This window comes from Streptomyces nojiriensis (assembly GCF_017639205.1).
GTDB lineage: Bacteria > Actinomycetota > Actinomycetes > Streptomycetales > Streptomycetaceae > Streptomyces > Streptomyces nojiriensis.
Map to the genome: position 1 here is coordinate 6,168,209 of NZ_CP071139.1, position 57,671 is coordinate 6,225,879.

Sequence of the window (57,671 nt, forward strand, 5' to 3'; positions counted from 1 at the left end):
CACAGGGCGGGCGCCGCCGTGTACGTGCGGTTCAGGTCGCGCACCAGGTTCCGCACGCCCCGGTGGTCGCCGGCCGCCGCGTAGGAGTCGTCCAGCACCCACCAGTCCGGCCCGTACACCTCCGACCACTCCGACCCCTGGGCGAACTCCTGCCCCATGAACAGCAGTTGCTTGCCCGGATGGGCCCACATGAAGCCCAGGTAGGCCCGGTGAGCGGCCCGCTTCTGCCACCAGTCGTCCCCGGGCATCTTGGACACCAGCGAGGCCTTGCCGTGCACCACCTCGTCGTGCGAGATCGGCAGCACGTAGTTCTCGCTGAAGGCGTAGATCATCCCGAAGGTCATGTCGTGGTGGTGGTACTTGCGGTGCACCGGCTCCTTCGACATGTAGCGCAGGGTGTCGTGCATCCAGCCCATGTTCCACTTCAGGCCGAAGCCGAGCCCGCCGGAATCGGTCGGCCGGGTCACGCCCGTCCACGCCGTGGACTCCTCCGCGATCGTCACGACCCCCGGGCAGCGCCGGTACACCGTCGCGTTCATCTCCTGGAGGAAGCCGACCGCGTCCAGGTTCTCCCGCCCGCCGTGCTCGTTGGGCGCCCACTCGCCCTCGGCGCGCGAGTAGTCGAGGTAGAGCATCGAGGCCACCGCGTCCACGCGCAGGCCGTCCACGTGGAACTCCTCGCACCAGTACACGGCGTTGGCGACGAGGAAGTTGCGGACCTCCTTGCGGCCGTAGTCGAACTCCAGCGTCCCCCAGTCCGGGTGCGCGGCCCGCCGCGGGTCCTGGTGCTCGTACAGCGGCCGCCCGTCGAACTCCGCGAGGGCCCAGTCGTCGCGCGGGAAGTGCGCCGGCACCCAGTCGACGATCACCCCGATCCCGGCCCGGTGCAGCGCGTCCACGAGGAAGCGGAAGTCGTCCGGGGTGCCCATCCGCGAGGTCGGCGCGTAGAAACCGGTGACCTGGTAGCCCCACGAGCCGCCGAAGGGGTGCTCGGCGACCGGCATCAGCTCCACGTGCGTGAAGCCCAGCTCCTTGACGTACGCCGGGAGCTGCTCGGCGAGCTGCCGGTAGGACAGCCCGGGCCGCCAGGACGCCAGGTGCAGCTCGTACACCGAGAAGGGGGCCTGGTGCGGGGGCCGGGCGCCGCGCTCGGCCATCCACGCCGCGTCCTGCCACTCGTACCGGGACGAGGTCACCACCGAGGCGTTCGCCGGGGGGACCTCCGCCGAGCGGGCCATCGGGTCGGCGCGCAGGGTGTGGCTGCCGTCCGGGCGGGTGATGTCGTACTTGTAGAGCGTCCCGGCGCCCACCCCGGGCAGGAACAGCTCCCACACCCCGGTCGAGCCCAGCGAGCGCATCGGGTAGGCGACGGAGTCCCAGTAGGAGAAGTCCCCGCTGACCCGGACCCCCTGGGCGTTCGGCGCCCACACCGTGAAGCGGGTCCCGGCCACCCCCTGGTGCTCCATCGGCTCGGAGCCGAGCGCCTTCCACAGCTGCTCGTGGCGGCCCTCGCCGATCAGGTGCAGGTCCAGCTCGCCGAGGGCGGGCAGGAACCGGTAGGGGTCGTGGACCTCGATCTCGTCGCTGTCGTACGTGACCAGGAGCCGGTACTCCGGTACGCCGGTCAGCGGCAGCAGCCCCGAGAACAGTCCGTCGCCGTCGTCGAAGAGCTCGGCACGCAGCCCCTTGGCGACGATGGTGACCGCCTTGGCGTGGGGGCGCAGCACCCGGAAGGCCACCCCGCCCCGCTGGGTGCGGGCCCCCAGCACCGCGTGCGGATCGTGGTGGCGGCCCTCCAGCAGCCGGGCCCGTTCGTCGGCGCCGAGTGCGGGCGCCGGCCGGACGCCGTGCGGAGGGGCGGCGCGGCGGGCCCGGGGCGTCCGGGCCTTCTTCGCCGCCGCCGGGACGGGTACGGCTTCCTCGCGGACGGTCGGTGACGGCTGTCGTGCGGCGCTCACGCGAGCGGCCTCCTCGGGGGCTTCGGGTGGGGGTGGGGGTGGGGGGAGATGGAGCCGGGGGCGGACGGGGTCGGCGGCACGCGGTGGGCGGGCCGCACGGGCTCCGAGAGCCGCCGGATCGCGGCCATCGGGACGTGCAGCCAGTCGGGGCGGTGCCGGGACTCGTAACGGGCCTCGTACACCGCCTTGTCGGTCTCGTACGCGCGCAGCAGCACGGGGTCCTCGCGGGGGTCCCGGCCGGTGGTGCGGGCGTAGCCCTCGCAGAAGGCGGCCCGGCAGTCGTCCGCCCAGGCGGGGGCGAACGGCCGGTGCGAGCGGGCGGCGTAGTCGAAGGAGCGCAGTATCCCGGCGATGTCGCGCACCGCCGGTTCGGGGCGGCGCCGGTCGGCCAGCGGCCGGGCCGGCTCGCCCTCGAAGTCGATCAACGACCAGCCGCCGTCGAGGGTGCGCAGGGTCTGACCCAGATGGAGGTCCCCGTGGATCCGCTGGGCGGGCACCCCCGCCCCCCGGGAGGCCGCCAGCGCGTCGAAGGCGCCCCGCAGCCCGGCCTCGTAGGGCCGCAGCGCGGGTACCTCCCGGGCGGTGGCGGCCAGCCGGGCCGTCATCCCCGCCGCGAGCCGGGCGGTCTGCTCCGGGCCGAGCGCGACCGTGGGCAGCGCCGCGGCCAGCGCGCTGTGCACCTCGGCCGTGGCCCGGCCGAGCGCGTGCGCCTCGGCGGTGAAGTCGGCCCCCGCGCCGAGCCGGCGCAGCGCGAGCTGCCAGCCGTCGTCGGAGCCGCGCAGGTACGGCTGGAGCACGCCCAGGGTCAGCGCTTCGCTGCCGGGCGGCTCGGCCTCGTACCAGGCGACGGGGGCCGGGACCCGGGTGCAGCCGGCGGCGGCCAGCGCCCTGGGCAGTTCCAGGTCCGGGTTGACCCCGGGGCCGACCCGGCGGAACACCTTCAGGATGAACGAATCTCCGTAGATCAGCGAGGAGTTGGTCTGTTCCCCGGACAGCGGCCGGGGGGTGAGCCCCGCAGGGATCGGCGTGGCCGGGTCCCGGTCGAAGCGCAGCGGCCCGAGGGTCCCGGGGGAGCGCAGCCGTTCCAGCAGCATGGCCGCGAGCCGGGGATCGCCCAGCGCCTCGTAGACCGCCCGGCCCGCGTACGGACCGTCCTCGGCATGCCCGATCAGGGTGGGCGCGAGGGCGGGCGGCAGGGACGGGCGGATGCCCAGCAGCAGTTGGTAGCAGTCCCCGTCGACGTCGAGGAGCAGGTGCAGCAGTCCGGGGGTGGATCCCGGCGGCAGCAGTTCGGCCGCCGAGACGGTCCTGAGCCTGCTGATGGTGCGGCCCTTGCCCGCGAACCAGCGCTGTGCGGGCAGCCAGGCTTTCAGCATCGGCTCCAGTGGAGCGATCCCGGCGGCCCGGTCGGCCGTCAGCCGGCTCCGGGCGGATGCAGCCTCCGACATGGCGTCGCGTCCTTTCCCCGGGCCGTCACAGAATGCGCAGAGTGTCCCGGATGCGCGGCAGTTGCTTCTCCGGCATGTGCGAGTGTCGGGTCAGGATGGTCCGTACAGGGGCGGGCGATTGACCCATTCGAGCTGCCCGCCCCCTGGTGTGAAGGCCCGGTTCGCCTCCGGAGCGCCTCGGGCCCGACATGCGGGCCGCGCTCCTTCGGCTCACCCGGCCCTGGACCGGCTCCCGGCTAATTGGCGCGTCGCTCGCCGCGCTGTTCCTTCCGCAGCCGGAACCAGTAGAAGCCGTGGCCCGCCAGGGTCAGCAGGTACGGCCACTCGCCGATCGGCGGGAAGCGCACATCACCCGTGAGCTCCACCGGGACCCGTCCGTTGAACGACCGCAGATCGAGCTCGGTGGGCTGCGCGAAGCGCGAGAAGTTGTGCACGCACAGCACCAGGTCGTCCCCGTGCTCACGGAGGAACGCGAGCACCGCCGGGTTCGACGACGGCAGTTCGGTGTACGAGCCGAGTCCGAAGGCCGGGTTCGCCTTGCGGACCTCGATCAGCCGACGGGTCCAGTGCAGCAGCGAGGAGGGCGAGGACATCGCGGCCTCGACGTTGGTGACCCGGTACCCGTAGACGGGATCCATGATGACCGGCAGGTTCAGCCTGCCCGGATCGCACGAGGAGAAACCGGCGTTGCGGTCCGGGGTCCACTGCATCGGCGTGCGGACGCCGTCGCGGTCGCCCAGCCAGATGTTGTCGCCCATGCCGATCTCGTCGCCGTAGTAGAGCACCGGCGAACCGGGCAGCGACAGCAGCAGGGCCGTGAACAGCTCCATCTGCTTGCGGTCGTTGTCCAGGAGCGGCGCGAGCCGGCGCCGGATGCCGATGTTGGCCCGCATCCGCGGGTCCTTGGCGTACTCGGCGTACATGTAGTCGCGCTCTTCGTCCGTGACCATCTCGAGGGTGAGCTCGTCGTGGTTGCGCAGGAAGATGCCCCACTGGCAGCGGTCCGGGATCGCCGGGGTCTTGGCCAGGATTTCGGAGACGGGGTAGCGGGACTCTCGCCGCACCGCCATGAAGATGCGCGGCATCACGGGGAAGTGGAACGCCATGTGGCACTCGTCCCCGCCCTTCTGGTAGTCGCCGAAGTAGTCGACGACGTCCTCGGGCCACTGGTTGGCCTCGGCGAGCAGCACGGTGTCCGGGTAGTGCGCGTCGATCTCGGCGCGGACCCGCTTGAGGAGCTGGTGGGTGCGCGGGAGGTTCTCGCAGTTGGTGCCCTCCTCGGCGTACAGGTAGGGCACGGCGTCGAGGCGGAAGCCGTCGATGCCGAGATCGAGCCAGAAGCGCAGGGCGGAGACGATCTCCTCCACCACGGCCGGGTTCTCGTAGTTGAGGTCCGGCTGGTGGGAGAAGAATCTGTGCCAGTAGTACTGCTTGCGTACGGGGTCGTACGTCCAGTTGGAGGTCTCGGTGTCGACGAAGATGATGCGGGCGTCCTGGTACTGCTTGTCGTTGTCGGCCCACATGTAGTAGTCGCCGTACGGGCCGTCCGGGTCCTTGCGCGACTGCTGGAACCACTCGTGCTGATCGCTGGTGTGGTTCATGACGAAGTCGATGATCACCCGCATGCCGCGGGTGTGCGCGGCGTCCACGAACTCCACGAAGTCGGCGAGGTCGCCGAATTCGGGCAGCACGGAGGTGTAGTCGGCGACGTCGTAACCCCCGTCGCGCAGGGGTGAGGCGAAGAACGGCGGCAGCCAGAGGCAGTCGACACCGAGCCACTGGAGGTAGTCCAGTTTGCCGGTGAGCCCCTTGAGGTCCCCGACGCCGTCGCCGTTGCTGTCGTGGAAGGAGCGGACGAGGACCTCGTAGAACACCGCCCGCTTGAACCAGTCGGGATCGCGGTCCTTGGCGGGGGTGTCCTCGAAGGTGTCGTGGACGGGATCGTTGATCATCATGTGGTGGGTGACCCTCCGGTGGGCGGGGACGGTCGCAGAGCGGCCAGTACGTGCGCGGGCGTTCGGCCCGGCTCTAGGCGCACGTAGTTCGCCCTGCCCCAGTGATAGGTCTCGCCGGTGAGCTCGTCGCGCACCGCGAGGGACCCGTGCCAGTCGAGGCCGAGTACCGGCATGTCCAACGACACGGTCGCCTCCTGGGTGTGGTGCGGATCGAGGTTGACGACCACCAGTACGGAATTGGCTCCGGCGTGCTTCGAATAGGCGATCACCTGTTCGTTGTCGGTCGAGTGGAAGTGGATGTCGCGCAGCTGCTGGAGCGCGGGGTTGCGGCGGCGCAGCCGGTTCAGGGCGGTGATCAGCGGGGCGATGGTGGCGCCGGTGCGGTCGGCGGCCGCCCAGTCGCGCGGCCGGAACTCGTACTTCTCGGAGTTCAGGTACTCCTCGCTGCCCTCGCGCACCGGGGTGTTCTCGCAGAGCTCGTAGCCGGCGTAGACCCCCCAGGCGGGCGAGAGGGTGGCGGCCAGGACGGCCCGGACCTCGAAGGCGGGACGGCCGCCGTGCTGCAGGTACTCGTGCAGGATGTCCGGCGTGTTGACGAAGAAGTTCGGCCGCATGACCGAGGCGGAGGGGGTGTCCGCCAGCTCGGTCAGGTACTCGGTCAGCTCGGCCTTGGTGTTGCGCCAGGTGAAGTACGTGTACGACTGCTGGAAGCCGACGGCGGCCAGCGCCCGCATCATCGCGGGCCGGGTGAAGGCCTCGGCCAGGAAGATGACGTCCGGGTCGGACTTGTTGATGTCCGCGATCACCTTCTGCCAGAAGACCACCGGCTTGGTGTGCGGATTGTCGACCCGGAAGATGCGGACGCCGTGGTCCATCCAGTGCCGCAGGATCCGGCAGGTCTCCTCGACGATGCCGGCCATGTCGGTGTCGAAGTGGATCGGATAGATGTCCTGGTACTTCTTCGGCGGGTTCTCGGCGTACGCGATCGTCCCGTCGGCCCGGTGGCGGAACCACTGCGGGTTCTTCTCCACCCACGGGTGGTCGGGGGAGCACTGCAGCGCGAAGTCCAGCGCGATCTCCATGCCCAGTTCGCGGGCGCGCCCGACGAAGGCGTCGAAGTCCTCGATGGTGCCGAGCTCCGGGTGGACCGCGTCGTGCCCGCCCTCGGTGGAGCCGATGGCCCACGGCACACCCGGGTCCCAACTTCCAGCGGAAAGAGTGTTGTTCGGACCCTTGCGGTAAGTGGACCCGATCGGGTGGATGGGCGGCAGGTAGACCACGTCGAAGCCCATCGCCGCGATGGCCGGCAGCCGCTCGGCGGCGGTCCGGAAGGTCCCGCTGACCGGGGCCTCGCCGGGCTCCAGCACCGCTCCCTCGGAGCGCGGGAACATCTCGTACCAGGAGCCGAAGAGGGCCCGCTTGCGCTCCACCAGGAGCGGCAGGGGCTTGGAGGCGGTGACCAGCTCCCGGTACGGGCGCCTGGCGAACGCGGCGTCCACGGCCGGGTCGAGGGCGGCCTCGTAGCGTTCGGCGACGGGCAGGTCCTCGTCGCGCATGGTCGCGGCGGCGGCCAGGACGGCTTCGCGCCCGTCGCGCTTGGGGATCCGGGCCCCGGCCCGCTCGTAGAGCTCCGCGCCCTCGAGCAGCATCAGCCCGGTGTCGATCCCCGCGGGAATCTTGATCGCGGCATGGGCCCGCCAGGTGGCCACCGGATCGCTCCACGCCTCGACCGTGTACGTCCACCTCCCCTCGACCTCGACGGAGACCTTGGCCCCCCACCGGTCGGTGCCGGGGGCGAGTTCGCTCAGCGGCACGGGGACCCGCAGCCGCCCGCCCGGATCACGCAGGACGAGGTGGGCGGCGACGGAGTCGTGTCCTTCGCGGAACACGGTGGCGGAGATCTCGAAGACCTCGTCCACGACCGCCTTTGCGGGTCTGGCGCCGCAGTCGACGGCGGGGCGGACGTCCAGCACGGGAATGCGACCGATCATGATGGGATCACCTGGGGGCAGTTCGCAGGGCTCGGTGACAACAGGCCAGCCGTGAGCACGACTGGTAGTGCACGCTCTGTTCGCTCTGTTTCTAGCCGCTCAGTGGACGGCTGGGCTGCGGGCATGGCCGCTCCTGTCCGCGTTCACTCGGGTGGCGGGGAGAGGGTTTGTGGGCGGGTGCGCCGTGCGTGTACGACGTGTACCCGGGGAGCCCTTCCCACTCTCATCCCGCCCAATCCGCGCGCTCGGTTAACTACTCGTACGTAGTGGCACGGCAGATACCAAGCCCCGGGTCGACATCCGCCGGGTCTCCGTCAAGTCGGCCGGAACTAGGTGACGTAGGGGCGGCCGCGGCGCGCTGCCCGGGCGCGGACGGGGCGGGAACCACCTGCCCCACGGGCCCCGCGCACTCCGCCCGGAAGCCCGGCGAGGGCCGCACCGGGAGACAATGGCCCGTCATGCCGAAAGGGACGAGTGACCGGTGAATCGGGGGTCTTGAACGATGCGGTCGAGGACGACGGTCGAGGTCCGGCTGCCCGGGAGCGCGTCGCCCGTGCCGATCGACGAGGCGCAGCGGCTGCTCGCCCGCCGCATCTCCGGCGAGACGGGCATGGGGGCGATCGCCGGCCGGTTCCTGGAGACCCTGGAATCGCACGGAGCCGAATGCGCGCCCAGGGACCTGGACCGGCTGGGACGGGTCGCGGCCGACCTGCTCACCGCCTGCCTGGCCGGGCAGCACTCGGGCGCGGGCGAGCGCACCGGCAGCGAACCCCCGGCGGATCCGGGCCCCCGCGCGCTGCTGGAACGGATCGACACCTTCATCGGCCACAACCTCGGCGACCCGGGCCTGACCCCGCGGTCCGTCGCCGACCGCCACCACATCTCGGTGCGCCGACTGCACCTGATGTTCCAGGACCGGGGCGAGGGCGTCGCGGCCGCCATCCGCCGGCTCCGGCTGGAACACTGCCACGCCGACCTCGCCCGGCCCGAACTGCTCGACCGGCCCATCCGCACCATCGCCGCCCGCTGGGGCTTCGGCAGCGCCGCCGTCTTCAGCCGCGCCTTCCGCGAGGCGTACGGCATCAGCCCCACCGAACGGCGCGCGCAGGCCCCGGCGGCCGTCCCGTGCCGCGCCCGACCTGTCATCCGGACGGGGGACAATGCCCCATGGACTCGGAGGCACTGCACGAACTGATCGGCGCACAGCTGCGTGCGGCCGACCCCCGGCGGCGGGAGGCCGCCGCACGCCGGGCGCTGGACGTCGCCTGGGGCCCGGACCAGGAGCGGTACCTGGCCGAGGCCCTCGCCGACGCCGTCGGCCGCGAGGACGACCCGGCCGCCCTGGCGGCGCAGATCGACGCGCTGCCCGCCGTCGAACCGGCCCTCGGCGACGCCGCGCTGGTCCGCCTCGCAGGCCGCTGCGCCGACTCCCCGGTCCTGGCCGCGCTGCTCGTCCGCGCCGCCCGGCTGCAGGTCTCCGGGCCCGCCGAACCCGTCGGCGACGCGACCCGGGTCGCCGTACGCTGCCTGCGCGGAGCCCCGCACTCCGGGCTCGGGCTGCGCACCCCGGGCGGGGCGTGGGTGGTCCTGGAGCGGATCGAGGTCTACGGCAGGGCCGTGGACCGGCTGGACCCCGGCTGCACGGCCCGGGTGCTGCTGTCCGGACCCGGCGCGCGGGGGCTGGCCGAGTGGGACCGCCTGGAGGCCGAACCCCGGGCCCGGGAGTGCGCACCGAGGCTGCGCTCACCCGACCCCCGGACCCGGTGCTCCGCCGCCGAGGCCATCGCCGACTGGCCGAACTCCTGGGCGCCCGAGGTGGGCCGCTACCTGTGCGGCGCGCTGGCCCGGGCCGCGGTGCGGGAGCAGGACCACGACGCGCTGGAGTCCCACCTGCACGCACTGCTCGCATTGGGCCACTTCCTGGCGGAACCGGCGTTCGCCCTGCTGCGCACGATGGACCGCGCAGCCCTGCCGGAGGTGCTGCGGCCCTATCTGGACGACCTGTTGGAGGAGGACCGGGCCCGCAGCGGCCGGTGAGCCCCGCCGAGGGCCCATGGCCGGAAGGCGCGGGCGCCGCTAGCCTTCCCGGGGTGATGCGCGGGTGCACAGCGTGGTGCGGCCGCTCCGATCCGTAATCCCCTGCGAAGGTGGAACACGTGAAGGCTATCCGTCGATTCACCGTGCGCCCCGTCCTCCCGGAACCCCTGCTGCAGCTGACCGAGCTCGCGCGCAACCTGCGCTGGTCGTGGCATTCCGAGACCCGTGAACTCTTCCAATCCGTCGACCCCGAGGGCTGGCAGGCCGCCGGCGGCGATCCCGTCCGGCTGCTCGGCGCGGTCTCCGCGACCCGGCTCGCCGAACTGGCCGCGGACCGCCGCTTCCTGCGCCGGCTCGCCGTCGCCGCGGCCGACCTCGATGACTACGTGAACGGCGGGAGGTGGTACCAGAGCCAGGAGAACGGCGTGGAACTGCCCGCCGCCATCGCCTATTTCTCCCCCGAATTCGGCATCACCGCCGCCCTGCCCCAATACTCCGGCGGCCTCGGCATCCTCGCCGGGGACCACCTGAAGGCCGCCAGCGACCTCGGCGTCCCGCTCATCGGGGTGGGCCTGCTCTACCGCCACGGCTACTTCCGCCAGTCGCTCTCCCGCGACGGCTGGCAGCAGGAGCACTATCCCGTCCTCGACCCCAACGAACTCCCGCTCGGCCTGCTCCGCCAGGACGACGGCACCCCCGCCCGCGTCTCGCTGACCCTGCCCGGCGGACGCACCCTGCAGGCCCACATCTGGCAGGCCCGCGTCGGCCGCGTACCGCTGCTGCTCCTGGACTCCGACGTCGAGGACAACGACGCCGCGGCCCGCGAGGTGACCGACCGGCTCTACGGCGGCGGCAGCGACCACCGGCTGCTCCAGGAGATGCTGCTCGGCATCGGCGGCGTGCGCGCGGTGCGCGCGTACTGCCGGATCACCGGCCATCCCGATCCCGAGGTCTTCCACACCAACGAGGGGCACGCCGGCTTCCTCGGGCTCGAACGCATAAGGGAACTGGAGCGGGAGCAGGGCCTCGGCTTCGACGCCGCCGTCGAGGCGGTGCGCGCCGGGACCGTGTTCACCACGCACACCCCCGTCCCGGCCGGGATCGACCGCTTCGAGCGGGCCCTGGTCGCCCGGCACTTCGGGGACGGCGGGGAACTGTCCGGCGTACCCGTCGAGCGGATCCTGGAACTGGGCGCCGAGACCTATCCCGGCGGCGACCCCGGCGTGTTCAACATGGCCGTCATGGGCCTGCGCCTGGCCCAGCGGGCCAACGGGGTGTCCACCCTGCACGGCGCGGTCAGCCGGGAGATGTTCGCCGGTCTGTGGCCCGGCTTCGATCCGGCCGACGTGCCCATCACCTCCGTGACCAACGGGGTGCACGCCCCCACCTGGGTGGCCCCCGAGGTGGTCCGGCTCGGCGCCCGCCAGATCGGTGTGGGCCGAACCGAGGACGCCCTGTCGGTCGGCGGCTCCCCGCGCTGGGACGCGGTCGCCGAGATCCCGGACCAGGACGTGTGGGACCTGCGGCGGGTGCTGCGCGAGCAACTGGTGCAGGAGGTACGGGACCGGCTGCGCGCCTCGTGGCGCCAGCGCGGGGCCGCCGCGGCCGAACTGGGCTGGGTGGACTCCGTACTCGACCCCGACGTGCTGACCATCGGCTTCGCCCGGCGCGTGCCCTCGTACAAGCGGCTGACGCTGATGCTGCGCGACCCGGACCGGCTGCGCAGGCTGCTGCTGGACCCGGAGCGGCCGGTGCAGATCGTGGTGGCGGGCAAGGCGCACCCGGCCGACGACGGCGGGAAGCGGCTCGTACAGGAACTGGTCCGCTTCGCGGACGACCCGCGGGTGCGGCACCGGATCGTCTTCCTGCCCGACTACGGCATGGCCATGGCGCAGAAGCTCTACCCGGGCTGCGACGTCTGGCTGAACAATCCGCTGCGGCCGCTGGAGGCGTGCGGCACGAGCGGGATGAAGGCCGCTCTGAACGGCTGCCTCAACCTGTCCGTGCTGGACGGCTGGTGGGACGAGTGGTTCGAGCCGGACTTCGGCTGGGCCATCCCGACCGCCGACGGGCTCGGCGCGGACGAGGACCGGCGCGACCACCTGGAGGCGAGTGCCCTCTACGAGCTGATCGAGAACCGGGTCGCGCCCCGGTTCTACGACCGGGCCGGGCACAGCGGGCTCCCGGTGCGCTGGATCGAGATGGTCCGGCGCACGCTCGTCTCGCTGGGACCGAAGGTGCTCGCCGGGCGGATGGTCCGGGAGTACGTGGAGCGGCTGTACGCGCCGGCCGCGCTCGCCCACCGGGCCCTGGACGCCGAGGCGGCCCGTGACCTCGCCTGGTGGAAGGGGCGGGCCCGGGCGGCCTGGCCGCGGGTCTCCGTCGAGCACGTGGAGACGCTGGCCGCGGCTCCGGTGGGCGGCACCGCCGAACTCGGTGCCACCCTCACCCTGCGCGTGCAGGTGGCCCTGGACACGCTCACCCCCGAGGACGTGGAGGTCCAGGCCTTCGCCGGCCGGGTGGACCCGCAGGACGTGATCCGGGACGGGCGGAGCTTCCCGCTCAAGCCGGCCGCGGGGCCCGACATGGAGGGCCGCTGGGTGTACGAGGGCCCGCTCGCCCTCGACCGTACGGGTCCCTTCGGCTACACGGTGCGCATCCTGCCCGCGCACCCGCTGCTGGCGACCCCGGCGGAACTGGGGCTGGTCGCGGCCCCGGTGGAGACGGACGCGGGCGGCGGGGTGCTGCTGCGGTAGGCACCGTGGCGGTACCGGTTCAGGGGGCGGGCGGCGGATCCACCAGCCGCTCGCCCTCCACGAGCATCCCGGCCCGCTTGACGCTGCGCAGGGCCGGGATCACCTCCACCTGCCCCACGCCGTCCACCGCGCCGATCCGCTCGGTCAGGTACGTGTAGAGCGCGTCGGTGTCCCGGCACACGACCACCGCCATCAGGGAGGCCGCCCCGGTCACGGCCGCCGCGAACGGCACCTCGCGGTGGCTCGCCAGCGCGGCCCCCACCTCCGCCAGCCGGGCCGGCGGGACGGTCAGCACCATCGTCGCCTCGGCCTCGTAGCCGAAGAGCGAGGGGACGAACTCCACGTCGAAGAAGAGCGCCCCGAGATCGCGCAGCCGTTCCACCTTCCGGCGGGCGGTCGACTCCGACAGCCCGGTGGCGCGGGCCAGTTCCGGATACCCGGCGCGCCCGTCCCGGCCCAGCACCGCGAGCAGCGCGAACTCCGTCTCGTCCAGGGCGTACCGGTCCGGCCCGGGCGGGGCCGCGGGCCGCTCCAGGGCCGCGATCTGATCCGGGCGCAGCACGTCCACGCCCGCCCACGAGTCGGGCCCGCCGAAGAACTTCCGCAGGATGGTGTGGGCGCTGATGCCGGTCACCCGGCGGGTGCGCGGCAGCTTCTCCAGCAGCAGGGTGTCCCGGTCCCTGCGGGTACGGGCCCGGGTCATGCAGTGGACCTCCGTGCCGCCCGAGTTCAGGGTCACCCACGCGATGTCCGGGCGGCGGGCGAGCGCCTCGGCCACCGGGAGCGCCGCGTCGGGGGCGCACTGCACCCGCAGCCAGGACTCGAACAGGCCGACGCGGCTGCCCTGCGGCAGCCCGACCACCCGGACCAGACCGGCGGTCCGCAGCCGCCGGTAGCGGCGTACGACGGTCTGGTCGGAGACCTCCAGCACCTCGGCGAGCCGGCTGAAGGAGGCCCGGCCGTCGATCACGAGGGCGTGCACCAGGGACTGGTCGAGTGCGTCCAGCTGCGTCTCGTTCATGGTTTCCATCATTGCAGGGGCTCTGATGAAGGAAATCCAGCAGAACCGGGCCGCTGGATGGGGGAAGGGAGGTGGGCGGTGGGACCTTGGGGTCACCGCGGACCCGCCCGCGACCCCGCCCCTGTGCACACCCGAGGAGAACTCCCATGCGCAAATGGCTGCCCCTGACGGCCGTCTGCCTCGGGGCATTCATGCTCCTGGTCGACGTCACGATCGTGACCGTCGCCCTGCCCGACATGTCCGCCGACATGGCCTCCGATTCTTCCTTCGGCGGATTCGCCGGCCTCCAGTGGGTGATGGACGGCTACGCCCTCGCCCTGGCCGCGCTGCTGCTGGGAGCGGGCTCGCTCGCCGACCGGATCGGCCGCCGCCGCGTCTACCTCATCGGGCTCGGTCTCTTCGCCGCCGCCTCGCTCGCCTGCGGGCTGGCCACCGGCCCGGCCGAGCTGATCGCCTTCCGCGCCGTCCAGGGCATCGGCGGAGCCGCCATGTTCGCCACCACCATGGCCCTGCTCAGCGCGTCCTACCAGGGCCGCGACCGCGGGGTGGCCTTCGGCGTCTGGGGCGCGGTCAACGGCGCCGCCGCCGCGGCCGGGCCGATCATCGGGGGGCTGCTCACCGAGAACTTCGGCTGGCGCTGGATCTTCTTCATCAACCTGCCCGTCAGCGCGCTGGCCGTGTACGTCACCCTCAAGGCGGTGGCCGAGTCCCGCAACCCGCACGCCGCGCGCCTCGACCTGCCCGGCATGGCCACCTTCACCGCGGGCGCCGCGGCCGTCACCTACGCCGTGATCCGCGTCGGCGAGAACGGCTGGGGCTCGCCCACCACCCTCGGCCTGCTCGGCCTGGGCGCGGCCGCCTTCGCCGCCTTCGTCCTCGTCGAACTGCGCAGCACCCGCCCGATGCTGGACCTCTCGCTCTTCCGCAGCCGAACCTTCGTCGCCGTCATGGCCGCCGGACTGCTGCTGTCGGGCGCCGCGTTCTCGTACCTCATGTACGTCTCCCTCTGGCTGCAGTCCGCCGAGGGGATGGGCCCGGTCGGCGCGGGCCTGGTGCTGCTGCCGCTCAGCGCGGCCGGCTTCGTCGTCGCCGCGGTGGCCGGACGGCTGCTGCACGCGGTCCCGCCCCGGCTGACCATCGGCGGCGGACTGCTGCTGATCGGCTTCGGCGCGCTGCTCCAGGCCTGGATGCTCGACGCCGGGGACGGCTGGACCGCCCTGGTGCCCGGGCTGCTCGTGACCGGCGTGGGGGTGGGCGCCGCGACCCCGGCGCTGGCCGCCACCGCGATGGGGGCCGTGGCCCCGGCCCGGGCGGGCATGGCGGGCGGCGCCCTGAACACCGCGCGCCAGCTGGGCACCGCCCTCGGCATCGCCGTGCTCGGCGCGGTCTTCCACGCGGGGCTGCGCTCCGGGCTCGGTGAGGGCGGCCGGGGGCTGGCGGAGCCGCTGGCCTCCGGCGGCGCCGGGCAGGTGCTCGCCCAAGCCCCCGCGGGTGCGGCCCGCGAGGCGCTGACGGGGCTGGTGGAGGCCGCCTTCGCGAGCGGTCTGCGCGAGACGTTCCTGGTCTCGGCCGCGATGGGGCTGGCCGGTGCGCTGGCGGTCTTCCTCCTGCTACGCGGCGGGACGCCGGCCGCCGCAGCTCCGCTCCCGCGGCCCCGCACGCAGTCCACCGGGGCCGAGGACCCGGCGGGGGCACCGGCCGTACGGAACTGAGGCCGTAGGCGGGGAGACCGTGCGGAGGGCCGTACGGCTGGGACCTCACGGGTGAACCTTCGAACGTACTGGGCATGCCGAATCGATTCAGCGGGCTCCTCCGCTCCTACGCTGCCCGAGGATGCCACCGGACCGGTATCCGCGGAACCCGAGGAACGGATTTCCCCATGCGTCTTCGCTCGACCGCCGCCGTGTTCGTCGGCGCTCTCGCGCTCGCCCTGCCCACCGCCGGCCCGTCGGTGGCCGACGACCACGGCGAACGCGCCCTCGGCACGCTCCACTACCAGTACCTGGACGCGGCCGGCTCGGAGAGAAGAGGCCAGATCCGGCCCGCCGACAACGACACCTGCTACCTGCTGACGCGCACCTCCCGCGACGAGCCCGCCATCGAGGTGCGCAACGAGACGGAGTCGCTGGCGGTCCTCTTCGACAACCGCAGCTGCGAGGGCGAGGCGGAGAAGGTGCTGAAGCCGGGGGAGAAGGCGCAGCGGGTGGAGGTCGTCTCGGTCTACTTCAAGCCGGTGGCCGAGGAGGACTCGGGGACCGGCGGCAACGGCGGGAACGGCACCTGGCCGGGCCGCGACGACCGGCCCCGGGACGACGAGGCCGACGAGGAGCAGACGGACAGCGGGACCGGCGGCAACGGCGGCAACGGCGGGACCGGCGGCAACGGCGGGAACGGCACCTGGCCGGGCCGCGACGACCAGAGCGACCAGAATTCGAACCAGAACCAGAACCAGAACCCGAACCAGAACCAGAACCGTGACGACGAGGAGGAGGAAGACCTCCTCACCGCCATCTTCCGCAACCTGGGCTGACGCGGGCCATGGAACAGGGCCGCCCGGGGAGGATTCCTCCCGGGCGGCCCCGTGGTCTGTCTGCTCAGCTGTCGTTCACCCTGCCCCGTGGGGTCAGAAGGTGAGCTTCCAGCTGTTGATGTAGCCGGTGTCCAGGCTGGCGGCGTCCCTGACGCGGAGCTTCCAGGTGCCGTTGGCGACCTCGGAGGAGGCGTTCACGGTGAACTGCTGGACGATGTTGTCCGCGCTGCCGCCGGTGCGGTTGCGCAGGTTGTAGACGCTGCCGTCGGGGGCGACCAGGTCGACCACCAGGTCACCGACGTAGGTGTGGACGATGTTCACGTCCACCTTGAGGGCGCTCGGGGCGTTGCCCGTGCGCGTCACGTTGATCGGGGACTCGACGGTCGCGTTGTCCGCGATCTGGTAGTCCGTGGTGTTCTCGAAGACGCTCGGCTGCGTGGTGCCGACCGTCCAGGTGAACGCCGCGGTACCGGTCTGGTTCTGCGAGTCGGTCACCGTGACGGTCACGTTGGACGTGCCCGCGGTGGAGGCCGTGCCCGAGATCAGGCCGTTGGAGGAGTTGATCGACAGGCCGGCCGGCAGGCCGGTCGCCGCGTAGCTCAGCGCACCCGGGTTCGTGCTCGTGGCCTGGACCTGCAGGCTGACGGCGCTGCCCGTGACGGTGTTCTGGTTGGCGATCGGGGTGACCGTGACGCCGTTGGAGATGCGGGATCCGACGGCGACGCCGGCCCACGCGTTGGCGACGTTGTTGTAGATCGTCGAGCCCTGGCCGTAGAGGTCGGCAGCGGCCTTCAGGGTCTGGACGCGGGCGTCGGCGTAGTTGGTGTTCGACTTGAAGTAGCCCACCGTCAGCGCGCGGAACCAGATCTTCGAGGCGGCGTCACGGCCGATCGCGGTGACGGGCAGGCCGTCCGCGGTCGGCGAGTCGTAGCTCACGCCGTTGACGACCTTGGCGCCCGAGCCCTCGGAGGCCAGGTAGTACCAGTGGTTGGCCGGGCCCGAGGAGTAGTGGACGTCGATGCCGCCGAGGCCCGAGTACCAGCTGTCCTTGGACGCGCCGTCCTTGCTCGGCTTGTCCATGTAGCGCAGCGGGGTGCCGTCGCCGTTGATGTCGATCTTCTCGCCGACCAGGTAGTCGCCGACGTCCTGCGGGTTGTTGGCGTAGAACTCGACGGCCGCCGCCATGATGTCGGAGGTCGCCTCGTTCAGACCGCCGGGCTCACCGCTGTAGGTCATGTTGCCGGTGACCGAGGTCAGACCGTGGGTCATCTCGTGCGCGGCCACGTCGGTGGAGGTGAGCGGCTTGTTGTTGCCCTCGCCGTCGCCGTACGTCATGCAGAAGCAGGAGTCGCTCCAGAACGCGTTGACGTAGGCGTTGCCGTAGTGGACCCGGCTGTACGGGGCCACGCCGTCGTTGCGCAGGCCGTTGCGGCCGTGCACGTTCTTGTAGTAGTCCCACGTGACCGCGGCGCCGTAGTGGGCGTCACCGCCGGCCGTCTCCAGGTTGGACGGCAGACCGTTGCCCCAGATGTCGTCCGGGCCGGAGAACAGCGTGCCGGTGCCGGAGCCGGTGCCACGGTTGAGGTTGTACGTCTTGTGGCCGCCGCGCGCGGCGTCGGTCAGGTTCCAGGTGCTGCCCGACTGGGTGGTCCCGAGGGTCACCTGGCCGCTGTACATCGTGTTGCCGGTACCGGTCTCGATGGCCTGCCACTCGGTGATCTTGGCGCCGGTCTTGGCGTTGGTCACCACGTGGAGCTCGTTCGGCGTGCCGTCGTGCTGGAGGCCGCCGACGACGGTCTCGAACGCGAGGACCGGCGCGCCCTCGGCCGCCCAGATCACCTTGCGGGCGCCCTTGGAGGCCTTGGCCTCCTTGGAGCCCTCGGCGCTCGCGGCGGAGACGGCCTGGCTCTCGGCGGCCGCCGGGGTGACGGTGGCGCTGGTGTCGGCGACCTTGATCTCGTGGTTGGTCGCCTTGGTCACGCTCTTGGTGACGCCGTCCTTGGCGTGGACGGTGAGGTCACCACCGAGGACCGGGAGTCCGTCGTAGGTGCGCTCGTAGGTGGTGTGCGTGGTGCCGTCCGCGTCCTGGACCACGTCGCGGACGACGAGCTTCTCGCCGCTGCCGAGGCCGAGCGCCTTGGCGGCCTGCACGGTGGTCGAGTTGGCCTCGGCCAGGAGCGTCGCACGCTCCGAGGCACTCAGTGCGCGGTTGGCCGCGCCCGGGTTGGGCTGGGAGGCCGTGGGTGCCTGTGACGCGGTGGCGTCGGCGGTTGCGGTGCCGGTCTGTATGCCGACGGCGAGCAGGGCTGCCGCTGCAACGAGAGCGCCGGCCGCGGTGGCACGCCTCTGGGGGGTGGACCTCAACGCAGACTCCTTCTGCAAGGGGGGTTCCGGAAGGCTGGGTGGGCCTCCGGGCAGAGCAGGGCTGGTGCGATGAACGGTCGAAGATTGCCACTCGCGACGACAGATGTCAGGGCCGCGTCAAAAGGTTGGCCGGAAAAGGTCCGTTGTTCGAAGATACGTATCCGGTATCCGGACCATTCACCTCCGTGTGCTTCCTGGGTAGTTCGACATGCGGAACGCCTGCTACCGGTTGCTAACACTTGCGCAACAAGAGGCTGCGTTGACCCAAACGGCATTTACCGTACGGGTGTTTGTCGTACTGTTTCCCGGTGCGGCAGATGTTCGTTGCCAGGGGAAGCGATGGGCACCCGCCACTGTCATAGACCACGTGCCAGGGGGGCCCATGAGGCATGTCCATATTCCTGCGCAAAGAGTGGCCAGAGCGGCCCGGGAGTCCCTTGCGCCCGCACGGCGCCTCGGGGACAAGGCCCGTTGGTACCGCCCTGCCGCAATCGCCGCCGACTTCCTCGGCGCCGCCATCCCGGTAGGACTCGTCTTCGACGCCGCGCAGCAGGTCCGGCCCGTCTACTGCGCCCTGGCCGCCGCCGTGGCGTGGACCGGAGTGCAGGCGCTGCGCCGGCGCTACGCGACCCGGACGCTCGGGGAGTCCCGCGGTGTGCTGCCGGTCCTGCACGACTGGCTGATTCTGATCGGCGTTCTGGCCGTGGCGCGCGTGGTGACCGAAGAGGCCACCCCCCGACTGTCCGCTCTCGGGGCCCTGTTGCCCGCTCTGCTCATCACCGTCGCCTGCCACAAGCTGACCTACCGCCACCTCTCGGCCGCCCGCCGCGAGGCCCAGGCCGTCAGCCGGGTCCTGGTCGTCGGCGAGCCCGACGCGGCCGAGGACGTCATCGCGCACCTCGCCGCCCGCACCGACCACCCGTACGTCGTCGTCGGCGTGGTCCCGGTCGGTGCCGGACCGCTCGCCAGCGGGGTGCCCGTGGCGGCGCGGCTCGACGGATCGACCCCCGAGGCCCCGAACGGCGACTCCGCGGCCGTGCTCGGCGCCGTCGCCAGCCACCACGCCGACCTGGTGCTGGTGGCCCCCGGGGTGCGGATCACGGGGGAGCGGCTGCGCCGGATCGCCTGGGCCCTGCACGACGCCGGGCTGGAACTCGCCGTCTTCCCCGGGCTGGTGGAGGTCTCCGTCAAGCGGCTGGAGACCCTGTCCGCGGGCGGGCTCGCCGTGCTGCGGGTGGCGCCGCCCGTCAGCCGCGGGGTGCAGACCCTGCTCAAGTCCGCCCTGGACCGGGTCGGAGCCGCGGCCGGACTGCTGCTCCTCTCCCCGATCCTGCTGGGGATCGTCCTGGCCATCCGCCTCGGCTCGCGCGGCCCGGCCTTCTACCGGCAGCGGCGGATCGGCCGCGACGGCGTCCCGTTCGTCATGTGGAAGTTCCGCACGATGGTCGTGGACGCACACGCCATGAAGGCCGAGCTGTCCGGGGCCAACGAGAACGACGGCCTGATGTTCAAGATGCGCCGCGACCCCCGGGTGACCCGGGTGGGCCGGCTGCTGCGCCGCACCTCGCTGGACGAACTCCCGCAGCTCATCAACGTACTGATCGGCAACATGTCGCTGGTCGGCCCGCGCCCGCCGCTTCCGGAGGAGGTGGCGAAGTACGACGAGGTCGAGCTGCGCCGGCTCACCGTCCGGCCGGGGATGACGGGACTGTGGCAGATCAGCGGAAGGTCCGACCTGTCCTGGGACGAAACCATCCAGCTCGACCTGCAGTACGTCGACAACTGGTCCTTCACCAGTGATGTCGACGTCATGGGCCGCACGCTCCGCGCCGTCGTAGACGGTCGCGGAGCGTACTGAGGGGCCCGGGCCGCCTGTGCGATCAGCTCTGCTCGCGCCACCACTCGTACGTGGCGGCGATGCCGTCCCGCAGCGGGATGCCGGGCTTCCAGCCGAGCGACGTCAGGCGGCTCACGTCCAGCAGCTTGCGCGGGGTCCCGTCCGGCTTGGACGTGTCCCAGGCGAGCCGGCCGCGGAAGCCGGTCACCTCGGCGACCGTCTCGGCCAGTTCCCTGATGGTCAGGTCCTCGCCGCAGCCGATGTTGACCGGCTCGTCGCCGTCATAGGTGTTCAGCAGCACGGCGCAGGCCGCCGCCAGGTCGTCCACGTGCAGGAACTCCCGGCGCGGGGTGCCCGAGCCCCACAGCGTGACCTCGTCACGGCCCTCCGCGGCGGCCTCGTGGAAGCGCCGGACGAGGGCCGGCAGGACGTGCGAGGTCTCCAGGTCGAAGTTGTCGCCCGGGCCGTAGAGGTTCGTCGGCATGGCCGAGATGTACGAGGCCCCGTACTGCTTGCGGTACGACTGGACCTGGACGATGCCGGCGATCTTCGCGAGGGCGTAGGCCTCGTTGGTCGGCTCCAGCGGGCCGGTCAGCAGGGCGTCCTCGTGGATCGGCTGCGGGGCCAGCTTCGGGTAGATGCAGGACGATCCCAGGAACAGCAGCCGGCCCACGCCGGCGGCGTGCGCGCCGCCGATCACGCTGAGCTGGATCTGCAGGTTCTCCTCCAGGAACTGCACCGGGTACGTGCTGTTGGCCATGATCCCGCCGACCTTGGCGGCGGCCAGCACCACGGCGTCCGGGCGGACGTCCTTCAGGTACGCGGCGGTCGCGGCGGCGTCGCGCAGGTCGAGGTCGGCGCGGCCCCGGGTGAGCACCTCATGGCCGTCGGCGGTGAGCCGCCGGGCGACCGCGGACCCCACGAGGCCGCGGTGGCCCGCGACGAAGACGCGGGCGTTCGGGGGCAGGAGCGGCAGCGAACTTGTCATACCGCCGATGATGCCAGTCCGCTCCCGCAGGGGGCGCAGGGGTCCACGGCCGGAGCCCGCGCCACCGGCGCGGCCCCGGTCGCGGCGGACCTCACGGTCCAGGGCGACAGTTCGCGCCCGGCCGCGACCCGCTGCCCGGGTCCGGCCGTGGGCGGCGGCCCGGAATCGGCCGTCGACCCGCATCCGGCGGGCCTGACGGTGCCGGCAGTGGCCGGCACCCGGCACCCGGCCGTCGGGCCGGTCGGGATCTCGGCGGCTCCGGAACCGGGCGCGTGCCGGGCGGCGTCAGGACCACGAGACGGCGGGCGCCCCGCAGGGGGCGTCCGGGGCGGCCGTGTACGGTACGCATCCAGCCCCCTGGCCGCAACCCGACCCTTCGGCGCGCCGCCCCGCAGGGCCCGGCTCCGCACCCACCCCGAGGCACTGCCTCACCACGACCGACAGAAACCACCAGCAAGGGGACCCCATGGGCAAGACCGCACTGATCACCGGAGTCACCGGACAGGACGGCTCGTACCTCGCCGAGCTCCTGCTCTCCAAGGGCTACACGGTGCACGGGCTCGTGCGGCGGTCCTCCAGCTTCAACACGGAGCGGGTCGACCACATTTACCAGGACCCGCAGACCGCCAACCGGTCCTTCGTCCTGCACCACGCCGACCTCTCCGACGGCGTCGCCCTCGTGAACCTGCTCCGTGACATACGCCCCGACGAGGTCTACAACCTCGGCGCGCAGTCCCACGTCCGCGTCTCCTTCGACGCCCCGCTCTACACGGGCGACGTGACCGGCCTCGGCGCGCTGCGGCTGCTGGAGGCCATCCGGGCCAGCGGTGTCGACACCCGTATCTACCAGGCCTCGTCCTCCGAGATGTTCGGTGCGACCCCGCCCCCGCAGAACGAGGCCACCCCGTTCCACCCGCGCAGCCCGTACGGCGCCGCGAAGGTCTTCGCGTACTGGACCACGGTGAACTACCGCGAGGCGTACGACATGTTCGCCGTCAACGGGATCCTCTTCAACCACGAGTCCCCGCGCCGCGGCGAGACCTTCGTGACCCGCAAGATCACCCGCGCGGTGGCCCGTATCAAGGCCGGCCTCCAGGACCACCTCTACCTCGGCAACCTCGACGCGGTGCGCGACTGGGGCTACGCCCCCGAGTACGTGGACGCCATGTGGCGGATGCTCCAGCAGGACGAGCCCACCGACTACGTCGTCGCCACCGGGGTGGCCGCGACCGTCCGCGAGTTCGTCGAGTCCTCCTTCACGCACGCCGGTCTCGACTGGACCGACCATGTGCGGTACGACCCCAAGTACGAGCGCCCGAGCGAGGTCGACGCCCTCATCGGCGACGCCTCCAAGGCCCACGACCTGCTTGGCTGGAAGCCGACGGTCCTGGTGGCCGAGCTGGCGCAGATCATGGTCGACGCCGATATCCGTCAGGTCGAGGACCAACTGGCCGGTGTGACGGTCCGCATCGACCGCTGAGGCCTTATATTTCCCCTACGGTTTGCCGTGTTCCGGCCGTACTCCGCAGCTCTGCGAGGGTGTGGCCGGGGTAAACCTGCCGTATGTCCCTTGTGCACCCTCCAGGCTGAACCTGTTGATTCCAAGTTGGTATGCAATGGGTCAAGAGAGGTGACCGGGTCTTCAACTGAGCCCTAGTCTGCGCCAGTACATATGGCTGTTCGGATAGTTCCAGCCATCAAACCGGGCAATTGCCCTGGGGGGCTCATGCGTAGATCCAGAGGGCTGACTGCCGCCCTCGTACTGTCACTGGCCGGTGCGGGCACCGGCATAGGCCTGGTGCTGATGCCTGAGGCGTCCGCCATCACGGCTCCGGTGGCATTCACCGCCGACGAGCTGCCGACCTGGCAGACGAACGGCGTCGTCTGGGCGATGGCCCAGGCGAACGGCACCGTCTTCGCCGGCGGTACCTTCTCGGCCGTCCGTCCGCCCGAGGGTGTGGCCGGCGCGGAGCAGAACGCCGTGAACTTCGTGGCGCTCGACGCCGCGACCGGCAATCCCACCTCCTGCAAGCTGGCCTTCACCATCGGCGAAGGCACCGCGACCGTGCGCACGCTGGTCGTCTCGAAGGACAAGAAGACCCTCTACGCGGGCGGGTCCTTCGGCGCCGTCAACGGCACCCCGGTCTCCAGCCTCGCCGCGATCGACATCGCGAGCTGCACCCCCAAGGCATCGTTCCACCCGAGCTTCCCCGCCACCGTGCGCGCGCTCGCCGTCACCGACGACACCCTGTACGCGGGTGGCGACTTCGCCGCCGTCGAGGGCCAGACCCGCGAGCGGTTCGCCGCCGTGGACGCCTCCTCCGGTGCGCTGAAGCCCTTCGTCGCCAACGTCGACGAGCCGGGCCGCGCGGTCGAGGTCACCCCCGACGGCAAGAACGTCCTCCTCGGCGGCGACTTCTTCACCGTCAACGGCTCCAACAGCCACGCCCTCGCGGTGGTCAACGCCACCACGGGTGCGGTCACCAAGACGTACAACAACATCCCGTCGAACTCGGTCGTCAAGGACATCTCCACCGACGACACCGGCTTCTACACGGGTCACGAGGGCTCCGGCGGCGGCGTCTTCGACGGCCGCATCGGTCTGCGCCTGAGCGACTTCACCGAGAAGTGGCGCGACCGCTGCCTCGGCGCCACCCAGTTCGTCCTCCCGTACGAGGGAGTGCTCTACAGCTCCTCGCACGGGCACGACTGCTCCACCGAGCTGGAGTTCCCCGACGGCAAGCGGAACTTCCTGCTGGCCCAGCCGACCAACCACGAAGGCGCAGCCCCCGCGCCCGTGGACGGCTTCGTGCGCGGCCCCGGCAAGCTCGGCTGGCACCCCACGGCCAACGACGGCATGGACGGCACCGAGGGCATCGGCCCGCGCGTCATGGCCGTGGCCGAGAAGAACGACGTCAAGTACATGTGGGTCGGCGGTGAGTTCACCCTCATCAACGGCAAGCCGCAGTGGGGCCTGACCCGCTTCGCCTCCACCGGCGACGTCGGCGCCCCGACCACCCCGGTGGCCAGCGCCTCCAGCGTCAAGCCCGGCGAGGTCCAGGTCCGCTGGCGCACCAGCTACGACGCGGACGACAGCAAGCTGACGTACCGCATCTACCGCAACGGCTCGGCCACCCCGGCCGCCACCGTCACCGCCAGCTCGCTGGAGTGGGAGCGCCCCCAGGCCTCCTGGAACGACACCACGGTCAAGGCCGGCCAGAGCTACACCTACCGGGTGACCGCGACCGACGCCGCCGGCAACACCAGCGCCCTGTCGGCCGTCGCCTCGGTGACCGTCCCGACCTCGGTCCAGTCCTACCCGAACCAGGTCCGCACCGACGGCGCCGAGCTCTACTGGCGCTACGACGACGCGGTCAGCCCCTACGTCGCCGACTCCTCGGTGTCCGGCAACCGCAGCGGCGTCCAGCTCAACACCCCCGCCCTGAAGCAGTCGCCCGGCGCCGTCCCCGGCAGCACGGCGATGGGCTTCAACGGGACCAGCCAGCAGGTGTACAGCGACCGCCGTCAGACGGTCGGCAACGCGTTCACCATCGAGACCTGGTTCAAGACGAACACCACGCGCGGCGGCAAGCTCATCGGCTTCGGCAACAACACCGCGCGCAGCAGCGGCTCGTACGACCGCCAGCTGTACATGACCAACACCGGCCGCCTGGTCTTCGGCGTCTACAACGGCTCGACCCGGACCGTTTCCACGGGCCTGTTCGAGACGTACAACGACAACCAGTGGCACCACGTGGTCGGCACCCAGGGCCCCGGCGGCATCACGCTCTACGTCGACGGCCAGAACAAGGGCTCCCTGAACGCCACGAGCAACGCCACCTACGCGGGCTACTGGCACGTCGGCGGCGACAACCTCGCCAACTGGCCGACCCGCCCGACGAGCAACTTCTTCGCGGGTCAGCTCGACGAGACGGCGGTCTACCCGTCGGCGCTCACCCAGGCCCAGGTCAAGAGCCACTTCGACCTGGCCAAGGCGCCCACCGACACGGTCTCCGCGGTCAAGACGACCGAGGACACCTACATCAACCAGGGCGCCCCGAGCACCGCCTACGGCACGTCCACCTCGCTCGCGGTCCGCGGCAGCGGCTCGCTGTACGAGACGTACATGCGCTTCAACCTGCCGGCCGCCCCGGCCGGCCAGGTCCTGAAGTCCGCCTCGCTGCAGATCAAGACCAGCACGCAGGCGAACTCCGGCACCACCGACACCGTCAAGGTGCTCCCGGTGACCGGTAACTGGACCGGCGCGGGTACGACCTTCAACACCAAGCCCACCCTCGGCACCACCCCGCTCGGCACCATCGCGGGCGTGGCGGAGGGCTCCGCGGTCCACAACGTGGAGCTGGACACCGCCGCGGTCTCCGCGGCGCTGGGCACGAGCTACGGCCTGGGCCTGACGAGCACGGGCACCGACCCGCTGTGGATCTGGTCCTCCGAGGCCACGGCGGCGGAGGGCACTCCGCAGCTGGTCCTCACCTTCGGCGCGAAGTAAGCGACGACAACCGAAACAACCGCCTGACGGCGTGCGGGGTCCGGCTCTCTGTGGCCGGGCCCCGCTGCACACCCCCTTGAGTACGGGAGCCTTCCGATGTACCGACGCTCCGCAGCGGCTGCTGTCCTGCTGGCCGCCGCCCTGACGCTGACCGCCTGCAGTTCGGGCGGGGACAAGGCCGACTCCGGCGCCAAGCCGAAGCCCCCGGCCTCTTCGTCGGCCCCCGACCCGGCGGACGCTCCGCAGCCGTCGACCGACCCGAACGCGAAGCCGACCGGCCCCGTCCTGCCGGACGCGAAGATCACCCCGAAGACGGGCAGCTTCACGGCGGAGGAGAAGAAGTACCTGAGCGGGCGGGTCCCCGACAAGGTGGACCCGGCGTCCGTGCTGCAGGGCGGCCAGGACGCCTGCCAGCGGGTGCAGCGCACCGCGAAGCACGACCAGGACGCGGCGACCGGGGCCGTCATCACCGGTGAGATCCCGGGCGCCAAGGACGCGATCACCCTCCTGTGCCCGGACCAGAAGCCGATCCTCGCCGCGGCGGAGAAGGGCTTCCCCGAGGGCCCCCGGACCTCGCCCGCGGCGGGCAGCTACCGGGCGCTCACCCAGGCCACGAACTGCACCTGGGAGGCCAAGGGCAAGGACGGCGCCACCCTCGCCTCGGGCCCCGAGACCCCGCTCAAGGCGGGCGACAAGATCACGGCGACGATCCCGGCCGGCACGGCGGAGTTCAACTCCACCGGCTGCTACGCCTGGATCCCCGCGTAACCGATCCGCCAACGCCCCCGAGGACCGGACTCCCGGCCCCCGGGGGCGTTTTCGTACCCGGAACCCGGGTACCCGCGCGGTCACAGTCCCGACAGCGGAAGGCGGACCCATGGGCATCGGCGGATGCATCGTCCTGATCGTGGTGGGGGCCGTCCTCACCTTCGCCAGCGACTGGGAGCTGGAGAGCGTCGACCTCGACCTGGTCGGCCTGATCATGATGGCGGTCGGCGGCATCGGCCTCGCCGTCTACACGAGCATCTACAAACGCCGCCGGTCCACGGGCGCCGCGATCCCGGTGGTGGACGACCACCGCCGGGACGTCATCTGACGCCGCGAACGCCCTCGTAGACCGGGAGGAGGGTGTCCAGGACGGCGTCCATGGAGAAGGATTCCGCGGCCAGTTTGCGGGCGGACAGGGAGGCCTCGTGGTTGGCGGCCGGGTCCAGGAGGTTCAGGACGGCGGTGGCGAGGCCTGCAGGGCCGGGGTCGACGGCGTGGCCGGCGCCGGTGCGGGCGATGTCGCGGGCCAGGCCGTTGGAGTGGGTCACCACGGTCGGGACGCCTACGGAGAGGGCTTCCAGGACCGACATGGGGAACGGTTCGTCCACCGACGGCAGGACGTAGACGTGGGCCCGGCGCAGTTCCGTGAGGACCTCCGCACTGGAGAGGGCTCCCGGGACCGTGAACCGGTCGGTGAGGCCCAGCGCCCCGATCCGGGCCCGTACGGCTCCCAGTTCGCCCTCGTCCGGTCCCGCGACCACGAAGTGGGCGTCCGGGTGGGCGGCGAGGACCGCCGGGGCCGCGTCCACGAAGTCCACCGGCCGCTTACGGGCCTGCAGGCGCGCCGAGTACAGGATGCGCGGCGGGCCGCTCAGCGGAGGCCGTTCCTCCTGCGCGGGGGTCCCGTTGACCAGGCGGACCGCCTGCGCCAAGGGCGGGGCGCCGACCACCGCGTCCAGTCCCTCCCGCTCGTGCGGGGTCAGGTACAGCACCGCGTCCGCGCCGCGCAGCAGCCGGCGTACCGCCACCGCGTCCAGCACCTTGGCCAGCAGCTTCTCGCTCGGGTCCACCATGCCGTGGGTCTGCAGCACCAGCGGCTTGCCCGCCCGCAGCGCGGCCAGCGCCACCGGCAGGGTCACCAGGTCCCGGGCCAGGTGGACGTGGACCAGGTCGGCTTCGCGCACCAGCCGGCCCGCCGACGCCAGGAGCGCCGGCGAGGTCATCCCGCTGAAGCCGAAGGGGAGCAGGCGGCGGGCCGGGAACAGCTTCGCCGGCACGCCCTCCACGGCGGTCGGCCACGGATCGAAGCCCTCGCCGAGCGCGAGCAGTCGCGCCTCGTGACCCCGGGCCCGCAGCCCCTTTGTCAGGTTCAGGGCGACCCGGACCGGACCGCCGAAGGCGTGCGAGGGGGAGTGCAGCGTGACGGCGTGCAGGACGCGCATCGGGGTGCTCACTTGGGCTCCTCCACCGGGCGGCGCTGCCCGTCCTGGGTCTGCAGGGTCAGCTCGGGCAGGTCCTTGTGGACCACGGCGCCGGCCCCGGCGACCGCGCAGCGGCCCACCGTGACCCCGGCGAGCACGGTCGCCCGTACCGCCACCCACGCGCCGTCCTCGACCACGATCGGGGCGTTGCGGTAGCGGAAGTCGGCGGCCCGGTGGTCGTGCGAGCCGGTGCACAGCATGGCTTCCTGCGAGACGCACACGTTCGCCCCGATGGTCACCGGCTCCAGGTTCAGCAGCCAGGCGCCCTCACCTATCCAGGTGTGGTCCCCGATGTCGAGCTTCCACGGCCACAGCACCCGCACCCGGTGCCGGATCAGCACGCCTTCGCCGATCTTCGCCCCGAAGGCCCGCAGCAGCGACACCCGCACCCGCGCCGGACAGAACCAGCTCATGAACAGCGTGTTCATCACGGCGAACCAGAGCGCCTGCGTCAGCAGCCCGCGGCCCTTGTCGTACCCGGCCAGGGTGAAGGAAGGAAGATCCCGCAACTGTCGCCCCCATCTGCTCCCCCAGACTCCGTCCGGGGGGACCCCCGCGCCGCCGCCTCCCCGGGCGTGGCCCGCTCAGACTAGACTGCCCGCGGACCAGGCACATCGGGTGGGGGCGGCAGTGACGACGGACATACGAAAGCCCCCCGCAACGCCCGCGAAGCGGCCCGTTCCGTCCCCCTTCGAGGACGAGAGCCTGTGGGGCCGGGCCACGCTCCCGCGCACGCTCCTCTCGCGCGCACTGTCCGTTCCGCTCGCGCTCGGATTCACCGTCTTCCTGCCGCTGTTCGTCGCCGTCCAGACCGGCGCCGGCGTCCGCGACGCGGCCTTCTGGCTCCAACTGCTGCTCACCATGTACGCGGGCGCCCGGCTCTCCGCGATGGTGCTCACCAGCCGCCGCAAGCTGCTGCAGGGCTCGTTCTGGCTCTTCGTGTACATGGCCATGGGCGTGGCCCCGCTCGCGCAGGCCGTCCTCGGGCAGGTCCCCACGCCGGTCGTCGGCCCGCGCTCCGACCTGACCATCGCCATCGGGCTCGTACTGCTCGGCTGTACGGCCTTCGACGTCGGCGTGCTGCTGGCCCGGCACCGGCCGGCCGGGCGCGCGGGCGGCTCCCAGAAGGAGTCGAAGCCCGTCATGGCGCACCGGCGCCGACTCCAGCTCCTGACGATCCTGTCGTTCCTGTGCAGCGCCGCCTTCATCATGAAGCTGGGCGGCCCGGCGGTCTTCTTCTCCAGCCGCCAGGAGATCATCGCCGGCATCGAGGAGGCGGGCGTCTCCAACGGCGACGGCCAGGCGGGCCAGGCCCTGCTGCGCGGCTTCGGCACCGTACCGGCCCTGCTCGCGCTGCTCCTGTACACCCGCTGGCTGATCACCTCGAAGTTCGCCCGCCGCAAGGTGTCGATCATCGTCACGTGGGCGGCGCTCGCCGGTCTCAACCTGATCGTCAACAACCCCATCTCGAACCCCCGGTACTGGTTCCTGACGGTCATGTTCGCCCTGCTGTTCACCGTCTTCCCGGTGAGCGCGGCGATGTACCGGGTGGCGCTGTCCATGGCGGTGGTCGTCGCGCTCCTGATCTTCCCCTTCGCGGACCGCTTCCGCTACGACGAGAAGAACTACCGGCCCGTCGAGACCACGTCCTTCCTGGAGCCCATGGCCCTCAAGGACTACGACCAGATCGGCATGTTCGCGAACACCATCACCTTCTCGAACTCCGGGCCCGGCCACTTCTACGGCCGCCAGCTCGCGGGGTCGGTGTTCTTCGCGGTGCCGCGCGCGGTGTGGCCGGGCAAGCCGCGGGACACGGGCGTGATGGTCGGCCAGTGGATGGGCACGGTCAACACCAACCTGTCCTCCCCGATCTGGGCGGAGCTGTGGCTGGACTTCGGGCCGCTGGGCATGGGGGCGGGGCTGCTGGGCATGGGGTACGCCTCGGCGCGCGTGGACCGGCGGTACGCGAAGCGCGCGACGCGGCGGAGCCCGCCGGGCAGCCTGATCTCGGTGGTGGTCCCGCTGGTCGCGGGCTACTCCTTCATCCTGCTGCGCGGGCCGCTGCTGCAGGCGTCGGGGCGGGTCGCGATCGCGGCGATGTGCCTGGCGCTGGTCGCGACCTACCGCTCGGACAAGTCCACCACCCTGCGCTGACCCCGCGCCGCCGCATCCCGGGGCTCCGCCCCGGACCCCGCGCCTCAAACGCCGGCGGGGCTGAAAGAGCGGGGCTCCGCCCCGGCCCCGGTCCTCAAACGCCGGACGGGCTGAAAATCCAGCCTCACCGGCGATTGAGGCGCGGGTCCGGGCAGCGCCCGGGAAACGGTGAAAGGGCGGGGCGGGGAGAGAAGCCCGCGCAGCGGCTCACGGCGGCGGCCCGGAGGGGCTCGTCGCTCCGCGCAGCGGTCAGGCGGCGGGGGCCGGCACGGGCTCGGTGTCCCGTGAGCCGGCGGCGGCCGGGAGGCGGGTGACGCGCGACCAGGCGGCCAGGGCCTTGAGGGCCGAGCCGGCCGCCAGGCCCCACGCGGCGCCCGCCACACCCCACACCGCGTACCCGCCGAGCAGCAGCCCCACCGACAGCAGCGAGAAGACCACCTGCAACGACAGCGTGGCCTTCGGGGCGAGCACCCGCAGGGTCAGCAGCGCGCACGTGCCGAGCCCCATCACGGCGTACTGCGCCCCCGTGGCCGGCAGCAGCGCGGACGCGCCCGCCCAGGTGTCGCCGAGCAGTTGCCGGCCCAGCCGGTCCGGCAACAGGTACAGGGCCGTGGCCCAGCCCGCGCCGACCGCGGCGAGTACGAGTCCCAGCGCGGCCGTCGCCCGGACCGTGGCCCGCTTGCCGCCGAGCCGGCCGAGCACCGGCGGCCCGAAGGCGTTCGCCGAGTTGAACAGCACGTTCAGCGGCCCGAAGAGCGTGGTCGCACCCCGCAGCGCGCCGACGGCCAGCGGCGTCGCGAAGACGCCGAGACCCAGTACGGCGAGCTGGCTGGAGCCGTTGCCCACCGCGAACTCGACGACGAACCGCTGCCCCAGGTGACCCCGCCGCAGGTACGGCCGCAGGTCACCGCGCACGCCGCGCACGTACGGACGCAGCAGCCACAGCCCCGCGCCCAGCGCCGGCAGCGCGGAGAGCCCCCACGCGAGCACCAGCCGCCCCGCCGAGGCTCCTTCGGGCTGCAGGGCCAGCGCCGCGACCACGCACACCAGCCGCAGCGCGTCGGCGGCCAGTGCCCGCTGCGGGGCGCGCAGCGCGGAGAAGCAGTACCGCAGGCCGTCCTGGAGGAGGACCAGCGGTAGTACGAGGCCCAGGGCGAGGAAGGCGGTCCCGGTGGCCCCGGCCAGGGCGAGGCCCACCACCAGCAGCAGCGCGCCCACGACGGCCGACGCGGCGGCGGTGAAGCCGAGCGCCGAGCGGCACTCGCCGCCGAGCCGCTCGCCCTTCACCAGCACCAGGCTCTGGCCCACGTAGGCCATGTTCAGGCCGAGGAGCACGCTGAAGGTCACGTACACCATCGAGAAGTCGGCGAACCCGGACGCCGAGGACAGCCGGGCGGCCAGCACCAGCACCAGGATGTTCGTGGCGCTGGAGGCGGCCTGGTCCAGGACCGAAGCGACGGCGGCGAGGCCGCGTCGGCTCATCTGCGGCCCATGCGGACGGTGCGCAGCGCGACGGTGTCGGTGCCGTCACCGGGGATGTGCTGTTCGGGCTCGGCCACCTCGTACGGGATCGGCTGGGGCTGCGCCGCGGTCCGCCCGGGCTTCGCGGGGGTCCCGGGACCCCCGGCGGGGCCGGTGGGCGCCGGGCCGGCCTTGTCCTTGTTGCGGCCGCGCTTCTCGCCGGGCAGCGGTGCGTGCAGCACCGCGCCGAGCACGGTGCCGCCGGCGCCGCTGATCAGCTCGCGGATCCGGGACAGGTCGGTGCGGTGCACGGCGCGCGGGTCGCAGACGACCAGGACGCCGTCGACGCGGTCGACGAGGGCGAGGGCGTCGGCGTAGGAGAGCACGGGCGGAGCGAGCACGACGACCGTGGAGTTGGGGGAGTCGGCCTCGGAGATCAGCCGGGTGGCGCGGGCCGAGGTCAGCGAGCGCGGGACGTTGCGCGCCCGCTCGCCCGGGATGAGGTCGAAGGACCCGGACTCCCCGGCGTCCACGACGAGCTGGCGTCCGTCGGGCCATTCGGTGTCGGAGTGGCGGCCGCCCTGGTTCGGGCTGCCCGGGGTCTGGCTCCAGCGCGGCCTGCCGCCGGCGTCCGTCGGCAGCTGGCTGGCCAGGACCGGGGTGCGCAGGTCGGCCTCGATGAGGAGGACGTCCTTGCCGGTCTCCGCGAAGGAGGCGGCGAGGTTCACGGCCACCGCGGCGGCGGTCTCGCTGCTGCCGCGCGGGGCGACGACGAGCAGGCGGCGCCGGTCGGCGAAGCGGGAGTCGTAGGCGAGGCGGAAGGCCACCGAGCGGTACTCCTCGGCGAGCCGGGGATCGGCCTCGCCGGCGGCGAGCAGCGGTCCGCCGCCCATCCGGTCCCGGGGCAGGTAGCCGAGGACGGGGGCGCGCAGGGCCCGGGCGACATCGCCCTCGGAGCGCGGCGCCGGGTCGAAGACGAGGCGGACCCAGGCGGCCAGCAGGCCGAGTGCGAGGCCGACGGCCGCGCCGAGCGCGAGCGACATGACGATGCCGGGCCCGTCGGTGGCGGTGGGCGCGGTCGCGGCGCTGGTGACGCGGCCCGGGGTCATGTCCAGGGCCTCAAGCTTGGTGATCTTGGTGTTGTAGCCGCCGACCTCGCTCTGCAGGTCGGTCTTGGAGGAGCTGGCGGCGTCGCGTCCGGCGCCGGCGGGCATCCGGGCGATCTCCTTCGACAGCTCGTCGAGCTGCTTGGCGATCGGGTCGCGCTGCTCCTTGTACCCCTTGACCATCTTGTCGCGGGTGGCGTCGAGCGCCTCCTGCCGCTTCGTCAGGTAGGCCTCGGTCATCGTGTTGGCGCGCTTGGCGGCCTCCTTGGCGGAGTCCGCGGTGTACGTGAAGCGCAGCACCATGGTCTGCGGCGGGTTGGTGACCTGGAGCCCGCTGCGCAGGGCGGCGAAGCCGGACGCGTCCACGCCGAGCTTCTTCGCCGCCTCGTTGGCTATGGAGGAGCTGAGCGCGACCTGGCGCTCCGAGCCGATGTTGATCGCCTTGTCCGGGGCGAGGCTCGGGTTGAACGGGTCGTCGGTGGGGGCGCGCAGGACGACGTCGGCGGTCGCGACATAGGTGTCGGCCGTGGAGATGCCGAGGTAGACGCCGCCCAGCAGACCGATCCCGATGCCCGCGCCGATGAGCCTGCGGTAGCGCAGGAGCTGCCGGAACTGATCTCTGAGGAGATCGGGTTCGTCGTCGACCGGTGCCGCTGCAGGGCGGTTCGTCTCGATCACGGCCGGGGTCCCCCAAGTGCTTCGTCTATCAGTGCGTCGATGCGGGCCAGGCCCGCTTCGCGGCTCAGATGGGCCGCCACGTGGCGGGGTCCGGCCGCTCCCAGTGCGTCCGCGCCTTCGGGGTCCTCGGCCAGGGCCCGTACGGCCTTCAGCAGGGCCTCGGGGTCCTCCGGCGGTACGAGCACCCCTGCGCCCGAGCGTTCCACCTCCTGGGCGGTTCCGCCCTCCGCGGCCACGGAGGCGACGACGGGCCGACCGGTCTGGAAGTACGAGGTCAGCTTCGACGGGACGCTCATGTCCAGCACGGCGGCGTGCTGCGTGACCGCGAGAACGTCCGCCGCCGCGAGGATATCCGGGAACTCGCCGTCAGCGGCAGGGGGGATGATGTCCAGATTCGGTACATCCGCCGCGAGATCGGACAGAGTCGCCCGCTGACTGCCGTCGCCCATCAGGACGAACCGGACGCTCGGATCCAGCCGGGCGGCGCCGACGAGGACTTCGAGACCCTGCTTGAGGCCCATGTTCCCGGAGTGCAGGACGACGGTCTCGCCGGGGGCCCAGCCGAGGTGGTGGCGGGTCTCGCCGCGCGGCTTGGTGGGCACCGGTACGTGCGACCAGTTGGGGACGAGGCGGATCTTCCCCGGGTCCACGCCCATGCCCACGACCCGGTCCACGAAGGTCTCGTGGATGACGCCGACGAGGGTGGCGCGCTTGAGGGCGTAGGCCTCGGCGCGGCCGGCGATCGCGGCGGCCTTGTCGCCGCCGCTGATCCCGCTCTGCGCGGCGGCGGCGCCCATCAGGTCCTGGACGACCGGGATGTAGGGGACCTTCCAGCGCGCCGCGAGCCGGGCGGCGAGCACTCCGCCGGCCAGGCTGGGCATCTGCGCGAGGACCGCGTCCGGCTTCGGCATCCGGGGCGGGGCCACGGCACCGTGCAGCAGAATCGATCCTTCGAAAAGGGCCCGCTTCACGGCGGTCTGACGCGGCGGCACGGTGTGCGCACGCCGGTGCACGGTGACCCCCGCGCGCTGTTCCGTGCGCTGGAACGCCCCCTTGTACTCGGGTTCGAGCGACCACGCCGGGTAGTGCGGCATGCCGGCCAGCACGTGGGTCTCGTGACCGAGATCCGCCCAGTGCTCCGCGATCTGTGTCGCATACGGGCCGATCCCCGCGTGCTCCGGAGCGTAATTGGTGGAAACCAGCAGCATGCGCCGCTGACCGGATCTGGACACCGTGCGTCCCCTCTTCCCCTGGATGATGCGCACGTCACCCTATTCGTTCACCCGCGTGCTGCGGAACGTGCACGCTATTGTCTGCTAATCCGCTGCACCGGGGGGTGTGGCTGCTGGGGGTAAATGATGACGGAGCACGACATGTCCGACCTTGGCGCGCCTGCGCGTCGACCGTACCGAGTCGGCTACGCGCCCGGCGCCTACGATCTGTTCCACATCGGACATCTCAACATCCTTCGGCACGCCCGGAGCCAGTGCGACTACCTGGTGGCCGGAGTGGTCTCGGACGAGATGGCCGAACTTGCCAAGGGGCGCCGCCCGATGATCCCGCTCGTCGAGCGGCTGGAGATCGTCCGCAGCGTGAAGTACGTCGACGCGGCCTTCGTCGAGACGGTCCCCGACAAGGTGGAGACCTGGAAGCAGGTCCGCTTCGACGTCATCTTCAAGGGCGACGACTGGCGCGGCACGCCCAAGGGCGACCGGCTGGAGAAGGACTTCGCCGCCCACGGCGTCGACGTCGTGTACTTCCCCTACACCGTGCACACTTCCAGCACCCAGCTGCGCCGGGCACTGGACGCGCTCGCGGAACCGGTCCAGGCACCAAACCAGGTCACCGGCGAACGGCGCTGAGCTCCCGGAACCACTTCGCCAGGAACGCCAGCAGGAACAGTGCGGCGACCACGCCCAGTCCCGCGTACGCCCACACGAACAGCTTCCCGCCGCCGAGCAGCAGGAACACCAGGCAGAACACCCCGTAGTCCACGGGCAGCAGGGCCACCGCGCGCGCGGTCGACGGCGCGGCCGCCGGGCTGCCGGGAGCCGGCTTGGGCTTCAGCTTCTCGGTCAGCAGCCCGCCGAAGAAGGTCACCACCGCGGCGAACTGGAAGCCCAGCGGCACCAGCAGCCAGCCGTCCGCACCCGTCCCGTACGCGTCGGGGAAGCGGTAGATGGCGATCAGCACGCAGGAGTGCAGGGCGGTGAGCTTGGCGGCGTCCACCACGTGGTCGAGCCATTCGCCGGCCGCGCTGCCGCCGCCGCGCAGCCGGGCGAGCTGCCCGTCGGCGGAGTCGAAGGCGAAACCGACGGCGAGGGCGGCCCACACCGCGATCCCCAGCCCCCACGAGGGGGCGGCCAGCGCGACCGCGGCCACGGCGGCGAAGCTGAAGGCGGCACTGATCAGCGTCACCTGGTTCGGGGTGAGCCCCAGCGCGTACGAACCGGCGGCCAGGTACCGCCCGGTGGGCCGGTTGACGAACCGGGAGTAGAGCGACACCCCCTTCGCCGACTTCTGCGCCCCGCGCAGTTCCTGCAGCGCGGTCGTGACTCTGCCCATGCAGGGCCCCCCTCCGAGACGATGTTCGAACACATCATCGCAGGACGGGTGAGCGGGTCGGTTCCGGATCTCTTCGGACGTCCGGAAGCAGCAGTACGGACAGGTTCGCGGCGGCGCTGAGGGCGGCCGCGACCAGCAGCGGAACCGTGGCCCCGACGGCGGCGGCCAGCGGGGCGGCCACTGCCAGCCCCAGGGGGCGCGCGGCGAACGAGATGAGGGTGTCGAAGGATCCGACCCGGCCCAGGGTCTCCAGCGGGATGCGGCGCTGCATCTCCGTCTCCCACAGCGGACTCAGCACCCCCAGGCCGAACATGGCGCAGCAGAAGGCGGCCGCGGTCACCGGGAGCGGCAGCCGCAGCGCGAAGGCGGTGAGGGGCAGTGCCTGGGCGGCGGCCCCGACGGCCACCCCGTACAGCGGCCGGCGCAGCGGCAGCCGCCCGGCGGTCCAGACGCCGGCGAGCATGCCGACCGTGCCGGTCTGGGCGACGACCACCCAGGAGCCCTCGCCGCCCAGGCTCTCCATGGCGATCACCGGGCCGAGGGTGAGGAGCAGTCCGGCCGCCAGGTGCCAGACCCCGTGGGCCAGCACGTTGGCGAGGAACCACGGGTGGCGGCGGGTCTCGGCCCAGCCCGCGCGCAGTTCGGCGCCGAAGGCGGCGCGCGGCGCGGTCCGCGGGACCGGGGTCGTGCGCAGGCCGCCGAGGGTGAGCGCGGAGAGGGCGAACAGGGCCGCTGTGAGCAGCGAGGCCCAGCCGCCGCCGACGGTCAGTGCCAGCGAACCGGCGGCGGCTGGGGCCGCGACGTTCGCGAGCCCGGTGGCCACCCCGAGCCGGGTGTTGGCGCGCAGCCGCCCGTCCTCGGGAACCGCGGCCGCGACGAGCGTGCGTACGGCGGGCGTGCCGAAGGCCACCGCGGCTCCGGTCACGGCGGCGAGCGCCGCCAGCTCCGGGATGCGGCCGCTCGGCCCGGTCATGAGCAGGGCTCCGGTCGCCAGTTGGGCCCCGGCCCGCACCAGGTCGGCGACGAGCACCACCCGCCGGGCGGGGAACCGGTCGGCGGCCACCCCGGCGACGGGCAGCAGGAGCAGCATGGGCAGCAGCTCGCTGGCGAGCACGAGGCCGAGGTCGCCGGAGGAACCGGCCCGCAGGAGGGCCAGGGTGAGGGTGGTGGGGACGAGCGCGGAGGCGAAGGCGGCGAAGGTACGGCCGACGAGCAGTCGCCGGATCGGCGTGATCATGCGCGGACGTTATTTCGCCAGCGAATCATTCGTCAACGAAATATTGGCCCGGGGTCCGGAGGGGGACGGGACATAATGCGGGCATGGGAACCGAGACGGGTGCGATCCGGGCGCGCACGCCCGGGCCGGCCGAGGTGCCGGCCGAGGGGCCGGCCGCAGGGCCGGCCGAGGACTCGGTCGACCGGCACATCGCCCGGTGGACGGGCAAAGTGCCCTTCGACGTGCCCACCGAGGCCGTCATCACCCGCATCCAGCTCCTCGCCAAGCACGTGTCGCACGGCAAGGAACGGGCACTGGCGGAGACCGGCCTCCAGGCCTTCGAGTTCGAGACGATGCACCGGCTCGCCTCCCGCGGCGCACCCTGGCGGGCACCCTCCGCAGAGCTGGCCGCCGAACTGCTCCTCTCCCCGGCCGGGATGACCGGCCGCCTCGACACCCTGGAGAAGTCCGGCCTGGTCCGCCGGCTGCGCGCCGCCGCCGACCGCCGCCGGGTCGACGTGGAGCTCACCGAGGAGGGCCGCCGGCGGTGGACCGACGCCATGCGCTGGCGCGGCATCGCCGAGGCCGAGATGATCGGGCCCCTCGACGACGCCGAACGCGCAGCGCTCGCCGCCCTCCTCAAGCGGATGCTCCTGTCGGTCGAGACCCGCTGACCCGCAGCAGGAGCACCGAGCGGGCCGGCACGGTCAGGGCCTCCCCGGCGCGGTGCAGGGTCCCGGGGACGGCTGCCTGCTCCTCCAGGGAGGTGTCCAGGACCAGTTCGTACGCCTCCGCCCACGGCGCCCCCGGCAGCACCCACGCCACCGGCCGGTCCCCGGTGTGCAGCAGCGCGAGGAAGCTGTCGTCCGTCACCTGGCGGCCCCGCTCGTCACGGCCGGGGATGTCCCGCCCCGACAGGTACATCCCCAGCGAGGCGGACGGCGCGTACCAGTCCCGCTCCGTCATCTCCGCGCCCGCCGGGGTGAACCAGGCCAGGTCCCGCAGCCCGTCCGCACCCTGCGAACGCCCCGAGAAGAACGCCCGCCGCCGCAGCACCGGATGGGCGTGGCGCAGCGCGATCAGCCGGGAGGCCAGGGCGAAGAGCGACTGCCAGGCCGGATCCTCCAGCAGCGACCAGTCCACCCAGCCCGTCTCGTTGTCCTGGCAGTACGCGTTGTTGTTGCCGTGCTGCGTCCGCCCGAACTCGTCCCCGGCCACCAGCATCGGCACGCCCGTGGACAGCAGCAGCGTGGTGAGCAGGTTGCGCAGCTGGCGGCGGCGCAGCACGCCGATCCGGGGATCGTCGCTCTCGCCCTCCGCCCCGCAGTTCCACGACCGGTTGTCATGGGTCCCGTCCCGGTTCGCCTCCCCGTTCTCCTCGTTGTGCTTGCGCTCGTACGACACCAGGTCGCGCAGGGTGAAACCGTCGTGCGCGGTCACGAAGTTCACCGAGGCGTACGGCCGCCGCCCGCCCCACGCGTACAGGTCGCTGGAGCCAGACAGCCGGTAGCCGAGGTCCCGTACGTCGGGCAGCGCACCCCGCCAGAAGTCCCGTACGGCGTCCCGGTAACGGTCGTTCCACTCCGTCCACAGCGGCGGGAACGCCCCCACCTGGTAGCCGCCCGAGCCCACGTCCCACGGCTCGGCGATGAGTTTCACCCGCCGCAGCACCGGATCCTGGGCGATCACCGCGAGGAACGGCGACAGCATGTCCACGTCGTGCATCGACCGGGCCAGCGCCGCCGCCAGATCGAAGCGGAAGCCGTCCACCCCCATCTCGGTGACCCAGTAGCGCAGCGAGTCGGTGATCAGCCGCAGCACGTTCGGGCGCCCCGCGTGCAGGGTGTTCCCGCAGCCCGTGTAGTCGGAGTACCGCCGCTGGTCGGACTGGAGCCGGTAGTAGCCCCGGTTGTCGATCCCGCGCAGCGAGAGCGTCGGACCCAGCTCGCCCGCCTCCGCCGTGTGGTTGTAGACCACGTCGAGGATGACCTCGATCCCGGCCGCGTGCAGGGCCCGGACCATCCGCTTGAACTCCCCGACCTGCTGCCCGGCCGTACCGCTCGCCGAGTACGCCGCGTGCGGGGCGAAGTAGCCGATCGAGTTGTAGCCCCAGTAGTTGCGCAGCCCCCGGCGCAGCAGATGGTCCTCGTGCGCGAACTGGTGCACCGGCAGCAGCTCGACCGCCGTCACGCCCAGCCCCGTCAGGTGCTCGATCGCCGCCGGGTGGGCCAGGCCCGCGTAGGTGCCGCGCAGTTCCTCGGGAATACCCGGATGGCGCATCGTGAAGCCGCGCACGTGCAGCTCGTAGATCACCGAATCGGCCCACGGGGTCTTCGGCCGGACGTCGTCCGCCCAGTCGTCGTCATCGTGGACGACCACGCCCTTCGGGACGAACGGCGCGGAGTCCCGGTCGTCGCGCACGGTGTCCGCGATGTACTGCTGCGGCCAGTCCCGGACGTGCGCGTACACCTCCGGGGGCAGCGTGAAGTCCCCGTCCACGGCCCGCGCGTACGGGTCCAGGAGCAGCTTCGCCGGGTTGTACCGGGCGCCCGTCCAGGGATCCCAGCGGCCGTGCACCCGGAATCCGTACCGCTGCCCGGGGCGTACGCCCGGCACGAACCCGTGCCAGATCTCGTGCGTGTGCTCCGTCAGGGTGCAGCGGGTCTCGGAGCCGGCCTCGTCGAACAGACACACCTCCACCGCCTCCGCACCCTGCGCCCACAGGGCGAAATTGGTGCCCGCGGTCCCGTCCGGACCGTGGTGGAACCGGGCCCCCAGCGGATGCGAGGACCCTGGCCACACCGGCGCCCCCGGGCGCGCGTGCACCCGTAACACCTGGCCCCTGACCTGGCCGTTCGGCCGCTCCTTCAATCGGCCGTCGATCTGCGGTACGGGTGCGGCCCGGCCGCTCCGCACCGCTTCCGCGGCATTGCTGACGGCTTCCACCGCCTCCTGCTCGGCTGCGCTCGACACTGCCCGCCTCCACGGCTCCTGGGTACCGGCGGGGGTAGGGGAGAGTGCGGCCCCGGCGTCCCGGCCTGGGCCCGCCCCCGTCTGGTCCTTCACACTGTTCTGCCCGGACAGTTCTGCCCGGAACGTGGCCCGCGCTCACGTTTCCCCCGCAGCGCCCGGTCGTTGGAGGGATCGTGACACTTCTGACGAGGCGGGCAGGGGCGGGCTTGGCCGCCGTGGCGGCATGGGCGGGCCTGCTGGGCGGCCTGGCCGGATGCACCCAGGACGGCAAGGCCCCGGTCGAGATCCAGCTGCCCGGCAAACCCCGCTCGCCGGACGAGGCCATCCGCATCACCCCCGACGACAACGCGAAGGGGGTCCCCGCGGACGGACGGTTGTCGGTCACCGTGCCCGAGGGCCGCCTGGAGCGGGTCGTCGTCACCAAGGTGGAGGACGCGCAGCAGGAGCAGGTCCCCGGCGCCATCGCCGACGACGGGCTCAGCTGGAGCCCCGACCCCGCGACCGGACGGCTCGCGCTCGCGGCCAAGTACACCGTGGACGCCGTCGCCCTCGACGGGCACGACCGCCGCCAGGCCCGCCACACCACCTTCACCACCTACGTTCCCGAGGAGCGGTTCATCGGCTACTTCAAGCCCGAGAACCGCTCGACCGTCGGCATCGGGATGATCGTCTCCTTCCGGTTCAGCCAGGCGATCGAGCGCCGAGCCGAAGTGGAGCGGGCCATTTCCGTCACCTCGGATCCGGGTGTGCAGGTCGTCGGCCACTGGTTCGGGCGGGAGCGGCTCGACTTCCGGCCCAAGGAGTACTGGAAGCCGGGCACCAAGGTCACCGTGAAGATGGACCTGCGCGACATCGAGGGCGCGCCCGGCGCGTACGGCATCCAGGACAAGACCGTCGGCTTCACCGTCGGCCGCTCCCAGGTCTCCACGGTGGACGCGGACGCGCACACCATGGAGGTCCGCCGGAACGGGCAGCTGGTGTCGACCGTGCCGATCAGCGCCGGGGCGCCCAAGACCACCACCTACAACGGCAAGATGGTGGTGATGGAGATGTTCGACGTCACCCGCATGAACGGCCAGACCGTCGGCTTCGGCGGCGAGTACGACATCCCCGACGTCCCGCACGCCATGCGGCTCACCTCCTCCGGAACCTTCCTGCACGGGAACTACTGGTCCAGCCCCGACACCTTCGGCACCACCAACGTGAGCCACGGCTGCGTGGGCCTGCGCGACGACAAGGGCGGCGGCTCCGACACCCCGGCCGGCTGGTTCTTCGACCGGACCCTCGTCGGGGACGTGGTGGAGGTCGTGAACTCGCAGGACAAGACGGTCGCCCCGGACAACGGGCTGGGCGGCTGGAACATGTCCTGGGCGGACTGGGTCGCCGGCTCCGCCATCGCCTGACCGACAGGACACCCCTCGGACCGCCCCGCCCGGGAGAGTGATCACTGTGATCGAAATGCCGTAGCGGAGAGTGTCCCCGGCGCGTCCGGCCGAAGCCTGCCCCAGCCTGTCAGGGCACATCAGGGCAGCAGGCAACGGACGGAGCGTCATGTCAGCAAGGAACTGGACCCTCGGGCTCGCGATCGGAGCCGTACTGGCCTCCGCCGCGCCCGCGGCCTCCGCGGAGGGTCCCGGTGGCGACCGCCCGGCGGCGGTCGCCAGAGCTCCGCTTCCCGGGGGGCTGGGGCCCTGCGTCCCGGGAGACTGCCCCGACCCGTACCCGGCCATCGGCACCGACGGCATCCCCCAGGGCCGGGACAACGGCATCAACATCTTCGCGGGGGGCGACTTCCGGGTCCGGGGCCGGGCCTCCGAGGCCGAAGGCCGGCTCGTCGTCCTCGGCGACTTCGACCAGGACAAGCAGGCGGGCGGGGACAGCCGCTACAACGTGGGCATCGTCGGCGCCGGTTCGAGGGTGCCCCCGCCCGCCGGCGCCGACTTCCTCACCACCGGCGGCTCGGTCACCGTCGCCGCGGGCGAACGCCTGCTCGCCGACGGCGGTGTGGTCCGGTACGCCGGCTCCGTCGAGGGCGCGGTGACGGGCCGCCCGGTCGGCGACCCCGCCGCCGTCACCCCGTACGCGGGGCTGCGCGACCGGCTCAGCGCCGCCAGCCAGTGCTACGCACGGGTCGACGGGCAGCCGCGCCGCGCCACCGGCACGGCCGTCGACAACGGCTACGAGACGCTCTTCACCGGCGACGGCACCTCCTCGCTCCAGGTCTTCAACATCGACGCGAACCTGGTCGGCAACGGGGGCGGCCAGCAGGGCATCCGGTTCGCGCGGATCCCGGACACGGCCACCGTGCTGGTGAACGTCCTGGGCGCCACCCGCACGATCAGCACGTACAGCGGCGGCATCCAGGACACCGACCCCCTCAACGCCTACCGCGACCGGCTGCTGTGGAACTTCCCGGACGCCACCACCGTGAACCTGACCGGTGGCGGCCAGTTCCAGGGCAGCTTCCTCATGGGGCAGCAGTCCTCGGAGACCACCGTCACCCTGCCCGGCATCAACGGGCGCTTCTTCACCACCGGCTCCGTCACCCACGGCAGCAGCACGACCGGGGGCGGCGGCCAGGAGTTCCACGCCTACCCCTTCAACGGCGACCTGCCCGACTGCGCCGGCCCGGTCCCGGTGACGGGCTCGGTCTCGGTGCTCAAGCGGGACGCGGGGACGGGCGCGGCGCTGCAGGGGGCACGGTTCGAACTGTGGCGGGAGACGAACGGGAGGGACGGACTGCAGGACACCGCCCCGGGCGCCGACACCCTCGTCGCCGAGTGCACGACGCCGGGCTCCGGCATCTGCGAGCGGACCGGCGAGCCCGGTACGTACTACTGGCGCGAGACCGGGGCGCCGCCCGGCTACGACCTGGACGACACCGTCCACGAGCTGACCCTCACCGCCGAGAACGCCGCGGCCGGGGTCCGGTACGAGGCGGACAACCGGCGCACCCCCGAGCCGCCGGACACCGCACGGGTGGTGCTGCGCAAGACCGACCGGGCCACCGGGCTCCCGCTGGCGGGTGCGCGGTTCGACCTGTGGCGGGAGAGCAACGGCTCCACCGGACTGCAGACGGACCAGCCGGGCGGCGACACCCGTCTCGACGGGGCCTGCGTGACCGACACCCAGGGCACCTGCACGGTGGAGCTGCCGATCGGGCACACGTACTACTGGCGGGAGACCGCCGCCCCGGTCGGGTACGAGACCCCGGCCGACCCGGCCACCCGGTTCGACCTGGACCTGGGTGACGTCGCGGACGGCGTCGTCGTCGACGTCGCGAACACCCCGGTGAGCGAGGAGTACGAGGGCCGGATCCGGGTCGTGAAGCAGGACGCGCGGACCAGGCAGCCGCTGCGCGGCGCGGTCTTCGAGCTGTGGCAGGAGACCAACAACACCCCGGGCCTGCAGACGCGCGGCAGCAACGCCGACCACCGGGCCGCCCCGGGCTGCACCACCGACCGGACCGGCGTCTGCGACTTCGGCCCGCTCCCCGAGGGCTGGTACTACCTGGTCGAGACGGCGGTCCCCGCGGGTTACGTCCTGCCGGCCGACCGGGTCACCGGCCCGCTGCGCCTCGACATCGGCACGCCGGACCGGCGCATCGTGGTCACGCTGCGGAACAAGCCGGTCGACCACGGCAAGGACGACCACGGCAAGGACGACCACGGCAAGGGCGACCACGGGAAGGACAAGCACCCCAAGCAGCCGAAGCACCCCAAGGGCGACCACGGCAAGGGCAAGCACCCCCAGCAGGCGAAGCACCCGAAGGGCGGCCCCGGGAAGGGCAAGCACCCTCAGCACTCCAAGCACTCCAAGCACCCGCACCCGAAACACTCCAAGCACCCGCACCCGAAGCACTCCAAGCACTCCAAGGGCCCCCGGGCCTGACCCCTCGGCGGCCGCCCCCTCGGGATTGGCCTGATCCACTACCGTGCCCCGGTCACGGGGGGCGGCCGCCGCGGCACTTCTCCGGGCAGTTGGGACGGAACGGTGACAAGACCGTGGCTCATCGTGATCCCTCCGTGTGATTACCTGTCAACAAGCGCGCGACAGTCCGCGCGCGGGGGACATGGGGAGAACACGAGTGAACCTGCAGCCGATACGCGGCCGCGCCCGCACCGGCCTGCCGGCCCTTCTGCTGGGGGCGGCCCTGCTGTTCACCACCGCGTGCGGTGGCGGTGGCGGCGGTAACAGCGGCAGCAGCGGTGGCGACAACGCCGGGGGCGGCGCCAAGACCGGCACCGAGGCCTCCAAGGCGGTCGTCAGCGTCAAGCCCGACGACGGGGCCAAGGAAGTCGCCACCAGCGGCGTCCTGAAGATATCGAGCACGGGCGGCAAGCTCAGCACGGTGACCGTGGCGGACACCAAGGGCAACGCGGTCGAGGGCAAGCTCGCCGACGACGGCGCGTCCTGGGAGCCGGCCCGCCACCTGGCCTCCGCCACCGAGTACAAGGTGCACGCGGTCGCCAAGGACGAGGCCGGCCGGGAATCCGCCAAGGACACCACCTTCACCACCCTGACCCCGACCAACACCTTCGTGGGCCACTACACGCCCGAGGACGGCGCCACCGTCGGCGTCGGCATGCCGGTCTCGATCAACTTCACCCGGGGGATCACCAACCCCGAGGCCGTCGAGAAGGCCATCACGGTCACGGCCGAGCCGGCCGTCCAGATCGAGGGCCACTGGTTCGGCAACGACCGCCTCGACTTCCGCCCCGAGAACTACTGGGCCGCGGGCACCAAGGTCACCGTGAAGCTCGCCCTCGACGGGGTCGAAGGCCGCCCCGGCGTCTACGGCAAGCAGACCCGCACGGTCACCTTCACCATCGGCCGCTCCCAGGTCTCCACGGTCGACGCGAGCACCAAGCAGATGGAGGTCGTCCGTGACGGCCAGGTGTTCAAGAACGTCCCGATCACCGCGGGCGCCCCGTCGACGACCACGTACAACGGTCAGATGGTCATCAGCGAGAAGTACGAGGTGACCCGGATGAACGGCGCGACCGTCGGCTTCGGCGGCGAGTACGACATCGCCGACGTCCCGCACGCCATGCGCCTGTCGCAGTCGGGCACCTTCGTCCACGGCAACTACTGGGCCTCCTCCGGCACCTTCGGCTCGTCGAACGTCAGCCACGGCTGTGTGGGCCTGCGCGACCAGCGCGGCGGCGGCGACCCCGACGCGCCCGCGGCCTGGTTCTTCAACGAGTCGATGATCGGCGACGTGGTCGTCGTGAAGAACTCGAAGGACAAGCAGATCGCCCCGGACAACGGCCTCAACGGCTGGAACATGCCGTGGGCGGAGTGGATCAAGTAAGTACGCCGCCCACGCGGTCGGAGTGGCCCGGTGCTGTGACCCACAGCACCGGGCCACTTCACGTTAACCGGCGCTAACCTGACCCGTATGACCCTCTCTCTCGAAGTCTCCGAAGGCGTCGGCACCATCCGCCTGGACCGGCCGCCCATGAACGCCCTGGACATCGCGACCCAGGACCGGCTGCGCGAGCTCGCGGTGGAGGCGACCGACCGGACCGACGTCCGCGCGGTCATCATCTACGGCGGCGAGAAGGTGTTCGCGGCGGGCGCGGACATCAAGGAGATGCAGACGATGGACCACGAGGCGATGGTCGCCCGGTCCCGCGCGCTCCAGGACGCCTTCACCGCCGTCGCGCGGATCCCCAAGCCCGTCGTCGCGGCCATCACCGGTTACGCGCTGGGCGGCGGGTGCGAGCTCGCACTGTGCGCCGACTACCGGATCGCCGCCGACAACGCCAAGCTCGGCCAGCCCGAGATCCTGCTCGGCCTGATCCCGGGCGCGGGCGGCACCCAGCGGCTGTCCCGGCTGATCGGACCGTCCAAGGCCAAGGACCTGATCTTCACCGGGCGCATGGTCAAGGCCGACGAGGCGCTGACCCTCGGCCTGGTCGACCGTGTGGTGCCCGCCGCCGAGGTGTACGAGCAGGCGCACTCCTGGGCCGCCAAGCTGGCGCAGGGGCCCGCGATCGCGCTGCGTGCCGCCAAGGAGTGCGTGGACGCGGGTCTGGAGGCCGACATCGACACCGGTCTCACCATCGAACGCAACTGGTTCGCGGGCCTGTTCGCCACCGAGGACCGCGAGCGCGGGATGCGCAGTTTCGTCGAAGAGGGCCCGGGCAAGGCGAAGTTCGTCTGAGCCGACACCTCGGCCGAGGACCCCGGTCCTCCCTGTGGGTGGATTAGCCAGGCCTTAAGACAGCCTTAAGGGGAGTGAGTGATCCACTCGCTGTGATCCTTTCCATGCGACGCGTCACCGCAGGTCAAGGCGTGCGCAGAGGTCCTCCGCTTGCCTCTCGCATATGACAGAACACCCCCTGGGAGTTGTTGAATCCGGGGGGTGTTTTCCTGTGGAACGGCCCGGGAGGGTCGGTCGGCCGTCCATGATGGGTGCATGGCGGGCCTGGAGGGTGTGGAACAGCCGCGGCAGCGCGGCAGCGCTTCGGCGGTACGGCTCACGGCGGCTGCTGAGGACGAACAGGGCCTCAAGGCGTTGGAGTCGTACGGAAATCCGGCCGAGGCCGAAGTGACACTGCCGTCCATGCCGGAATCGGCGAGCACCGCGCGCCGGCTCACCCAGTGCGTGGTGGTCCGCCTCTGGGGCCTCTCGCCGCAGATCGCCGAGCACGCCGTCCTGCTGGTCTCGGAGCTCGTGGGCAACGCGGTCCGGCACACCGGGGCCCGCTCCTTCGGCTTACGCATGCTGCGGCGCCGCGGCTGGATCCGGGTGGAGGTGCGCGACCCCTCGCGCGGGCTGCCCTGCCTGATGCCGGTCCATGAGCTGGACACCACCGGCCGGGGCCTCTTCCTCGTCGACAAGCTGTCCGACCGCTGGGGCGCGGACCTGCTGCCGCGCGGGAAGATCACCTGGTTCGAGATGCGGGTCGCCGACCGCCAGAACGCCTGACCCCCTGGAACGCCTGAAGCCCCCGTGCGCCGTGTGGGGCGATGAGGGGGCTCCATGGGTGCGCCGAGGATCCAAGGGGGTGTGATCCCCGGCGTGGCGACTTCGCTCGGGTCAATGGGAAGTCGTGGTTCCGACTATGGCAGACGAGGACCCGAACGCCAAAAGTCCCTACTTGGACATAAGTGGGCAAATAGTAAGACTTTCTAGCTAAATCCTAGGTGAGGTGGGCCACTCACCTCGTAATCTATGAATAAGTATCGACTGCTCTGTGTAAATCGTTGATCACATAGCGACCCGACCACCCGGTTGGCCCTTTTTGGCGACCGTCCTGAATTGGGTCAATCGTTATGTTCCGGGTCATCCACCCCTTAAATGGGCAAGTGCTCTCACAACCAGGCCGCCGCGCGGCCCTGCGCGTGGCCCTGCGCGCGGCCGCTCTCGGGACGGCCGGCGCCGCCGCGGCCGGTCTCACCGCCGCCTGCGGCCCGGGCCGGCCCGCCACCGCGCCCTCCGGCCCGCCGCCGGGTCCGGCCCGGCCGGCCCGCCCGGCACAGGTGGCTCCGGCCGCCGCCCCGCGCCGTTTCCCCGGGCAGCCCGTCGAGATCGGCCACGGTCCGCGCGACCGCCCCCGGGTCGCCCTCACCTTCCACGGCAACGGGGACCCCGCCATCGCCCGGGCGGTGCTGGCCGCGGCCGAGAAGGGGGGCGCGCGGGTCACCGTACTGGCCATCGGATCCTGGCTCGACGCACACCCGGAGCTGGCCCGCCGCATCCTCGACGGCGGTCACGAGCTCGGCAACCACACCCAGCGCCACCTCGCGATCAACGACCTGCCCGAGGCGCAGGCCCTCGCCGAGATCACCGGCTGCGCCCAGCGCCTCAAGCGGCTCACCGGCTCCATCGGCACCTGGTTCCGGCCCTCCCAGACCCAGTACGCGACCCCCCTCGTGCAGAAACTGGCCCAGCGGGCGGGCTACCCGCACGTCCTCTCGTACGACGTGGACTCCCTCGACTTCACCTCGCCCGGTGCCGCGGCCGTCATCCGCACCGTCACCGGGACGATCCGGCCCGGATCGGTGGTGAGCCTGCACTTCGGCTACGCGGACACGGTCGACGCGCTGCCCCCCCTCCTCGAAGAACTCGCGCGCCGCAACCTGCGCGCGGTGACCACCACGGAGCTGCTGACCCCATGACGACCACCCGCCTTCCCCGGACTGCCGGCGCGCTGCTGGCAGGTCTGGTCCTCGCCGCCCTGGCCGGCTGCGGATCAGCCGGCAAGGAACCCGCCGAGGCGCTCGGCACCAAGGGCCCGGCCAAGCCCGTCAAGGCCGCGCCGGCCGTCCCGCCCGGTCTGCCCGGCATGCCGCCCGTGCTCGATCCGAACGACGTCTACGCCGCGGACCGGCCGAACAAGCTCTCCCCCGTGGTCAAGGACTTCCCGTCCCGCGTCTACGTGCCGAACACCAACTCCAACACGGTGTCCGTCATCGACCCGGCGACCTACCAGGTCATCGACACCATCCCGGTCGGGGTCCAGCCCCAGCACGTGGTCCCCTCCTGGGACCTGAAGACCCTGTGGGTCAACAACAACCGCGGTCACACGCTCACCCCGATCAACCCGGCCACCGGCGAGGCCGGAAAGCCGGTCGAGGTGCACGACCCGTACAACCTGTACTTCACGCCGAACGGCAAGTACGCGATCGTCATGGCCTCCATGGACAAGGAGCTGGTCTTCCGCGACCCGCACACGATGGACCGGGTCAAGACGGTCCCCGTGACCTGCTACGGCGTCAACCACGCGGACTTCTCCGCCGACGGCCGCTACTTCATCGTGAGCTGCGAGTTCTCCGGCGAACTCCTCAAGGTCGACACCGAGCGCATGGAGGTCGTCGGCCAGCAGAAGCTGCCGTTCGAGGGCGCGATGCCGCAGGACGTCAAGGTCTCCCCGGACGGGAAGACCTTCTACGTCGCGGACATGATGGCGCACGGCATGTGGGTGCTCGGCGGGGACACGTTCGAGACCCCCAAACTGCTGCCCACCGGGAAGGGCTGCCACGGCCTCTACGTGAGCCGCGACTCCAAGGAGATGTACGTCTCCAACCGGGGCGAGGGCACCATCTCGGTCTTCAACTTCCCCGAGAACAAGCTCACCAAGAAGTGGACGCTGCCGGACGGCGGCAGCCCCGACATGGGCGGGGTCTCCGCCGACGGCAAGGTGCTGTGGCTGTCGGGCCGTTACAACTCCGAGGTCTACGCGCTCGACACGCAGACCGGCAAGCAGCTCGCCCGGATCCCGGTGGGCGGCGGACCGCACGGACTCGCCGTCTACCCGCAGCCCGGCCGCTACTCGCTCGGCCACACCGGCATCTTCCGCTAGGCCGTCCCTTCCGGATCCTGCCGGGCCGGACACAGCGGTGCCCCGGAAGCTCGCACAGCTCCCGGGACACCGCGCTCCGTTCGCCGGACGACGGGCTACCAGGCGACCGGAAGCCGCTCCGGAAGCCGCTTGATGAAGCCCGTACGCCAGACGAGGTTCTCGGCGGGCACCGCGAGCCGCAGCCCGGGCAGCCGCTCGACCAGCACCTCCAGCGCGATCTCGGCATGGGCCCGGCCCAGCGCGGACGCAGGGCAGAAGTGCCGGCCGGCGCCGAAGGCGAGGTGCGGGTTCGCGCTCTCGCGCTCCAGATCCAGCTCGTCCGGACGCTCGAAGGCCGCCGGATCGAAGTTGGCCCCTTCCAGGAGGACGAGGACGAGCTCCCCCTCCTTCACCGGCACGTCACCGACCTGGACGTCCGCCAGGGCGATGCGCGGCAGGCCGTCGCCGACGGACAGGTTCCAGCGCAGCAGCTCCTCCACCGCCCCGGCCATGCGTTCCGGGTGCCGGCGCAGGTACCCGATCAGCTCGGGCCGCTGGAGCAGCGCGAGCACCGCGAGCGTGAGGAACGCCGAGGTGGAGACCGCGCCCGCACCGAAGAGGGAGACGGCGACCGTCGCGAACATGTCGTCGGTCAGGTGCGCCGACTCCGGATCGGCCTCCTTCAGCCCGGCGAACCTCCCGAGGAGCCCCGTACGCTCCTCGGGGGCCAGTGCGAGCTGGTCGTTGAGCCGGCCGGCGAAGTAGCCCACGTCCTTGTACCAGTTGAGGGCGGAGTCGGCGAACGGCTCGCGCGCGGTCATGAACGCGACGTCCAGGCCCGACATCAGCCGGCGCCGGTCCTCGAACGGCACCCCCAGCACCTGGCAGTGCAGGGCGGCCGAGAAGGGGTCGGCGAAGCCCGCCCGGAGGTCCGCCGGGCCGCCCTCGGCGACGATCGCGTCGACGAGCTCGTGGGCCTTGGCGCGCAGCAGGTCCCGCAGCCCCTTCTGGCGGGGGTTCAGCGCCTTCATGACCGCGTTGCGCAGGCCCGCGCTGTTGATGTTGCCCATGTTGTTGACGACCTCGGGCGGGATCGTCAGCGCGTACTGGCGCGGGACCCCGGCGTTCGCCGTGTCCTTGAGGCTGAAGCGCTCGTCCTCCAGCACCTGCTTGGCCAGCGCGTAGCTGCTCACCAGCCAGGCCGGGTCCCCGGTGAGGGTGCGGACCCGGGCGACCGGTGCCTTCTCGCGCAGCCAGGCGCACTCCTGCGGGAGCACGTCACCGCGCCGGGAGAGCGGGAAGTCCAGGAGCGGCCGTTCCCCGTTCCCCGGGCCCTCAAGCTGCTCGACGCCCATCGGCGGTCCTTTCGGTCGGTGCGGGGTCCGCGGCGCTCCCGGGTGCGGTGGCCTCGGGCCGTACGACGGCGTACGCCTGGTTGCGGGTCGCGCGCAGGCCCCCGCCGCGGGCGAAGAGGACATCGGTCAGCGGCATCCTGACGTGGTACGCCGCCACCGAGGACGGCACGTCGAGAATGCTCGGGGTGTCCACGAAGAACGGCAGCTCGGCCGCCATGTAATCGAAACAGACCCGCAACTGCTCGTCCGTGATGGATTCACCTTCCGGCAACTTGGATCCAGCGAAATGCAGAGCCATTTCCTCGCAGCCCTTGCGGAATTCCTCGTCGGTCTCCAGGAAATGCAGGACGCGCCTGTGGAGTAGTTGGTAGACCGGGTTCGACCGGAATTCGGAGAGTGCCCGGACGCGGATTTCCACCCCTGGCGGGCCTGATTCCGCGACGCCCTTGAGGATCCGCCGCCGGACCGCCTTGATCTCTTTCGCCGCGCGCTTCTCCGCATGCTCCCGGGTGTGGCCGAAGGCGGCGAACATCCGGTCCACGTGGAGGTCCGCGTAGACGAAGTCGACCTGTGCGAACCGAGTCGTGGCCCATCGGGCCAGGTCGGCGATGCGTTCGGCGCTGAAATAGCTGTTTCCGGGACTCACGCCGATGAGCACATGGTCGCCGTCTTCCCAGATATGTCGGCAGGTGCGGGTGAAGGGCAGAACTTCGAATGATGCGTCAGCTGTGATCGTCATCTGATTGATCGCCCTTGTTGCCACTTGTCCCTGGGAGCCCTGCGCTCCTGGTGTGGCGGCAATGCCAGTACGTTATGCCGTGGCCCCGGAGTGTGACAAGTGGAATCTCCGTCTGTTTCGCCGGAATTGTTGATTCCGTATTACGGGTCGGTAATTGAAATGATTTCTGCCGCTCGAACGGGACCCGGGGCGTGGGCGGACCGCGGCGGCCGCTACCCTGAGCCGGTCAACAAGGCATCAAGAAGGAGTGGACCCAGTGGCGGACATCGAGAGCGCACGGACGACGTTCGGCAAGTTCGACGTGAACGGTGACGGCTTCGTCACGGCCGACGAGTTCAAGGCGGCCATGGCGGCCATGGGCGACCCGTTCGTCACCGGCCCCGTCGCGGACGCCGTGATCGCCGCCAAGGACACGAACGGCGACGGCCTGCTGAGCTTCGACGAGTTCTGGGCCTCCCTGAACAAGTAATCCCTCCGCTGCCGCCCCGCTCCGGACCGCCGGAGCGGGGCGGCAGCGTGCGTTCGGCGCCGGGTACCGGGGCCTTTGACCCCCGCGCGTCAGTCCTGCGACCCGGACATGTCCTCGACCTCGCCCAGGGCCTCCTCCAGCCAGTGCAGCCAGAACGTCTCCAGGGCGATCCCGCCGTGCAGCACGAGCCGCCGCAGCCGGTCCTCCACGGCGTCCCGCCCCGGCGGGAAGTCCTTCTCCTCGATGGCCTCGTACTGCGCGAGCTGGCGCCGGTGCAGCTCCAGATGGCGCCGCAGTTCGGGACCGAGCCCCTGCGGCCCCACGACGCCCGCCGCGCGGATCCGCAGCAGCAGCGGGTCGCGCATCGGCTTGGGGTCCTGGCTCTCGCCGACCCACCGGGCCAGCTCCGCGCCGCCGGCGGGCAGCACCTCGTACTCCTTCTTCTGCCCCCGCACGGGCACCTCGCTCGGCAGCTCCCGGATCAGCCCGGACTCCTCCAGCCGCCCCAGTTCGCGGTAGATCTGCTGGTGCGTCGCCGACCAGAAGTACCCGATCGACTTGTCGAACCGCCGGGTCAGCTCCAGCCCGGACGAGGGCTTCTCCAACAGGGCGGTGAGGATGGCGTGCGGCAGCGACATGGCGCCATCCTAGGTTTGCGGCGGCGCCGGGCCACCACCCCGTGTCCGTACGGCCGTCCCCGGACGGGCGCGGCCCGCTGGCGGCGCCGGGGTGCCGTGGCGAGGCTGGGGGTGTGGCTGCCGCATACGACTACTCGGACCTGACCGCCCTCTATGTGAACTGCACGCTCAAACGCTCACCCGAGACCAGCAACACCGAGGGCCTGATCGACCGGAGCCGCAGGGTCATGGAATCGGCCGGCACGAGGACCTCCCTCATCCGCGCCGTCGACCACGACATCGCGACCGGGGTCTGGCCCGACATGACCGAGCACGGCTGGGAGAGCGACCAGTGGCCGGTCCTCTACAGCCGGATCATGGACGCCGACATCCTCGTCCTGTGCGGCCCCATCTGGCTCGGGGACAACAGCTCCGTGATGAAGCAGGTCATCGAGCGGCTCTACGCCTGCTCCTCGCTGCTGAACGAGCGGGGCCAGTACGCCTACTACGGACGGGTCGGCGGCGCGCTGATCACCGGCAACGAGGACGGCGTCAAGCACTGCGCCATGAACATCCTCTACAGCCTCCAGCACCTCGGCTACGTGATTCCGCCGCAGGCCGACGCGGGCTGGATCGGCGAGGCCGGGCCCGGACCCTCCTACCTGGACCCCGGCTCGGGCGGCCCCGAGAACGACTTCACCAACCGCAACACCGCCTTCATGTCCTGGAACCTCATGCACCTGGCCGCCCTGCTCAAGCGCTCGGGCGGCATCCCGCCGCACGGCAACCAGCGCTCGCAGTGGGACGCGGGCTGCCGCTTCGACTTCCCCAACCCCGAGCACCGATGAGTTCTCCGCTCCGGAGCGGTCCCATGGTGGACGACCAGGCTGGAGGAAGCCCATGGAACAACTGCTGAGAGTCCAGAACTTCGCCGTGTCGCGCGACGGGTTCGGTGCAGGCGAGCACCAGAGCCTCGCGCGGCCGTTCGGCGACGCCGATCCCGGCGCACTGCTCGCCTGGGCCGGAGCCACCGCGAGCTGGCCCAACCGCACCGACCCCGGAGGGAGCCGGGGTCTCGACGACTACTTCACCCGGGACTTCTCGCACAACATCGGCGCCGAGATCATGGGCCGCAACAAGTTCGGTCCCCAGCGCGGGCCCTGGACCGACCACGACTGGCGCGGCTGGTGGGGTGAGGAGCCCCCGTTCCACACCCCGGTGTTCGTCATGACCCACCACACGCGCCCCTCGTTCACGCTCTCCGACACCACCTTCCACTTCGTCGACGCCGACCCGGCCACGGCCCTGGACCGGGCGCGGGAGGCCGCGCAGGGCAAGGACGTCCGGCTCGGCGGCGGGGCCACCACCATCCGGGAGTTCCTCGACGCCGACCTCGTCGACACCCTGCACGTGGCGGTCGCGCCGGTGGAGATCGGAGCCGGGGTCAGGCTCTGGGAGTCGCCCGAGGAGCTGCTCGACCGGTTCCACCTCGACGTCGTGCCCAGTCCGAGCGGTGTGACGCACCACCTGTTCTGGCGCAGATGACGGCCGGGCCCGGGGCGCGTGCGCCCCGGGCCCGGAGTCCGGCACCGGTTTCAGTGCGCGATGTCCACGACGAACCGCTCCGGCGAGTGCAGGGGGAACGCGCGGTAGTACGGCAGGGTGTCGAAGGCGGCGCCGAAGGTCACGTACCCCTCGTAGTCGCTGGTCAGGGCGATTCCCTTGAGCTTGCCGAGGTTGATCTGCTGCAGCTTGGGCCCGTGGTAGACGCTCCGCCCCGCGTCGTCGTGCGCGGCGGCGGGGTGGAGGCGGATCTCCAGGAAGTACTTCCCGGGCAGCGGCACGGGCTTGCCGGACCCGTCCTGGACCAGACGCGGGACGGGAGTGACGGTGACCGCGGGGACGTGGCCCTGGAGGTCGATGACGATGCGGTCGTACGTGGGGTGCCCGGCCCAGCGGGCGTCGACGACGAGCGGGGTCGGCGCCTGGGTGGCGGCGGCGGTGGTGGAGGCCGAGGCAGGTGCGGCGAAGGAGAGGCAGGCGGCGAGCAGGGCGCCGGTGGCCAGGGCCGCGAACTGCCGGAGACGGGTGTGGATCATGACGTCCCCTCGATTCTCGAGAGACGGGGACCGGTGGCACTGTCTGGGACGCCCAGGGGGGACCGCACGGTTCCGGTTCCACTCGCCCGCGGATCCCGGGATCCGCGGACGCGAGAGGGGCCCGGCACACGCGCCGGGCCCCTCTCCTGTCACGTGGTGTGCGTCAGCACTCGATGACGTTGACGGCGAGGCCGCCGCGGGCGGTCTCCTTGTACTTGACCTTCATGTCGGCGCCGGTCTCCTTCATGGTCTTGATGACCTTGTCGAGGGACACCTTGTGGCTGCCGTCGCCGCGCATCGCCATACGCGCCGCGGTGACGGCCTTGACCGCCGCCATGCCGTTGCGCTCGATGCAGGGGATCTGCACCAGACCGCCGACCGGGTCGCAGGTCAGGCCGAGGTTGTGCTCCATGCCGATCTCGGCCGCGTTCTCGACCTGCTCCGGGGTGCCGCCGAGGACCTCGGCGAGGGCGCCGGCCGCCATCGAGCAGGCGGAGCCCACCTCGCCCTGGCAGCCGACCTCGGCGCCGGAGATCGAGGCGTTCTCCTTGAAGAGCATGCCGATCGCGCCCGCGGCGAGGAGGAAGCGGACCACGCCGTCCTCGTCCGCGCCCGGCACGAAGTTCATGTAGTAGTGCAGCACGGCCGGCAGGACGCCCGCGGCGCCGTTGGTCGGCGCGGTCACCACCCGGCCGCCGGCCGCGTTCTCCTCGTTGACCGCCATCGCGTAGATCGTCGCCCACTCGCTGCGGTGCAGCATCGGGTCGCCCTCGGTGCGCAGCTGGCGCGCCGTGGCGGCGGCCCGGCGCTTGACCCGCAGGCCGCCCGGGAGGATCCCCTCGCGGGACATGCCGCGCGAGACGCAGGACTGCATGACGCGCCAGATCTCCAGGAGGCCCTCGCGGATCTCCTCCTCCGTGCGCCAGGCCTTCTCGTTCTCCAGCATCAGGGAGGAGATCGACAGGCCGGTCTCGTTCGCGAGGCGCAGCATCTCGTCGCCGGAACGGAAGGGGTACTTCAGCACCGTGTCGTCGAGCTTGATCCGGTCCTCGCCGACCGCGTCCTCGTCCACGACGAAGCCGCCGCCGACCGAGTAGTAGGTCTTCTCCAGCAGCGGGGTGCCGGCGCTGTCGTACGCGAAGAGCGTCATGCCGTTCGCGTGGTACGGCAGGGAGCGGCGGCGGTGCAGGATCAGCTGGTTCGGCTCGTCGAAGGCGATCTCGTGGACATCGCCTATCTCCGCGCCCAGCAGCCGCAGCCGGCCGCTCTTGCGGATGCGCTCGACCTCGTCGTCGGCGGTCTCGACGTTCACCGTGCGGGGGGAGTGGCCCTCCAGGCCGAGCAGCACCGCCTTGGGGGTGCCGTGCCCGTGGCCGGTCGCACCGAGGGATCCGAAGAGCTCGGCCCGGACGGAGGCGGTCTGGGCCAGCACGCCGTCCTTCTTCAGCCGCGTCACGAACATGCGCGCGGCCCGCATCGGACCGACCGTGTGGGAGGAGGAGGGACCGATACCGATGGAGAAGAGATCGAAGACGGAGATGGCCACGGTGGCGGACTCCCTTGTCTGCTCGTGGGGTGGGAGGGGGCAGGAGAGGAGAAGTGGATTATTCGGATTTTGTCCGGCAGACGAGCTTAACGCGGCGAAGTGAACGTCTCGGCTGTCGGACGAGGTGGGAAGGATTACGTGGACGGGTCGGCCGGGTGTCGGCCCGTGGCCCCGGGTGATCCACCGGGGCGGTGCGGAGCGCCGGGCGAGGTGCGCGCCGGTGCGGTACGGCGCGCGGGCCGGCAGGCGCGGCGGCGGTGTCGGGCGCCCACCGCGACCGGGCCGAGCGGTGTCGGGCCCCGGTCATGAGAAGGGCCCGGCCTGTGCGGGAACAAGGCCGGGCCCTTCCGTGGCCGTTGGCCGGACGCCGGTTAGAGCGTCGGGTACAGCGGGAACTTCGCGGCGAGCGCGGAGACGCGAGCCTTCAGGGCCTCGCTGTCGTACGCGGGCTTCAGCGCCTGCGCGATGATCTCGGCGACCTCGGTGAAGGCCTCGGCGTCGAAACCGCGGGTGGCCAGGGCCGGCGTACCGATCCGCAGACCCGAGGTGACCATCGGCGGCCGCGGGTCGTTCGGGATGGCGTTGCGGTTGACCGTGATGCCGACCTCGTGGAGGCGGTCCTCGGCCTGCTGACCGTCCAGCTCGGAGTTGCGCAGGTCGACCAGGACCAGGTGCACGTCGGTGCCACCGGTGAGGACGTCCACGCCCACGGCCTTGACGTCGTCCTGGACCAGGCGGGCGGCGAGGATCTTCGCACCCTCCAGGGTGCGCTCCTGGCGCTCCTTGAACTCGGGCGAGGCCGCGACCTTGAAGGAGACCGCCTTGGCCGCGATCACGTGCTCCAGCGGGCCGCCCTGCTGACCCGGGAAGACCGCGGAGTTGATCTTCTTGGCCAGCTCCTGCGTCGACAGGATGACACCGCCGCGCGGACCGCCGAGGGTCTTGTGCGTGGTGGTGGTGACGACGTGGGCGTGCGGCACCGGGTTCGGGTGCAGACCGGCGGCGACCAGGCCGGCGAAGTGCGCCATGTCGACCATCAGGTACGCGCCGACCTCGTCCGCGATGCGGCGGAAGGCGGCGAAGTCCAGCTGGCGCGGGTAGGCGGACCAGCCGGCGACGATCAGCTGCGGCTTGGACTCCTTGGCGAGGCGCTCGACCTCGGCCATGTCCACTTCGCCGGTCTCGTCGACGTGGTACGGGACCACGTTGTAGAGCTTGCCGGAGAAGTTGATCTTCATGCCGTGGGTCAGGTGACCGCCGTGGGCCAGGTTGAGGCCCATGATCGTGTCGCCCGGCTTCAGCAGCGCGAACATCGCGGCGGCGTTGGCCTGCGCACCGGAGTGCGGCTGGACGTTCGCGGCCTCGGCGCCGAACAGCGCCTTGATGCGGTCGATCGCGATCTGCTCGACGACGTCGACGTGCTCGCAGCCACCGTAGTAACGGCGGCCCGGGTAGCCCTCGGCGTACTTGTTGGTCAGGACCGAGCCCTGGGCCTCCATGACGGCGACGGGAGCGAAGTTCTCCGACGCGATCATTTCCAGGGTGGACTGCTGGCGCACGAGCTCGGCGTCGACGGCGGCGGCGACGTCCGGGTCGAGCTCGTGCAGCGGGGTGTTGAGAACAGACATCAGGATCCCCTGGGGTGTCAGTTGTCGGAGTGGGTGAGCGCGGCGTACTCCTCGGCGGAGAGCAGGTCGGCCGGCTCCTCCGCGATGCGCACCTTGAACAGCCAGCCACCCTCGAAGGGGGCGGTGTT

General features: G+C 71.8%; 45 protein-coding genes (2 of these 45 running past the window's edge). 23 read left to right on the forward strand and 22 right to left on the reverse strand.

The genetic code is table 11. The annotated features are described in order from the left end of the window. The 4 genes from glgB to JYK04_RS28920 all read right to left on the reverse strand — a co-directional run. Positions 1-1,958, reverse strand: the 5' portion of a protein-coding gene (glgB, locus tag JYK04_RS28905; RefSeq protein ID WP_189743015.1) for a 1,4-alpha-glucan branching enzyme. Its footprint begins 337 nt before the window's first position; 1,958 of the gene's 2,295 nt are visible here — the first part of the coding sequence; the start codon lies at positions 1,956-1,958; its stop codon lies beyond the left edge, outside the window. Continuing rightward, positions 1,955-3,406 carry a maltokinase N-terminal cap-like domain-containing protein gene (locus JYK04_RS28910; protein WP_189743014.1) on the reverse strand — a complete coding sequence of 484 codons (1,452 nt, stop codon included), beginning with the start codon at positions 3,404-3,406 and terminating at the stop codon, positions 1,955-1,957. The genes glgB and JYK04_RS28910 overlap by 4 nt, the downstream gene beginning before the upstream one ends. A 236-nt stretch (positions 3,407-3,642) precedes the next feature. Continuing rightward, entirely contained in the window at positions 3,643-5,361 is a 1,719-nt protein-coding gene (gene treS / locus JYK04_RS28915) for a maltose alpha-D-glucosyltransferase (protein WP_189743011.1), read from the reverse strand. Beyond that, the gene (locus JYK04_RS28920; RefSeq protein WP_189743009.1) at positions 5,358-7,352 is read right to left on the reverse strand and encodes an alpha-1,4-glucan--maltose-1-phosphate maltosyltransferase; all 1,995 of its coding nucleotides are present in this window, start codon (positions 7,350-7,352) and stop codon (positions 5,358-5,360) included. Before JYK04_RS28920 ends, treS begins: the two co-directional genes overlap by 4 nt. Positions 7,353-7,905: 553 nt before the next feature. Here JYK04_RS28920 and JYK04_RS28925 point away from each other — a divergent pair. The 3 genes from JYK04_RS28925 to glgP all read left to right on the forward strand — a co-directional run bounded on the left by JYK04_RS28925 (position 7,906) and on the right by glgP (position 12,145). Continuing rightward, positions 7,906-8,547: a helix-turn-helix domain-containing protein gene (locus tag JYK04_RS28925; protein WP_189743007.1), complete on the forward strand. Its 642-nt coding sequence runs from the start codon at positions 7,906-7,908 to the stop codon at positions 8,545-8,547. Next, complete coding sequence (locus tag JYK04_RS28930) at positions 8,520-9,389, forward strand: serine/threonine-protein kinase (protein WP_189743005.1); 870 nt, start codon at positions 8,520-8,522, stop codon at positions 9,387-9,389. Before JYK04_RS28925 ends, JYK04_RS28930 begins: the two co-directional genes overlap by 28 nt. Positions 9,390-9,508: 119 nt before the next feature. After that, positions 9,509-12,145 (forward strand): alpha-glucan family phosphorylase, encoded by a 2,637-nt coding sequence (gene glgP, locus JYK04_RS28935; protein WP_189743003.1) that lies wholly within the window; start codon positions 9,509-9,511, stop codon positions 12,143-12,145. Positions 12,146-12,164: 19 nt separating this feature from the next. Here glgP and JYK04_RS28940 read toward each other — a convergent pair whose 3' ends face one another. Beyond that, entirely contained in the window at positions 12,165-13,166 is a 1,002-nt protein-coding gene (locus JYK04_RS28940) for an Lrp/AsnC family transcriptional regulator (protein ID WP_229876342.1), read from the reverse strand. 146 nt (positions 13,167-13,312) lie between these two features. Here JYK04_RS28940 and JYK04_RS28945 point away from each other — a divergent pair, with 146 nt between their 5' ends. Both JYK04_RS28945 and JYK04_RS28950 read left to right on the forward strand, forming a co-directional pair. Continuing rightward, positions 13,313-14,878 (forward strand): MFS transporter, encoded by a 1,566-nt coding sequence (locus tag JYK04_RS28945; RefSeq protein WP_189742999.1) that lies wholly within the window; start codon positions 13,313-13,315, stop codon positions 14,876-14,878. A gap of 167 nt (positions 14,879-15,045) precedes the next feature. Next, positions 15,046-15,696 (forward strand): hypothetical protein, encoded by a 651-nt coding sequence (locus JYK04_RS28950; RefSeq protein WP_189742997.1) that lies wholly within the window; start codon positions 15,046-15,048, stop codon positions 15,694-15,696. Positions 15,697-15,789: 93 nt separating this feature from the next. Here the strand turns inward: JYK04_RS28950 and JYK04_RS28955 are convergent, their stop codons facing one another. Continuing rightward, entirely contained in the window at positions 15,790-18,060 is a 2,271-nt protein-coding gene (locus JYK04_RS28955; RefSeq protein ID WP_189742995.1) for a M4 family metallopeptidase, read from the reverse strand. Positions 18,061-18,442: 382 nt separating this feature from the next. Here JYK04_RS28955 and JYK04_RS28960 point away from each other — a divergent pair, with 382 nt between their 5' ends. Next, on the forward strand, positions 18,443-19,918 hold the full coding sequence (locus tag JYK04_RS28960) for a sugar transferase (protein ID WP_189742993.1): 1,476 nt from the start codon (positions 18,443-18,445) through the stop codon (positions 19,916-19,918). A 22-nt stretch (positions 19,919-19,940) separates the two neighbouring features. Here the strand turns inward: JYK04_RS28960 and JYK04_RS28965 are convergent, their stop codons facing one another. Then, positions 19,941-20,885, reverse strand: coding sequence for a GDP-L-fucose synthase family protein (locus JYK04_RS28965; protein ID WP_189742991.1), 945 nt, complete (start codon positions 20,883-20,885; stop codon positions 19,941-19,943). Positions 20,886-21,351: 466 nt separating this feature from the next. On the opposite strand from JYK04_RS28965, the gene gmd reads away from it, so the two are divergent. From gmd to JYK04_RS28985, 4 genes are all read left to right on the forward strand, one after another. Continuing rightward, complete coding sequence (gene gmd / locus JYK04_RS28970) at positions 21,352-22,365, forward strand: GDP-mannose 4,6-dehydratase (RefSeq protein ID WP_189742990.1); 1,014 nt, start codon at positions 21,352-21,354, stop codon at positions 22,363-22,365. Positions 22,366-22,611: 246 nt separating this feature from the next. Next, positions 22,612-25,395, forward strand: a complete 2,784-nt coding sequence (locus tag JYK04_RS28975) for a DNRLRE domain-containing protein (RefSeq protein WP_189742988.1) — start codon at positions 22,612-22,614, stop codon at positions 25,393-25,395. A gap of 96 nt (positions 25,396-25,491) precedes the next feature. Next, positions 25,492-26,163, forward strand: coding sequence for a hypothetical protein (locus JYK04_RS28980; RefSeq protein ID WP_189742986.1), 672 nt, complete (start codon positions 25,492-25,494; stop codon positions 26,161-26,163). Positions 26,164-26,272: 109 nt separating this feature from the next. Then, positions 26,273-26,491 (forward strand): DUF6458 family protein, encoded by a 219-nt coding sequence (locus JYK04_RS28985; RefSeq protein WP_189742984.1) that lies wholly within the window; start codon positions 26,273-26,275, stop codon positions 26,489-26,491. On the opposite strand, the gene JYK04_RS28990 is transcribed toward JYK04_RS28985, so the two are convergent. Then, entirely contained in the window at positions 26,484-27,605 is a 1,122-nt protein-coding gene (locus JYK04_RS28990) for a glycosyltransferase (RefSeq protein WP_189743229.1), read from the reverse strand. The genes JYK04_RS28985 and JYK04_RS28990 overlap by 8 nt on opposite strands. Before the next feature lie 8 nt (positions 27,606-27,613). Then, on the reverse strand, positions 27,614-28,153 hold the full coding sequence (locus tag JYK04_RS28995) for a WcaF family extracellular polysaccharide biosynthesis acetyltransferase (protein WP_189742982.1): 540 nt from the start codon (positions 28,151-28,153) through the stop codon (positions 27,614-27,616). Positions 28,154-28,274: 121 nt separating this feature from the next. Between JYK04_RS28995 and JYK04_RS29000 the strand changes: the two genes are divergently transcribed. Further along, a complete protein-coding gene (locus tag JYK04_RS29000) occupies positions 28,275-29,798 on the forward strand; it encodes a hypothetical protein (RefSeq protein ID WP_189742980.1) in 1,524 nt (507 codons plus the stop codon). A 249-nt stretch (positions 29,799-30,047) separates the two neighbouring features. Here JYK04_RS29000 and JYK04_RS29005 read toward each other — a convergent pair whose 3' ends face one another. The 3 genes from JYK04_RS29005 to JYK04_RS29015 are packed head-to-tail and all read right to left on the reverse strand — an operon-like array spanning position 30,048 to position 34,251. Continuing rightward, on the reverse strand, positions 30,048-31,280 hold the full coding sequence (locus JYK04_RS29005) for an MATE family efflux transporter (protein ID WP_189742978.1): 1,233 nt from the start codon (positions 31,278-31,280) through the stop codon (positions 30,048-30,050). After that, positions 31,277-33,043 (reverse strand): lipopolysaccharide biosynthesis protein, encoded by a 1,767-nt coding sequence (locus tag JYK04_RS29010; RefSeq protein WP_189742976.1) that lies wholly within the window; start codon positions 33,041-33,043, stop codon positions 31,277-31,279. Before JYK04_RS29010 ends, JYK04_RS29005 begins: the two co-directional genes overlap by 4 nt. Further along, complete coding sequence (locus JYK04_RS29015) at positions 33,040-34,251, reverse strand: glycosyltransferase (RefSeq protein WP_189743227.1); 1,212 nt, start codon at positions 34,249-34,251, stop codon at positions 33,040-33,042. The genes JYK04_RS29010 and JYK04_RS29015 overlap by 4 nt, the downstream gene beginning before the upstream one ends. A 150-nt stretch (positions 34,252-34,401) precedes the next feature. On the opposite strand from JYK04_RS29015, the gene JYK04_RS29020 reads away from it, so the two are divergent. Continuing rightward, entirely contained in the window at positions 34,402-34,905 is a 504-nt protein-coding gene (locus JYK04_RS29020) for an FAD synthase family protein (RefSeq protein ID WP_373297476.1), read from the forward strand. Here JYK04_RS29020 and JYK04_RS29025 read toward each other — a convergent pair. Both JYK04_RS29025 and JYK04_RS29030 read right to left on the reverse strand, forming a co-directional pair. Further along, entirely contained in the window at positions 34,886-35,608 is a 723-nt protein-coding gene (locus JYK04_RS29025; protein ID WP_189742972.1) for a CDP-alcohol phosphatidyltransferase family protein, read from the reverse strand. The genes JYK04_RS29020 and JYK04_RS29025 overlap by 20 nt on opposite strands. Positions 35,609-35,642: 34 nt before the next feature. Beyond that, the gene (locus JYK04_RS29030) at positions 35,643-36,845 is read right to left on the reverse strand and encodes an MFS transporter (protein ID WP_189742970.1); all 1,203 of its coding nucleotides are present in this window, start codon (positions 36,843-36,845) and stop codon (positions 35,643-35,645) included. A gap of 83 nt (positions 36,846-36,928) precedes the next feature. Between JYK04_RS29030 and JYK04_RS29035 the strand changes: the two genes are divergently transcribed. After that, positions 36,929-37,498 (forward strand): MarR family winged helix-turn-helix transcriptional regulator, encoded by a 570-nt coding sequence (locus JYK04_RS29035; protein WP_189742968.1) that lies wholly within the window; start codon positions 36,929-36,931, stop codon positions 37,496-37,498. On the opposite strand, the gene glgX is transcribed toward JYK04_RS29035, so the two are convergent. After that, positions 37,464-39,797: a glycogen debranching protein GlgX gene (gene glgX / locus JYK04_RS29040; protein WP_189742966.1), complete on the reverse strand. Its 2,334-nt coding sequence runs from the start codon at positions 39,795-39,797 to the stop codon at positions 37,464-37,466. The genes JYK04_RS29035 and glgX overlap by 35 nt on opposite strands. A gap of 182 nt (positions 39,798-39,979) precedes the next feature. Here glgX and JYK04_RS29045 point away from each other — a divergent pair, with 182 nt between their 5' ends. The 7 genes from JYK04_RS29045 to JYK04_RS29075 all read left to right on the forward strand — a co-directional run bounded on the left by JYK04_RS29045 (position 39,980) and on the right by JYK04_RS29075 (position 49,111). Further along, positions 39,980-41,200 carry a L,D-transpeptidase gene (locus tag JYK04_RS29045; RefSeq protein ID WP_189743225.1) on the forward strand — a complete coding sequence of 407 codons (1,221 nt, stop codon included), beginning with the start codon at positions 39,980-39,982 and terminating at the stop codon, positions 41,198-41,200. Positions 41,201-41,348: 148 nt separating this feature from the next. Continuing rightward, positions 41,349-43,688, forward strand: coding sequence for a choice-of-anchor A family protein (locus JYK04_RS29050; RefSeq protein WP_189742964.1), 2,340 nt, complete (start codon positions 41,349-41,351; stop codon positions 43,686-43,688). Between the two features lie 181 nt (positions 43,689-43,869). Beyond that, on the forward strand, positions 43,870-45,111 hold the full coding sequence (locus tag JYK04_RS29055) for a L,D-transpeptidase (RefSeq protein WP_189742962.1): 1,242 nt from the start codon (positions 43,870-43,872) through the stop codon (positions 45,109-45,111). A gap of 87 nt (positions 45,112-45,198) precedes the next feature. Beyond that, the gene (locus JYK04_RS29060; protein ID WP_189742960.1) at positions 45,199-45,966 is read left to right on the forward strand and encodes an enoyl-CoA hydratase/isomerase family protein; all 768 of its coding nucleotides are present in this window, start codon (positions 45,199-45,201) and stop codon (positions 45,964-45,966) included. A gap of 255 nt (positions 45,967-46,221) precedes the next feature. Further along, on the forward strand, positions 46,222-46,734 hold the full coding sequence (locus JYK04_RS29065) for an ATP-binding protein (protein WP_189742958.1): 513 nt from the start codon (positions 46,222-46,224) through the stop codon (positions 46,732-46,734). A gap of 347 nt (positions 46,735-47,081) precedes the next feature. Then, a complete protein-coding gene (locus JYK04_RS29070; protein ID WP_189742956.1) occupies positions 47,082-47,927 on the forward strand; it encodes a polysaccharide deacetylase family protein in 846 nt (281 codons plus the stop codon). Continuing rightward, entirely contained in the window at positions 47,924-49,111 is a 1,188-nt protein-coding gene (locus JYK04_RS29075; RefSeq protein ID WP_189742954.1) for a YncE family protein, read from the forward strand. The genes JYK04_RS29070 and JYK04_RS29075 overlap by 4 nt, the downstream gene beginning before the upstream one ends. 95 nt (positions 49,112-49,206) lie before the next feature. On the opposite strand, the gene JYK04_RS29080 is transcribed toward JYK04_RS29075, so the two are convergent. Both JYK04_RS29080 and JYK04_RS29085 read right to left on the reverse strand, forming a co-directional pair. Further along, positions 49,207-50,445: a cytochrome P450 gene (locus JYK04_RS29080; protein WP_189742951.1), complete on the reverse strand. Its 1,239-nt coding sequence runs from the start codon at positions 50,443-50,445 to the stop codon at positions 49,207-49,209. Beyond that, on the reverse strand, positions 50,426-51,184 hold the full coding sequence (locus JYK04_RS29085; RefSeq protein WP_189742949.1) for a tRNA-dependent cyclodipeptide synthase: 759 nt from the start codon (positions 51,182-51,184) through the stop codon (positions 50,426-50,428). The genes JYK04_RS29080 and JYK04_RS29085 overlap by 20 nt, the downstream gene beginning before the upstream one ends. A 256-nt stretch (positions 51,185-51,440) precedes the next feature. Between JYK04_RS29085 and JYK04_RS29090 the strand changes: the two genes are divergently transcribed. Further along, on the forward strand, positions 51,441-51,653 hold the full coding sequence (locus JYK04_RS29090; protein WP_030763906.1) for an EF-hand domain-containing protein: 213 nt from the start codon (positions 51,441-51,443) through the stop codon (positions 51,651-51,653). Between the two features lie 89 nt (positions 51,654-51,742). Here the strand turns inward: JYK04_RS29090 and JYK04_RS29095 are convergent, their stop codons facing one another. Continuing rightward, positions 51,743-52,291, reverse strand: coding sequence for a PadR family transcriptional regulator (locus JYK04_RS29095; protein ID WP_189742947.1), 549 nt, complete (start codon positions 52,289-52,291; stop codon positions 51,743-51,745). A gap of 113 nt (positions 52,292-52,404) precedes the next feature. Between JYK04_RS29095 and JYK04_RS29100 the strand changes: the two genes are divergently transcribed. Then, positions 52,405-53,118, forward strand: coding sequence for a flavodoxin family protein (locus tag JYK04_RS29100; RefSeq protein WP_189742945.1), 714 nt, complete (start codon positions 52,405-52,407; stop codon positions 53,116-53,118). A gap of 52 nt (positions 53,119-53,170) precedes the next feature. Further along, positions 53,171-53,815, forward strand: coding sequence for a dihydrofolate reductase family protein (locus JYK04_RS29105; RefSeq protein ID WP_189742943.1), 645 nt, complete (start codon positions 53,171-53,173; stop codon positions 53,813-53,815). 50 nt (positions 53,816-53,865) lie between these two features. Here the strand turns inward: JYK04_RS29105 and JYK04_RS29110 are convergent, their stop codons facing one another. The 4 genes from JYK04_RS29110 to gcvH all read right to left on the reverse strand — a co-directional run. Next, on the reverse strand, positions 53,866-54,366 hold the full coding sequence (locus JYK04_RS29110) for an AMIN-like domain-containing (lipo)protein (RefSeq protein WP_425282278.1): 501 nt from the start codon (positions 54,364-54,366) through the stop codon (positions 53,866-53,868). Between the two features lie 166 nt (positions 54,367-54,532). Then, entirely contained in the window at positions 54,533-55,915 is a 1,383-nt protein-coding gene (locus JYK04_RS29115) for an L-serine ammonia-lyase (RefSeq protein ID WP_189742939.1), read from the reverse strand. Between the two features lie 371 nt (positions 55,916-56,286). Next, positions 56,287-57,543 (reverse strand): serine hydroxymethyltransferase, encoded by a 1,257-nt coding sequence (glyA, locus tag JYK04_RS29120; RefSeq protein WP_030763890.1) that lies wholly within the window; start codon positions 57,541-57,543, stop codon positions 56,287-56,289. A gap of 17 nt (positions 57,544-57,560) precedes the next feature. Continuing rightward, a protein-coding gene (gene gcvH, locus JYK04_RS29125; protein ID WP_189742936.1) for a glycine cleavage system protein GcvH crosses the window boundary here: on the reverse strand, positions 57,561-57,671 show its end. It continues 273 nt past the right edge of the window; only the last 111 of its 384 coding nucleotides appear in the window; the start codon falls outside the window, past its right edge; the stop codon is at positions 57,561-57,563.

Excerpts from the sequence above, each read along its gene's own strand:
- JYK04_RS28910 (WP_189743014.1), bottom strand. The coding sequence starts at position 3,406 with ATGTCGGAGGCTGCATCCGCCCGGAGCCGGCTGACGGCCGACCGGGCC.
- treS (WP_189743011.1), bottom strand. The coding sequence starts at position 5,361 with ATGATGATCAACGATCCCGTCCACGACACCTTCGAGGACACCCCCGCC.
- JYK04_RS28920 (WP_189743009.1), bottom strand. The coding sequence starts at position 7,352 with ATGATCGGTCGCATTCCCGTGCTGGACGTCCGCCCCGCCGTCGACTGC.
- JYK04_RS28930 (WP_189743005.1), top strand. The coding sequence starts at position 8,520 with ATGGACTCGGAGGCACTGCACGAACTGATCGGCGCACAGCTGCGTGCG.
- JYK04_RS28940 (WP_229876342.1), bottom strand. The coding sequence starts at position 13,166 with ATGAACGAGACGCAGCTGGACGCACTCGACCAGTCCCTGGTGCACGCC.
- JYK04_RS28945 (WP_189742999.1), top strand. The coding sequence starts at position 13,313 with ATGCGCAAATGGCTGCCCCTGACGGCCGTCTGCCTCGGGGCATTCATG.
- JYK04_RS28950 (WP_189742997.1), top strand. The coding sequence starts at position 15,046 with ATGCGTCTTCGCTCGACCGCCGCCGTGTTCGTCGGCGCTCTCGCGCTC.
- JYK04_RS28960 (WP_189742993.1), top strand. The coding sequence starts at position 18,443 with ATGAGGCATGTCCATATTCCTGCGCAAAGAGTGGCCAGAGCGGCCCGG.
- JYK04_RS28965 (WP_189742991.1), bottom strand. The coding sequence starts at position 20,885 with ATGACAAGTTCGCTGCCGCTCCTGCCCCCGAACGCCCGCGTCTTCGTC.
- gmd (WP_189742990.1), top strand. The coding sequence starts at position 21,352 with ATGGGCAAGACCGCACTGATCACCGGAGTCACCGGACAGGACGGCTCG.
- JYK04_RS28975 (WP_189742988.1), top strand. The coding sequence starts at position 22,612 with ATGCGTAGATCCAGAGGGCTGACTGCCGCCCTCGTACTGTCACTGGCC.
- JYK04_RS28980 (WP_189742986.1), top strand. The coding sequence starts at position 25,492 with ATGTACCGACGCTCCGCAGCGGCTGCTGTCCTGCTGGCCGCCGCCCTG.
- JYK04_RS28985 (WP_189742984.1), top strand. The coding sequence starts at position 26,273 with ATGGGCATCGGCGGATGCATCGTCCTGATCGTGGTGGGGGCCGTCCTC.
- JYK04_RS28990 (WP_189743229.1), bottom strand. The coding sequence starts at position 27,605 with ATGCGCGTCCTGCACGCCGTCACGCTGCACTCCCCCTCGCACGCCTTC.
- JYK04_RS29005 (WP_189742978.1), bottom strand. The coding sequence starts at position 31,280 with ATGAGCCGACGCGGCCTCGCCGCCGTCGCTTCGGTCCTGGACCAGGCC.
- JYK04_RS29015 (WP_189743227.1), bottom strand. The coding sequence starts at position 34,251 with ATGCTGCTGGTTTCCACCAATTACGCTCCGGAGCACGCGGGGATCGGC.
- JYK04_RS29020 (WP_373297476.1), top strand. The coding sequence starts at position 34,402 with ATGACGGAGCACGACATGTCCGACCTTGGCGCGCCTGCGCGTCGACCG.
- JYK04_RS29025 (WP_189742972.1), bottom strand. The coding sequence starts at position 35,608 with ATGGGCAGAGTCACGACCGCGCTGCAGGAACTGCGCGGGGCGCAGAAG.
- JYK04_RS29030 (WP_189742970.1), bottom strand. The coding sequence starts at position 36,845 with ATGATCACGCCGATCCGGCGACTGCTCGTCGGCCGTACCTTCGCCGCC.
- JYK04_RS29035 (WP_189742968.1), top strand. The coding sequence starts at position 36,929 with ATGGGAACCGAGACGGGTGCGATCCGGGCGCGCACGCCCGGGCCGGCC.
- JYK04_RS29050 (WP_189742964.1), top strand. The coding sequence starts at position 41,349 with ATGTCAGCAAGGAACTGGACCCTCGGGCTCGCGATCGGAGCCGTACTG.
- JYK04_RS29055 (WP_189742962.1), top strand. The coding sequence starts at position 43,870 with ATGGGGAGAACACGAGTGAACCTGCAGCCGATACGCGGCCGCGCCCGC.
- JYK04_RS29060 (WP_189742960.1), top strand. The coding sequence starts at position 45,199 with ATGACCCTCTCTCTCGAAGTCTCCGAAGGCGTCGGCACCATCCGCCTG.
- JYK04_RS29065 (WP_189742958.1), top strand. The coding sequence starts at position 46,222 with ATGGCGGGCCTGGAGGGTGTGGAACAGCCGCGGCAGCGCGGCAGCGCT.
- JYK04_RS29070 (WP_189742956.1), top strand. The coding sequence starts at position 47,082 with ATGTTCCGGGTCATCCACCCCTTAAATGGGCAAGTGCTCTCACAACCA.
- JYK04_RS29075 (WP_189742954.1), top strand. The coding sequence starts at position 47,924 with ATGACGACCACCCGCCTTCCCCGGACTGCCGGCGCGCTGCTGGCAGGT.
- JYK04_RS29080 (WP_189742951.1), bottom strand. The coding sequence starts at position 50,445 with ATGGGCGTCGAGCAGCTTGAGGGCCCGGGGAACGGGGAACGGCCGCTC.
- JYK04_RS29085 (WP_189742949.1), bottom strand. The coding sequence starts at position 51,184 with ATGACGATCACAGCTGACGCATCATTCGAAGTTCTGCCCTTCACCCGC.
- JYK04_RS29095 (WP_189742947.1), bottom strand. The coding sequence starts at position 52,291 with ATGTCGCTGCCGCACGCCATCCTCACCGCCCTGTTGGAGAAGCCCTCG.
- JYK04_RS29105 (WP_189742943.1), top strand. The coding sequence starts at position 53,171 with ATGGAACAACTGCTGAGAGTCCAGAACTTCGCCGTGTCGCGCGACGGG.
- glyA (WP_030763890.1), bottom strand. The coding sequence starts at position 57,543 with ATGTCTGTTCTCAACACCCCGCTGCACGAGCTCGACCCGGACGTCGCC.